Genomic DNA, 57,671 nt, shown 5'->3' on the forward strand with positions numbered 1-57,671 from the left:
TCCCTCGTCCTATCTTCCCAACTCCCGAAGAAGATCAACACTATAAAGATGGCAGGTCTCCTGACTCGTGCATCAGCCTACTCTAAGCCCTTCCCGTCAGATTGACAGTGGTTTTGCTTATTTCGTCAGCACTTACAGTTGCGGGTACAGTTCTGGTCTTACACCAGATTCCCTATTAAGTCTGTAACAGACACCATAATTATCGGATCTTATGAAATTTTGAATCTATCTTATTGTACCACTAACAATTTTTACTTTTTACAAAACCTTTTAACCTTCTTCATATGACGTTTAAAATCCCCTGCTATGCTTATCTCAAAAGACTGGGGAGGTTTTCAGATGATACGTCCAACAGCATTAATCCTTACCGCTAACTATGGCAGCGGCCATGTTCAAGTCGCTAACGTCCTCGCTGAAGAACTAAAAAATAAAGGATTTCAACCTGTCTTATCAGATTTATTTGGGGAAGCTCACCCTATCATGTCCCAAGTCACACAATCCATATTTATCAAAAGCTTTTCACACGGCTCTTCTTTTTATAAATGGTTCTATTATGGAACAAACAAGTTGAATGCAAATACGATTACACAATTTTCACGGTATTTAGGAAGAAAAAGATTCTTAGAATTGATCAATGAACACCAACCCCGTTTTGTGATAACAACCTTTCCCCTTCATGCTGCTCCATTTCTTATAAAAAAATCACGGTTCAATATTCCCATCTATACCGTGATCACAGATTATTTCGCTCATCCTTTTTGGATCAATCCATCGATTGATCGCTATTTTGTTGCATCCGATTCAGTTAAAAACGGATTGATCAAACACGGTGTGGATAAAAATAAAATTACAGTCAGTGGCATCCCGATCCGTGCAGACTTTTACCGTCCGATTATTAAAGAAGAAGTGTTTACTGAATACGGAGTTACGCCAAGTAGTCGTGTAGTTACGATTTTAGCTGGTGCTCAAGGTGTGTTGAAAAACGTTAAGGTGCTCGCACAGCGTTTGCTGAAAGATCCATCATTGCGGGTAATTGTCGTTTGTGGTAAGAACAAAACGTTGTACGAAAAGTTAAAACCGCTTGCTGAACAATATTCAGACTCATTCCGATTATTTGGTTACGTAGAGAAGCTTCATGAGATTTTAAAGATCTCACATTGCGTAGTAACAAAGCCAGGAGGAATCTCTATTACTGAGGCAGCCGCAGTAAGAGTCCCCCTCCTCCTTTATAAGCCAGTTCCTGGTCAAGAAGGAGAAAATGCTAAGTATTTTGAAGAAAAAGGCGCTGCATTTGTCGTTCATACAGTAGACGAAATTGCGGGAAATGTTCAGAAGTTATTTGATAACGAAGCTTTGCTGAGTAGCATGCAGAGAAGTTTAGAGCTCATCCACCATTCTCACTCTTCCTCATTAATTGCTGATTATGCTATGGAAGAAGTACAAGAGCTGTCTCAAGTTACACGTTAGGTTTTTTAATGGATACAACATCTCAGCCATTCAAGTGCTCTCAAACCTGCTTCACACTTATACCCAAGGGGGTATAATGACTGCTCTTTCAAGGACTTTTTGAAATAATCCTAGAAATACCGGATTTATTCCGGCGAATTTCGCCCATAAATCGGCGAGTCGACATACCTCGACAAGTACAAATTAGCCCTATCCTCCTCAATCTCGCAAAGCAAAGTTAACTTATTCAAGGGTTCATGCTTTAATACACACTCCAAACAACAAATAAACGGGCAAAATCGCTATTATCTGCGATTCTGCCCGTTCTATAAAACTTCAATCTTCCTTAGCACCATCTTCCGCAATCGCGCGAAGGTCAGCATAGAAAAAATCATCATTGCATAATGGAGAGTGTTCCTTTTTATCATAGCTCTCAAGAATTTCCTTCAGTTCACCAGTATCACCTTTTGCATTCATGATCTCTACTAACTCATTCATTCCGTCTGATGTTTCTTCATCGATTCGTTCTTCATTCTTATCCTTCATATCTTTCCCTCCTATACGTTGTTAGCTTCCCCACCCAGGAAAATTTTACACAAAAAACAAAAAAGCCCCTAACATACGCCAGGGACTTCAATGGTTATTATTATCTTAAAAATAAATTAGCTTACGGAAATGGTATCCGTCTCTTTATTGTTGCTGTTGGTTCCTCTATTCTTCACGATTTCTGCATAACGGTATGCGCTATCTTTCCAGATTCGCTCTTGAGAATCAAAGTCTACATAGATGATTCCAAATCGTTTGTCATAGCCGAAGCTCCACTCAAAGTTATCCATGAGAGACCATAGGTAGTAGCCCTCAATATTCATGCCTTCATCATTCAGATCAGAGACCGCTTGAAGATGCTTTTCGATATAGTCAACACGGCCTTGATCGTGGACGCGTCCGTTCTCTAGCACGTCATCAAAAGCTGCACCATTTTCTGTAATATAGATAGGAAGATCCGTATACTCTTTTCTCAGCCTTCTAATGAGATCCTTAAACTCTTCTGGCGCGATATCCCATCCCATGCCGGTTTTCTCATAATCAGAATGAGCCCCTCTATGTAAGAAGTCATTCGCAGCAGAGAATTCAACAATGCCTCGGCTATAATAGTTGATGCCAAAGAAATCACAAGAAGTTGAGATGATCTCCATATCTCCTGCTTTAATAAAATCATATGAATGAACATATTTAGAGAACAAGTTCATCATATCAACAGGATACTGTCCTTTAAAAACAGGATCTAAGAACCAGCGATTTGAATAACCGTCAGCATTATTCGCTGCCAGCTGATCATTCACAGAATCTGTTTTTGCATAGATCGGTGATAGGTTTAACGTGATACCGATCGGCGTTTTGGATTGAAGCTCGTTCTTCAAATATTGTACAGCTTTTCCGTGAGATAGAAGCATATGGTGTACCGCTTTAACGGCTTCGTCCATGTTCGTATGTCCTGGTGCATGAAATCCTTGATGGTAACCTAGGAAACCGGCACACCACGGCTCGTTATGCGTAATCCAAGAATCTACCTCTGCATCAAGCTCTTGGAAGCAAACTTCCGCTAACTCCATAAACCAATCGACTGACTCACGGTTCACCCATCCGCCTTCCTCATGTGCCCATAGAGGAAGATCCCAGTGATAAAGCGTGATCGCAGGTTTGATTCCTTCTTCACGTAAACGCTGCGTCAATTTTTTGTAGAAGTCCATTCCCTCTGCATTCAACACGCCTTTTTCTGGAAAAATACGTGGCCATGAAACGGAGAAGCGATACGTCTCTACGCCAAGCTTTTTAATCTGCTGAATATCTTCTTCAAAACGGTAATAATGATCACACGCTACACTTCCATTATGCTGTTGATATACTTTTCCAGGCGTATCACAGAACGTATCCCAGATTGAAAGTGTTCTTCCGCCTTCAAGACGAGCTCCCTCAATTTGATAAGAAGATGTTGCTGTACCAAACACGAATGACTTATTAAAATGCATAACTGTTTCTCTCCTCTATTCTTTGATAGAACCTGCTGAAATGCTGTTGACGATATATTTTGATAAAAATAGGAAAGCTATCATAATCGGTACTACTGAGATCGCGATCCCTAAGTACATGGAACCTAAGTTTTGAGCTACTTGTGAACCTTTTAAGAAGCCCATCAACACAGGAAGCGTGAACTTTTCAGGTGAGAACAATACAACTAACGGCATGATGTAGTTGTTCCATGACCCGATAAACGTAAAGATCGACATGGTCGCGATCGCTGGCATCATGATTGGAATCGCAATCGTATGAAAGATTTTAAATTCACTCGCACCATCAATTCGTGCTGCCTCAATCAAACTTGGATGCAGTGTTGTCAGAATATATTGGCGCAAAAAGAAAACCACGAAAGGACTTGCTGCTGCCGGGATGATTAACGGAATATACGTATCTAATATCCCTAAGTTTTTACAAAGTTCATAAAATCCGATTAACCCTAACTGGCCTGGGACCATCATCATCACTAACATGAAAACGAACATGGCATTCTTACCTTTAAACACGTAGAACGCAAATCCGTAAGCTGTTAACGCTGAAAAGTAACCTGATAACAACGTTACAAGTACGGAGATGATTAAGCTGTTCTTAAAACCCGCCCAAATATTGATATAACTCATCATCGTTTGATAGTTTTCAACGATTGCACTACCGGGAAGCAGTGTGAAACCTGAAAGAATTGCTTCATTTGAGCGTGTAGCATTCACAAGCATCATTAAGAACGGGATGAAGCATATGATGGCCATAGCGATCAATACAGCATAGATTAAAAGTTTTGGTATGCTGATTTTCCGTTTCGGTTTTGTTTCTATAACACTTTTCTTTTGTACAGAATTTGAAAGGCTATTATCTACGGCTGTTTTTCCTATCATGCTTTACACCTGCCTTGGTTGTTTACGTTCTTTCCCATACATCCCTTTGAAAATAAAAGCAGAGAAGATGAGCGTTATAACAAATAATCCGTATGCGACTGCAGCAGCATATCCGTAGTTGTTATACTTGAAGGCTTGATTGTATAAATAGAGCACCATCGTATTCAATGAGCCATCTGGTGATCCTATTCCATCTGTTAAAAGCATCGGTAGATCAAACAATTGAAGACCTCCAATGAGCGAGGTAATCATGATATAAAGCAGGATAGGCTTTAAGAGCGGAATCGTAATCTTAGAAAACGTCTGCCAGCGATTTGCACCATCGATCAATGCTGCTTCGTAGTAGTCTTTCGATATACCTGATACACCTGCCATCACAACGATAAAAGAGTGGCCAAACCACATCCACGTTAGAATCAATGAGATGGATAACTGTGCACTCGTTGGCTCGTTTAGCCAGTTGATCGGATCTGAAATGATTCCTAGCTTCATTAACATCATGTTTAATGATCCGTGCTGCCAATCTAGTAAGATCCCGAACAATAGAGCAACCGAGCTGATCGTGATTAAATTCGGAAGATAAAAGATCGCTCGAAAAAATGCGATACCTTTTAACTTCACTCTCATATCTGAAAAGATCATAGCTAGGATAAGAGCAAGTCCCATCTGAAGCGCGAAGTTTACACCCCAAATCTTCCATGTGTTAAAGAAGGCTTCTACAAAATAAGTGTCTGTGAGGAGTCTTTTATAGTTTGCTAGACCTACTAATTGGGCCTCACCACTACCTGTATAATTGGTAAAACTATAATAAAAGGTTAGGGCGACCGGATATATACTGAACACTAAGAAGACGAGCCAAAACGGAGCAATAAAAAAATAGCCATAACGGTTTAAATTTTTCATCTCTCCTCCCCCTTTCAATAGATAGGCCAGTGGCGAGGAAATGTTTCCCGCCACCGTCCATAAAACTTATTTTTTCGGTACTTTTATGTCTGGATATGCATTTTGTGCTTTTTGGTAGAACTCTTTAATCGCTTCTTTTTTCGATTTCTTACCTGTTACATATTGCTGCACGGCATTTCCGTATAACGTATCTAACTGTTGATCGTACTTCGTTACGATTCCAGGTGTAATCTTAGTAGATTGATCTAGGAAAAATTGATAGTTGTTCTGTCCGCCTAAGAATTTGTCACTAAAGTCATCTTTAATAGAATCGGTTACTGGTAGATAAGAGAGAACATCTCCTGTTTCTTTACTCCAAGATGTTAAGAACTCATCATCCTGCGTCATCATTTTTACAAATTTATAAGCAAGTTCTTTATTATCTGATTTGTTGTATACACCAAGCCATGTGCCACCCCAGAAATAAGGACTTGGACCACTCGTTACCGCCCAGTCTCCAACAGATTCCTTAACATTGGTTTTTAGGACGCTATGTAATCCCCATGTAGGAAGAACATATGAAAACACTTGTGTTTCTTTTTCCTTGCCGCCCTCTTTTACCTTGATCGGCTTATCCATGCCTTCGAACCAAGATGGTGACCATTCAGGTGCTAGAGCAGTGTATTGATTATCACGAAGTTTTTTCGAGTAATCCATGTACTCCATTTTTTCTTCTGTAAGCTGAAGCTCATTCTTGTCGTTTACCCAAGGTTGAGGATTATCTCCTTGCGTGAACCAACGAATTGCGCCTTCATCTGGAAACATGCTATAGCCTTTTGCCTTCATCTTTTCTGCTACTTCAAACACCTTATCCATCGAGCTCATCATCTCTCCAACTTGAGTTGGATCATCTGTTCCTAATACTTCCTTAGCAATACTTCGCTTATAATAGATGCCTCCAGGCGTTGTTTGCCAAGAGAGGGCACGTACATTTCCATCTTTATCTTTACCAAGGTCAAATACATAAGGCACATACTTATCAGAAAGTTTATCAGCGTTATAAGGCTTCTCAGATAAGTTCTCCCAATAACCTGCATCTACCCATTGTTTTAAGAATGCGATCTCACCCGTGAATACGTCAGGTGCTCCAACACCGCTTTCAAGTACTGGCTTTAACTTTGTTGGGTAGTCAGCAATCGGAACGATCGTTAACTCCACTTTCACACCGTTCTTTTCCTCAAATGTCTTAATTGGTTTCTTCAGTTCATCTGTAAACGACCAGATTCTTAAATCAACATCTTTTTTTCCATTACCTGATGTCTTTGAATCACTTGAACAACCTGCAAATAATCCCACCAACAATATAGCTACCAAAAACATACTTAATTTCCTTTTCATGTACAAACCCCTTCCTTCTTTAAAGTTTATAGAGCGAAAGCGCTTTCGATTTGTTTCAAAATAAATATTCGAAACCGCTTTCGAATTATACTAAAAAAATTTTTATTTTTTGGGTGCGCATGATTCGCGAATGATTAGTTCAACTGGTATGCGCTTGGATGTAATCAATTTTTTCTTTTGTATAATCTGTTTCATCAACAACTTTGCAGCTTGATAACCAATCATATCGGTATCTTGCTTTATCGTCGTTAACTTTGGTGTAATGTATGCAGCCATCTCAATGTCATCATAGCCGATGATTGAAATATCTTCAGGAACGCATAAACCCTTTTCTTTTATGGCTTCAATGGCACCGATTGCCATATGATCTCCTGCAACAAATACCGCTGAGGGTACATCTTCTAGCATCAATAATTTCTCCATTGCTACTCTTCCTTCATCGATGGAGAACAATCCACCATTGATCAGATAGCCATCTTGAATGGGCAGTTCCAACTCATCCATCGCCTTTTTAAACCCTTTTATTCTCTCAGCTCCTGCATCCGTTAAAGCATCGCCAGCGATATGAGCGATCTTTGTATGACCAAGTGAATGCAAGTAGTTTACTGCGAGCTTTCCACCTTCAATATTATCCGAAAAGACAAGACTGCAGTTCTGTTTGTTCATATCTATAACAACGATAGGAATCGTGCTGTTTATCATCTCTTGTACTTGCGGATCTTGTGGATCACTACAGATCACTACAATGCCATCTACGGCACGGTAAGAAAAGTGTTCCAAATAGCTGATATCGCGATTACGCAGATTTCTTGAAGCGAAGATCAGATCATATCCCTCTCGTTCTGCATTCTTTCTGAAACTTTCTATTATCGCACTAAAGAAGGGATGTTTCATTCCTACTTCATTCGACTCAGAAAACATCACACCAATCGTCCAAGATTTTTTTGTTGAAAGCGATTGAGCATGCGCATTAGGCAGATATCCCATTTCTTCAACTGCTTGCAGGATTTTCTGCTTCGTTTTTTCACTCACATCAGAATAATTATTGAGTGCTTTTGAGACGGTTGTCGTTGAAAAACCCGTCTTTTTTGCAATATCATAGATTGTAGCCATTGTTATCTCCTCTTTACCGAAAGCGCTTTCGTTAATTGAAATTATAACTGACACGAAAATAACTTTCAATACAAATTTTCTAACTTTTTTGAACAAAAAATTAAACCTGTTTAGTTTATATCCTAAACAGGTCTATCCTTAAACCACTGTTCTCTTTTTCATTTTGTTAACAAGTAGTATAAAAGCTTGTTTTAAATCTGTTTTAGACACTTTCTCATAATTGTCACCTATGCTCACTTCAAAGAAACAACGATTCTCACCATTCTCGCGAAGATGTCCTGTTAATCCAACTCCACTTTCACCATACGTGTCTGCCAAAATGCGTTCCATTTCACCCTTTTGTGCTTGGACATGAACATGAAACATGTTTGAAACAGGCGTTATCGGAAGTGTGCGTATACCTTCACACGCGTTATAAAGTGCTGCTAATTCCTTTGCACCCTCATAATACTCTTCCATTTTTCCAACTCGTTGATCGAAATAGAAATCCGCGCTTAAAATATATGGATAAAGACTGATCAAGTCACCGCCATGACGCCTTTTCCAAACCTTTGATGTCTCAGTAAAGTCTTTTGGCCCTGCTAAGATTGCACCTGCGACTCCACCAATCCCTTTGTAAAAAGAAACATATACACTATCAAAAAGTGCACAAACTTCAGCTGCAGTTGTATTATAAAATGGAAGAATTTCAAACAGCCTTGCTCCATCAAGATGAAGCTTAATTCCTTTCTCCCTACAGTAGTCGGAAATCCCCTGTAATTCTTCAAAAGTAGGCAGCTGTCCGCCAATTTCTCGTTGAGGAAGTTCCAGTAATAAACAAGAAATGTCTTCCTTCATATTTACCACATCATCGAGCTTGATGATTTTATTTGGATCAGCAAGCAGCACAGGTTCAATATGGTGAAGTTCTTTCAAACCATCTTCTTCGTGAATTTCCAAGTGACATAAGGGATGATACGCAACCTTTCGAATTCCCTTTTCATCACACCAAATGCGCATGGCAATCTGTTGGGCCATCGTCCCACTCGGGAAAAATACAGCGGATTCTTTGCCTAAATAAGCAGCCATCTTCTCTTGAAAACGATCAATGATGTGACCACTGCCATACATATCACTTTCTTCCTGCCCTGTTTGGTTTGTGAAAGAATCTAACAGAACAGACACATCTCTTTTTCCATGTCCGGTTACTTGATATTTCGCATTCTTATAGGCGTCTAATAATGTGTTTTGCTTTTCCAACATAACAAGCTCCCCTCTATTCGTTTATCCAGCTAATATTCCCATTTATCTCAATATCGTTAGGTACTTTTAAAAGAATAAAATCACGGCCGATCACAGAGCTTCGATTTTCTTGACTAAAGTGTTGACCTTTAGAGAACTGACTGTATGCAAAGCCTGGTGAAAACCTTGAGAAGCTAACTGTCACTAAAGCTGGATTATTTACGGTTAGCTTTTGTCCGTTCAGTAAAAGCTCTGGCGGATGCAATTTGTCTGTGAAATCTACGCCATCAATATAAGATTTCCCTACATGATACGTAGCCTCAATCTCACCATCATTTTCGCTTTTCCGCTCAGCAAAAACACTCATGATGCCTGTTTCTCCCTCTGTTAAAACAATGTCTAACGACTTTTCATCAAAAGGAAAAGACCACTTTTTCTTTTCAGAAAAAGATTTATCTAGATCGACTAGATTTCCCGAATACAAATTGTCTATCGCTTTAGTTTGAGCGTCTTCTATTTTAGTCATTTCTGCAGCCGTAGCAACTTTTTGATCATTCTTGTAGTTTGGAAGGACGCTTAATGAAATCACTGTAGCAATCACTAGAATAATTGTATATCCGCCGAGGATCCAGCGAATATTTCTTGTTCCGAAGCTTACTTTAGTGTTTGATCTCATGATTCCAATTCCAAAAGCGACGATAATAAACACAATTAAAATTGGCAAGAAAGACATAATTATCATTTCCTTACCTCCATTCTGTTAGAAATCCCTAAGCTAGCCAGCAGTAAAATCGACGAGACGATAGCAACTTTGCAAATGAACAGAATAAATGAAGTTTCTTCTCCAAAAAAATTCGTAACATTTACAAATAATGTCGGATTGCCACCTATTCCATCCAAGATTAAGCCGCCAAACAAAATGGTCGGAATAATTAAGAGAAAGCCTTTATGCAGCTGAACTAAAATTCCAAAAAGATATCCTGCGCTAGCAAACAGAAAAATATAAAGAATGGAAGTAATCATTCCCATGAGGAATTCAGTAAACGATAAAGAATCAACGATTATTGAATAATTATCTTTGAAGTAAAACGCTAAGATCTGGAACAGATGAGTAGAAAGATAAACCGTTATGCCCGCAAAAATACTAGCGGATAAGAGAAATAGAATGTTAGAAACTTGGCTGATTGTACGGTTCGTGACAAAAGAAAAATCATCATAACGATACGCTCTCGTCGTTATAATGATGGCTGTTATGAACGCCCAAATCATCATAAAAACGAGAATGATATCACTCGTGTAATAGTAAAATTCATAGCTTATTGAATTTGAGGTGCCACCCCCCATCCCCGTACCATTAAAAGAAAAAAGAATGGCAAGCAGCTGGATCACGATTAACGACGTAAACACACTGAAGTATGATTTCAGCTTATAGCGGTATTGTTTCCTCACGATGTCCCAAGCCTTAACCTCTGCTAAATACATGATCGATTCCCCCTTTTGTTTTACTTGTTAAATAACTGCAAATATCTTCTGCAGAAACTGGAGTAATTTCTAATTCCAGCTGTCTAGCATCCTCTAACTCTTTTATTGAACGATCGTTTCTTATGACGGCGTAAGACATATTTGCGCCGATCTCTTGCATGGAAATGAGTTCCATCTTCTCTGTCCATGATGCCACGCCAACCGTCTTTCCTCTCACGCCAATTGCGTACTCTTTTAACTGATCGATGGGTAAGTGAAGACACTTTTCACCAGACTTAATGAGCAGAACTTCTTCTAACAGATCTTCTACTTCATCTAACAGATGGCTAGAAAGAATAATGGTTCTTGGATAGGCGATGTATTCTTTTAATAATGCTCGGTAGAAGTCCTTACGAGTTGCAGAATCCATTCCGCTTGTTGGCTCATCCATGATTGTCAGTGGGCAACGTGCAGCTAAACCAACGATCATATTAAACGTGCTCTTCATCCCCTTTGAGAGATTTCCATGATATTGTTTAGGGTTAAAAGAAAAATAATCAAATAATTTTAAAGCTAAGTCGTGGTTCCAATTTGGGTAAAAACTTCCCGCTGTTTCGAGCAGTTCTTTTAATGTTAACCCTTGTGAGAAACTCATCTCGTTATCGATGAAGACTGTATTTGCAGAAACCTTTAAATTATTGAACGGATTTTCAGAGAATACTTGTATGTCACCCGAAGAATGATGAAGATAACCAGCAATTATTTTTAATAATGTTGTTTTACCTGCTCCGTTTCTTCCAATCAAACCGGTAATCTTGTTCTCGGCTATTGTGCAGTTCATATTTTGAAGTGCTTTGGATCGACCATATTGTTTAGTCAGGTCATGACAAACGACAACATTCATGATTGCTCCTCCTTTATTCTTTGGTGCATATCCCTGATCATCGTTACTAGTTCTTCTTCTTCGACTTGTAGCTGTACAGCTTCTTGCGCTAACTCGGTAACAAGTGAATGCAGCTTAGAACTTTTTCTTTTACCGAGGATAATTTTTCTTGCATCCGCTGCAACAAACATCCCTAATCCCCTTTTCTTATAAAGAACGTTATCGTCTGCTAGCAAATTTATGCCTTTACCAGCGGTAGCTGGATTTACATTAAACATCTCAGCTAGTTGATATTGCGAATATATTTTTTCATCTGCTGAAATCGATTCGTTCAAGATCTCGTTCTCGAGCCATTCTGAGATTTGAACATAAATCGGTTTCATACTATCAGCATTTAGCAGCAAATGTACCTCACCTCCAACTTACCACTATAGTACATTACATATGTAATGTACTATATATTTCCAATATATGCAATATGTTGTTTAGGATGACATAAAAAAACAATCTCCTGTATATGGAGACTGTCAGAGGGTCAGATTATTTAGTTCTTCTCGTTATAATTTCTTCACTCATCATAGAGTATAAATTTTCTACACCATCATGAGTAGCTTCAAAACAAAACGCATCTTCTTCTTTAATACCCAGATTTTCCGCTTCGGCTATAACGTCAATATTTGCACCCATAAAAATAAATTCCCAATTATATTTCTCTTGCTGATGTTCAATAAGCTTCTTTACTTTTTCGTGTGTAAATTCAGAGCTGGCGTTTTCCATTCCATCTGTCGTAATAACAAAGATCACTTTACCTGGTCTATCGTTTTGTTCAGTACGTGATAGCCTGTAGCCCACATCCAAAATGGTTTTGCCCACAGCATCCAAAAGCGCTGTAGTTCCACGTACAAAATAATCCTCGCTCGTTAACTGGACTTGTTCTGCTGGTACACCGTTCCATAGAATTTCATACTGATCATCAAATAAAACGGTCGTAAGAAGTGTTTTTCCCTTCCTTTCAACTTGCCTCGCAACAAACGAGTTAAATCCTCCAATCGTGTCCTTCTCCAGCCCTGACATCGAACCGCTTCGATCAAGCAAAAATACGATTTCTGTTACATTTTTGTTCACTCATAACCATCTCCCAACATTTGTCATGCTATAATTATAGCTAGAGTGATTCAGCAAATGGTCGCCTGTGAAGCGACATTTTAGGAGGTGGTCGGATATGCTTGATCAAAAGCTTTTATTAGAATTAGAAAGCTACCTGAATGATTATTTCATAATGGAATTAGAAGTTTGTCATTCTCCCAAAATGATGGAGGAATGTTTAGAAGAAAACAGTCTCCGCTTTGAGTTAGATGCGTTTATTCATCACAACAAAAAGCCCACGCTGCAGGAAAAACTTTTTCAACTGATCGATGAAAAAGGTGTAACGGACGCAGAAATTTATAAGAAAGCTGGCTTAGATAGAAAGCATTTTTCTAAGATTCGCTCTAAATCAGATTACCGACCAAGAAAAAATACGATACTTGCGCTAGCTTTGGGTTTGGAATTGAACGAAGAGGATACAGAAGAGCTTCTGGAAAGTGCAGGATACTCTCTATCTCACAGCGATACAAACGACTTAATCTTTAAATTTTTTATTAACAAAAAAGTCTATGATATAGATGCTGTCAATGAGTACTTGGTGTATTTCAGCTTAAAGCCAATTGGGAGTACTTTGTAAGAAAAGACAACTCAGTTATGAACTGCATCCCCATTGGTAGAAACAACTAACAATTAGAGATGTATTTCATTGACAAAGTCTTCTTCTTTTTTATTCGATGGCTCCCGAGACATCATATAGGCTGATGTCGATCTCGGCTTCCTGATGCAGTGCTAATGAAGCAAGTTCCCTGCCTAGATATGGACCGCTCGTCAGCCCCGATGCACCGAGGCCATTGGCAACCAGTACATTTTTATAATGGGGCAATGCCCCTATAACTGGAAGAAATCCCGGTGTAAAAGGTCGGAAGCCTACTCTCGTCTCAAGAAGTGATCCTTCTGATAGGCCAGGCGCGACAGCTAAGGTTTTTGAGAGTATGTCATGAATACCGCCTGCCGTTACTCGATTATCAAAACCTGCCTCATCTTCATGTGTTGCTCCTACAACTACGCGATCATCAAAAGTGAGGATGTACTGATTTGTTGGCGGCATCACCACTGGCCAATCAGCTGTATCTGTTTTTGGCAACTTCAAGTGGATGATCTGTGCTTTTTGTGGGGTTACTTTAAAATTGATCCCAAGTGGCTTTAAAATCTCATTCGACCATGCTCCTGCCGTTATGACGATTTTATCAGCAAGGATTGTTTGGCCGTTAACAATAACACCAGAAACCTTGTTTCCTTCATGAAACAGGGCAGCATTACCATAGAGGATCTTCACTCCGTTTTTCTTAGCTCCATTCAACAGAGCATCACGCATCGCTCTTCCGTTTACACGAGCCCCGCCACTTACAAAGACCGAACCGAATTCGTCGGATAATGGTGGAAAGCGTTTCTTCGTTTCTTCAGGAGATAGAATCGTGACCTCACCAATTTCCGGTGCTTCTTCTCTACGTTTTAAAGCCCGCTCTGCCATTTTTTTAAGCTTCTCAGAATCTGTATGTAAACTCAGTGTTCCTACCCGTTTGTAACCCGTATCCGTTTCACCGTCTTCCTCGAGCATCTTGATGAGTTCTGGATAATACCTCGCTCCGCCTTTTGCTAACTGATACCAAGCTTTGTTACGGCGCTGAGATAGCCACGGACACACGATGCCAGCTGCTGCATCTGTCGCTTGTCCTCCATCTTTTCTATCAATTATTAGAACCTCTGCATCAGATTTACTAAGATGATAAGCCGTCGATGCTCCTAATATTCCGGATCCAATCACAATAATTTTTTTCATTTTTTAAACATCCCTACTATTCCTTAATATATGTATCTAACTATAGTATTTTCTTAAACAAAACTCAAAAAACCCTGACTCTTCATCAGGGTTTCTTAAAATGTTATTTATTTTATATCATCATTTCCCAACGTTCTTTCTCCGTTTTCTTTAACTGTTCTTCAACTTCTTGTGGATGAACGGTACGGAAATGGTGTTCCTCGGCCGGGATGATTTCAACCATTTTCTCGATCATGTCCTTTGGATCATATTGATTCTTCAGCTGTTCTTCTTGCTTCTTCATATCTTCTTTTTTTGTAAAATTCTTTTCGGGATCATACCATTTGTATTTTTCTTCGGCACTTCGATCATTGAAGCCTGTTGCATACGCACCTGGATTGATCGTTGCGACTTTCACTCCAAACTCTTGAAGTTCAGACTGCATCGTTTGAGCAATACCTTCAATCGCATGCTTTGTTGCTGTATATGGTCCAACATACGGTGTTGCTGATATACCTGCCATAGAACTCAAGAATATAATTTTCCCGCTTCGTTTCTCGACGAATTTTTTCGCTGCAGGCTGAACGGATGCCAGTGTGGCAAAAACGTTCACCTCAAATAGTGCACGAACGCGATCCATCGGAACTTCAGCTAATGGACCTCCTTCATTAATGGCTGCATTTGCTACAAAAATATCAAAATCATATTTCTCTATTTGTTCCAAATCTCGTTCATTTGTAATATCAAGTTTGAAAACATCTATATCAAGACCTAGATTCTTTGATTCTTCTAAAAGCGCTGTTTTTTGTGATGTCGTTTCAGTTGTAGCAATGATTGAATGCCCTTTTTTAGCGAGTCCTAACGCGGCACCTTTTCCTAATCCACTTCCTGCACCTGTTATAAAAATCGTTTTGCTCATTAAATAAGCCTCCTAGTCGTATGTCTACTCTATCTCTTCCCACACCTGCCGAAAGTAAACTTTGTTGTGTTCACAAACAAAAAAAGCAGGAACAGCTCCTGCTTTTTCTAATCACTTATTAAACTCCAGGAAACCATCCTGGTGCATTCAACACTGCATTCCATAATGGATCTGGTACGACTAGTTCATCTTGCTTCGTTTTATCAAGTTTCGTGACGATCTCAGACTCTTTGCCTTGTTCGATCTTTTGTACCCAGTCTGGATCAATAATCAGCTCACGCCCTAAAGCAATCAATGGCACTCCTGATTCCAATGCTTTTATCGCATCATCTGCCGTATAGATGGAGCCTACTCCCATAACGGGTACACGGTCGCCCACTCTTTCGTTAATAATCTCAATGCGTGAACGTGTATCTTCAACGCCTCTTCTAGGTTCAGACCAGAAATCCATTACAGAAACATGAAGATAATCTAATTTCTTAGCACTAAGCGCATCAACAAGTGCTAATGTATCAGCCATCGTAATTCCCGGTGTTTCAGGTTCTTCTGGCGAGAAGCGATAGCCTACAATAAATGAGTCATCTCCATGTTCAGCTACTGCCTTTTTCACTGAATCTACAACCGCTAACGGAAACGCCATACGCTTTTCTAATGAGCCACCCCATTGATCTTCACGGCGGTTCGCGTGTGGAGAAAAGAACTGCTGAATCAGATAACCGTTCGCACCGTGGATTTCAACACCGTCATAGCCAGCTTCAATCGCACGTCGAGTAGTTTCACCAAAATCACGAATGATAGAAGCTACTTCTTCTGAAGTTAGTTCACGCGGCACAGTTTTCCCTTCACCTGAAGGAATATTGCTTGCACTCACAACATCTCCGTTAACAAGTTCAGGCGGCACTTCGCGACCACCATGGAAAATCTGAAGAATTGCCTTTGACCCTTTTGCTTTTATGGCAGAAGCTAGGCGACGAAGACTCGGAATCATGTCATCCGAATCTCCAGCGAACTCTCCCGGAAATCCTTTACCGTTAGCCGTAACATTCGTACAAGCTGTGATCACCATTCCAACACCTTCAGAACGGCGCTCATAGTAGCGAATTTCTTCATCAGTTACAGTACCGTCATCATTTGAAGAAAAATTTGTCATCGGTGCCATAACAACACGGTTCTTAAGTTCAACTCCATTTTTAAAACGATAAGATTCAAACAATGGTGCATATTTTTTATTCATCATGTTTGTCTTTCACCTCTTATTTTTATTGGGCTATTTTTTAAATCGTTTGTGCTTTATCATTATTCCTTAAAACTTCTATGAAAGTTAATTGGAGTGCAAGGATGCGAGACTCCTGGGGGATCAGTGTGCCAGGTGAGACTCTTATCTGCGCAGAGCGCTAAGAGGCTCACCGCACGCCCCCCGGAAAGCGAGCATTCTGGAACGGAAATTAACCACATACATTACTAACTATGAAATAGCCCGAATTATAACTTCTTTTTTTAAAGTAACTATTATAATAATGCCCTCAGTTTCCAAATGCAAAAAATACGCTTCTGGTTTTAAGAATAATTTATAAAGGGAACAGTATACTTCTAAGAAATATAGACAACTCCTTACACGATTCCCACTACAACCCAGGAGGTAAATCATGAAAAAATCCAGTATCGCCGTCTTTATCATTATTTTTGCTCTGTTCTATGTTTCCAGTTTCCTATTTCCAGTCGATCGCGAGTGGTATGATGCACTGAACAAACCATCATGGACTCCTTCCGGACAAACGATCGGTATCATTTGGGCTGTTCTGTTCTTTTTTATTGCTCTATCAGCGACTCTTATCTACAATCAATACGGTTTCAAACCCATTGGCTTTTGGATTCTATTTGCGATCAACTATGTGTTCAACCAAGCTTTCGGTTATTTTCAGTTTACACAAAAAGATTTATTCGCAGCGAGCATCGACGCTCTTTTGATTGCGGTGACGACTTTACTTTTGGTCATTTATGGGAGTCGTTTAAGAAAAGTTTCAGGATGGTTGCTTATTCCTTATCTTCTCTGGAGCTCATTTGCTACCTACTTATCATGGACCATATATAGCATGAATGCCTAACAAAAAGAGATCTAACCTTTAAAAGGCTAGATCTCTTTTATTATGTTCCAGAAATCGCTACATATTGATTCTGAAGAACAAATCGATTGTTCTCCCATCCTAGCGTATTCACTACATACCCGAGGGCGTCTGCGTTATATAAGCCTGCAATCTTTTGATAAGCAGAAAGTTCGTAAACTCCGTCATAATTGAAATCGATGGGATAGAGACCACTCAAAGGATTTACAAAGCCGGTGATTGGTTTCTTCAGTTTTCCGTTCCCATCATATATTTCATTTAAATACTCTTTGTCTCGTTTTGATAGATCAATGATATACGTTTTCTTATTACGTTTACTTACAACTCGAACTTTGTAGTTATTCTCATAGATCACATCATATTCATAAGCAGCATTGTAGGCGTTAAAATTAAACAATTCCTGTGGAGTGCTCCCGATAAAGGAGTATACATAATGATACATGAATCCTCCGCTGCCACCAGAATTGATGCTGACCAACACATCAGATACACCGTTACCTGTAAAATCTCCTAAGAACAAAGTGGGGTTGTATCCAGCATTATCAGAGAGAGGTACTCTTGTCTGAGCCCCTGTTCTTCCGTTCTTTACAAAAAGCGTAATGTTCTCAATAAATGGGCTATCCTGACCCTTCGTACCTGTTAGATATACATCGTCTGGTATACGATCTCCAGTCACATCTCCCTTAGCGAACGCAACAACATTCGGAGTAACTCTATAGTTGTAATGGTTATACATAACATGCTCCTTGTCAGATAAAGTTACTATCATGTTATGGGCACATGACGGGAATGACACAACAAAAAAAGCCCGTGTCACATGGAATCATTCCATATAACACGGAGACTGGTTATTGCTTATTCTCATAAACATCACGTTTAGAATGAAATCTGTCCTTAATAATGGTTTCTTCAATATTCCCTTTATCAACCGCGATCGGTGACAACAAAACAGAAGGAACCTCAATTTTACCGTTGTTTATCTTTCGTTCTGTTTTTATCGTTTCTCCTTTTGCCATCTTCACTGCCAATTCTGCCGCTTTTTCTGATAAAGACTGAATTGGTTTATACACCGTCATCAGTTGCGTTCCTCGCACGATTCGCTGGACGCCAGCAAGCTCAGCATCTTGTCCTGAGACCGGAATTTTTCCTGCGAGTCCCTGTGCTTCAAGGGCTTGTATAACACCACCTGCGGTAGCATCGTTTGCTGCGATCACCGCATGAATCTTATTGTTGTTAGCTTTCAGTGCCGACTCCATATTTTTAAAGGCATTAGCAGGCGTCCAGTCTTTGGACCATTGATCGTACACAACCGTTATCACCCCTTTATCAATCAAAGGCTGTAGAACTCGGAAAACCCCTTTCTTAAACAAATGTGCATTGTTATCCGTTTCAGCTCCCCCTATATACACGTACTTCCCATTTGGAACGAGCTTTGTTATCGCAAGCGCTTGAAGCTCACCAACCTTCTCATTGTCGAATGATACGTACATATCGAGATCTGCATTTTTGACTAGACGGTCGTATGCCATCACCTTTATGCCTGCTGAATGTGCTTTATTGACGATCGTCGCCATAGCTTCAGCGTTATGAGGAACAACGACTAGAAGGTCGACCTCATTATGGATGAGCGTTTCAGCTTGTGCAATCTGCAGAGAGTCATCACCATTTGCTGCAAGAATCTCTACCTCTGCTCCTAGATTCTCTACGGCTTTCTTGAAGAGCTCTTTATCCTTGAGCCACCGTTCTTCCAGTAACGTATCCATGGAAAACCCAATCTTAATCTTTTCCTCGTTCATTGTCCCACTGCCCACTTTTTCACTTTTTGAAGGAATCGCTTTTCCAAGTGTCTCTTTACTCGTACTGCTCTTGTCGCACCCTGAAGCACATATCAAAGCAATGAATAACAGGACGAGGCATGTACGATTTATGAATCTTTTCATGAAAGATGCTCCTTTACGTACCTTCATCCTTTTTTCCCAAGAACAGTCCTACGGTATTCAGTCGGTGAAAGCGCAACCATTTTTTTGAACACTTTGCTGAAATAGTTAGGTTCGTGATATCCGACTTCAAACGTAATTTCTTTTAGGCTTTTTTCTGGATCTGCCATCAGTTTCTTCGCCTTTTCAATTCGACATTCTGTCAGAAAATCAATATAGTTGATTCCTAGCTTTTCTTTGAACATCTTACTAATATAGATTGGGCTCAAACCTACTTTTCTTCCTAACGTCTCAAGTGAGATATCTTCATGCGAATGTTTAACGATATATTGTTTGATCTGATGAATCGTATCGGCTTCAAGCTGTTCATAATGTTCTCCGTATGAAGTCCGCATCTGTTTTAATAGATGGTCTGATTCAGAACGAAGCTGACGGTAGTCTTGAGATTGATAGGAAAAGAAAGGCGTTTCCGTTTCTACTCCCATTTCGCTCATCACTCTTGCAGCGACCCAAAGCAACTCAAGAACACGCTGCTGCGTTTGGAGTAAATCTGTCCCTTCATTCTCGCACCGTTGGATTAAATCCATTATCTTTTTAAGAACCTCATCCCACTTGCCTAACCTGATTTCATCTAAAAACTGTTTTTCACGCTGTTTGGATTGAAGTTTGTTCTCTGTACCTCCAAGCACTGGAACATCATGATAAAAACGATATTTCACAGGCAAGGAGGAATCCATCGTGGCAATAAGAGATTCTTGATAAGACTGCCGAACTTGATCTAAAGAATCACAGACGTTTCCGATCCCAACGAACCATTCATCGTTAGAACTTACTTTTTTCAGTGAGAGAATATCTTTTGCAAGAGAAATCGCTTGCGAACGAAACGAACAGTCTGGTTTACGAAAAACGATAATAGGAAGCTGACGGCCATACAAAGCACCAACCCACCCACTCGCAGATTTTCTAACCTTTTCTTTGATTAACGAATAGAGGTTTTCTCCGCTTTGTGGGAGGAGAATACTCATCACAAAAGGTTCATGAGTGGAAGAGATGTCGAGCATATCTACGAGCATATCCAAATGAACGTCATGTACATGATCGAACAAAAGCTGCGTGACAACATCTGTTTCAACGAGCGGTAGCGTACTTTCCAAAACCTTAAGCGACCTCTGTTCTTCTGTAATTTCCATTAAAATTTTCCCGACTGTCTCCTCAATCTCACTTATCCGGCTCGGCTTCAATAAATAATCCTTCACCCCTAATTTGATCGCTTGACGAGCATAATTAAACATATCAAAAGCTGTAATCATCACAAACTTGATGAAAGGATTCGTAGATGTAATCTGCTGTATCGCTTCTAGTCCATTCATCCCTGGCATCTGAATATCCATCATTACTAAGTCGGGCTTTACTTCTGCCGCAACTTGTACAGCGATTTTCCCATTTCTCGCTTGATAGATCTCAAGTTGAGGAAATGCCTTCTGCAGAATAACTTGGAGCCCATCTCGTTCAATCTGCTCGTCATCAACGATTAAGAGTTTGAGCATGCTGTTCAACCCCCCTCGTCTTAGGAATTCGTATTACCACCTTCGTACCAATCCCGATATCACTTTGAATATCCATCAAATTTTCCATACCATAAAAAAGTCGGAGTCGCTTCACGACATTCACAAACCCAATACCTGTTGAAGCGCTGTTCGTCTCAATCCGCTCTCCTTCTAAGATCTGTATCCTAATATCCTCTGAGATCCCGGGACCGTCGTCTTCCACTTCAATTTTCACCATGTTTTCGCCATCTTTTATTCGAAGCCAAATCTGTCCGCCTTCTTCTCTTGGTTCAACCGCATAGATCACGGCGTTCTCAATAATCGGTTGCAGAGTTAGGCCAGGAATCTGAACCTCTAAACAGGAGTGATCAATATCGAGGTGAAGTGTCAGCCGATCCGTAAACCTTGCTTTTTGGATATTCATATATTGCTGAATCACCATCACTTCATCTTGAAGCGTAACGGATTTGTCTAACCACTTTAAGTTGTATCTTAAAAGACCAGCCACACTTACAAGTAGATCACTCGTTTCTTCTGACCCTTCCAAATAAGCCTTCTTCGATAGCGTATTCAACGTGTTAAATAAAAAATGTGGATTGATCTGACTTTGTAGATTCTTAAGCTGACTCTCCTGCAACAGAAGCTTGTTTTGCTGAAGTTCATGTTCAAGCTGCGCCTTCTGCTGGATTTCCTGAAACAAATTATTAATATTGATGCGCATTCGGTTAAAAGTTTGAGCAAGAAACGAGATTTCATCATTTGATTCCACTTTGATTTCTTTGTCAAACTTTCCTGCAGACAGTTCGTTCGCTGCACGTGTTAACTGCTGCACAGGTCTTGTGATGCTTAAACTAAACCAATACGTAATGACGAGCAGCAAAAGTGTAATCAGAAGCATCAGCCAAATTCCTAGTTTCTTAAATTCAGCAGATTGATCGATAATGCCTCGATAAAAAACGTCGTAAGTCTTCAGCTCTGTATCAATTAATGTTAGCGTCATTTCTGATATATATTTGGAAAGACGCGTTGCTTCTGTAAATTCTTTGTTTGAGGTCTCAGTGTCAGATTCCGCATAGAACATCAGAGAGCGATCTGTTGTTTCAATAAAACTATCAATAAGGTTCATATAATTCATGAGTGCAAACTCATTTTTCGAGTTTCTTAGTTTTCCGATTTCCAATTTTGCCATGTTAAGTTTATCTTTGCTTTTATCAAGCTTACCCAAATGGTTCTCTGACGGTTCAAGCAAGTAGTTATTAAGATCTGTGACCACTTTTTGACTCGTACTCGTCACTTCATTCATGCTTAAATAACGTTGTAAGATGTCATTGTATTGATTTTGAGTTTTTTGATTATAGTAGGTAAGCGCTATCCAAATAATGGCCATGATGATCAGAACGACTGATGCTAACATCCATATTTTTTTCTGTATTCTGTTCATCTCTCGTCCATCGCCTTTATCATTCGAATTTCACTAGAATAACCATTCGCATCAAGAGGAACGGTTTCGTTCTTCAGCCATTGCATCAAAACATCTACGCTTTTCCTCCCCATCATCTCGGGTGACTGCTCAATGACACCATCCAATTTTTTTTGGTTAAGCAATGTCATCGATTCCGATCCATCATCAAAAGAATAAATAAAATATGGCTCTACTTGTCCCCGTCTACCAATCTCTTGAATCATTGCTCCTGCCATATTGGCGTTTACGGCAATAAATCCATCCGCTTCGGGATACTGGTTCAAAAGGTCTCTTGTTTTTGCGATAACTTGCTCTCTCGCCTCAGGTGTTTCTGAATAAATTGTTTCTACGTTTGGAAAGCTTTGAAGCACCTCTTTAATACCTGAAAGCCGTTGCTCCTGATAGAACTCTTTTTGGCTATCACTTAATAAAATGACTTGCCCTTCCTGCCCCATATCAGACAACATGAGCTTGGCAATCATCACTCCAGCTAAGTGCTGATTTGATCCAACATACGTTTTTCGGAGGCTTTCAGCTTTCGGTACGTCATTTCCAACAGTAATAATAGGAATGCCATAAAATGCTGCCTTTACTTTCGTCAGTTCCTTAAAACGATCTGTATCAAGACCTTGCACGATAATACCGTCCACTTTTGATTGAATGGCAATCTCGAGCTTTTTCAAAAAATCATCCTGGTTCTTGCCGTAACTTCCCCATACTTCAAGACTTGCTCCATTTCTTTGAGCTTGTTGTTCCGCACCTTTTCCAACCTTATCCCAAAAAGGCGTATCCAACTCTTGCGTGATAAGAACGATACGAAAAGAATTTTCTTTTTGAGAAGCAGCTGCCGGCAGTTTCCAATCAGAATGAAAGACCTTTTCAGCTGTTGTAAACGTTAAATAACTAAGGAAGATACATATAATAATTAAAAAAATCAGCCCGACTTTGCGCAAGTGAAGTATCCCCTTTTTTCCGAAAATTTACTAATCTTATTTTATCATAAGAAATGTGACACACACGCTTACTCCGTTACCATTTATAGGGACTAAACTGTTGTTTAGAGTTAAAAAAGTGAAGACATCTTCGAGCATGATGTCTCCACTTTTTAGCAAACCTAATTATGAGTTAAGCTATCCTCTCTTTTTACGAGTTATTACATCAAAGAGTACAGCTGCAACCAACACGCCCCCTCTAATCATGTACTGCATGGAAACCCCAACACCAAGAAGGTTCATCCCGCTTGATAACGAAGCCATAACAATGGCACCGATGATGGCACCCGTTACTTTTCCAACTCCACCAGCTGAAGACACACCACCCACATAGGCTGCTGCGATGGCATCAAGCTCGAAAAGTGTTCCTGCTGTTGTTGTAGCGGATTGAAGACGCGAAGTAAAAAGAATCCCTGAGAGAGCAGCAAGCATTCCCATAGAACCAAACACCATGTACGTAATCTTATTTACATTGATTCCGCTTAGATGTGCAGCTTCTGGGTTACTTCCTACTGCGTAAATGTGACGGCCAAGCACCGTTTTTGTCGTTAAGAAATGGTATGCTACAACGACAAGAAGCATAATGACAACTGTCCAAGAAAAGCCGTTATAACCTGCTAGAATCCAAGTTACATAGGCGATGATCGCTGAAACAAAAACAAGTTTGAACGTAAAGATCCCTTTAGATACAACATCGAACTGATATTTAATCTTGTTGCGGCGCGTAGAAATCTCGCTATAAATGTAAAATAAGATGGAAAGTAGACCTAGAATTAGTGATAAGAGATGCAAACCGTTTACGATCATAAGTGATGGAATAAATCCGTTGCCAATCGCGTTAAACGCGTCATCTTTAATAATGATTGTTCCCGTTTTTTCCGTTACTTGTAATAGCGCACCACGGAAGATCAACATCCCTGCAAGTGTTGCTACAAACGATGGGATGGCATATTTTGCGATTAACAAACCGTTAAATAAGCCAATAAAGATTCCAAGCACAAGGATCACCGGAATCGTCACATAAACAGGCAAGCCCATCTTTGTTAAAAGGATGGCCGCGATCGCACCTAGAAATCCAGCCGCGAACCCTACAGATAGATCGATATGACGAATAACGATGACGAGTGTCATTCCTACTGCCAGTACAGCGATATAACCGGTAGAGTCTAATAGATTACTAATATTACGGGATGACATGAACAGCCCATCCGTCATGATGGAGAAAGTAAGCATAATCACAAACAGCGCGATATACATCCCATAATCACGGATATTCTCTTTCACTAACGTTCTTGCTTCATTAATAAATCCCATGTGTTAACCCCCTATTGCGTTGCAAGCTGCATGATGTTTTCTTGATTGGCTTCTTCAATCGGCAGCTCACCTTTCATTCTTCCTTCAGCCATAACGTAGACACGATCACTCATCCCGAGTACTTCACCAAGTTCAGAAGAAATCATGATAATACTCATACCTTCGCTGATTAACTGGTTCATAATTGTATAGATTTCAAACTTAGCACCTACATCGATGCCTCGTGTTGGTTCATCTAAAATCAATAGCTTCGGCCCAACGAACAGCCACTTTCCGAGCGATACCTTCTGCTGGTTTCCTCCACTTAAATTACCGACCGTTTGTTCTAGAGAAGAAGCTTTAATATACATCGAGCGCTTGTATTCTGTTGCTCTTTTTACCTCTTCATTCTCGTTGATGATACCCTTATCAGCGACAGCGTTAAGATTGGCAGCCGTTATGTTGTTCTTAATATCTTGAATGAGGAACAGTCCGTCACCTTTTCGGTCTTCTGTTACGTAAGCGATGCCTGACTTAATTGCATCACTCGTATGTTTGAACGTCTTTTCCACTCCTAAGACTTTAAGCTGACCTTCTAGTTTGTAATTTTTCGGATTACCAAACACACTCAGTGCAAGCTCCGTTCGTCCAGAGCCCATAAGTCCGGCGATCCCAACGATTTCTCCTTTTTTTACATGAAAGTCAATATCTCTTAAGACATGTCTAGCAAGCTCAGTACTATAAGCAGACCAGTTGTTCAGTTCTAGTATCGTTTCACCAATCTTCTTATGAGGTCTCTTCGGATAAATATCTTCAATATCCCGTCCGACCATGTTTTTAATGATCATGTTCTCTGAGATTTCTCCGCTAGAACCATCAAGCGTACAGATTGTTTTCCCATCACGCAGCACCGTCGCTTGGTCGGCAATAGATATGACTTCCTTTAGTTTGTGGGAGATCATAATACTCGTGATGCCCTGTTTCTTCAGCTCACCTAGAAGTTTCAACAAATTCTCACTGTCATCTTCATTCAGCGCGGCGGTCGGTTCATCTAGGATAAGCAGCTTAACGTCCTTACTTAACGCTTTAGCGATTTCAACCAACTGCTGTTTTCCTACACTCAAATCCTTCACGAGTGTTTCAGGACTAACATCGAGCCCTACGCGCTTTAGCATTTTCTTAGCTTCAGCAATCGTTTTGTTCCAGTCCACTAAGTTTCCTCGTTTGACTTCATTGCCTACAAAAATATTTTCATAAACCGTGAGATCCGGAAATAAGGCTAACTCCTGATAGATGATAACGATGCCGGTTTGCACACTGTCACTGATCTTATTGAACTGCTGAACACTGCCTTCGAACACGATATCTCCTTCATACGTTCCATAAGGATAAACACCACTTAGCACTTTCATCAGCGTGGATTTTCCTGCTCCGTTTTCTCCGATCAAGCAGTGTATCTCGCCTTTTCTTACTTTAAAATTTACATTGCTGAGCGCTTTCACTCCGGTAAACGATTTGGAGATCTCGTTCATCTCCAAAATATATCCGCTCATCATGATCCCTCCAATTAGCCACTCCACTGACTTCATTGTGAAAAATAGTGATAGACATAGGATCTATCACTATTTCTCGTCCTACTATTTTCTTATTCAAGCCCTGTAAAATCGTCGGCTTTATAATAATCAGAATCAATAAGTTCTTTCTTCACGTTGTCTTTGTTCACAACGATTACGTTCGTTTGTTTTGCTTTTACTTCAACGTTTCCATTGTCATAAGAACCCGTTGTTTCTGGCTTCTTCTCATCAAGGATCTCAACTGCCATTCCCATTGCATCCTTAACGAGTGTACGAACATCCTTAAATACAGTCATCGATTGTTTGCCGTCAATAACATATTGAATGGAAGCTTTCTCTGCATCCTGACCTGTAACGAGGTAGCTAGAAACCGCGCTGTCTGATCCAAATACATCTGCGATCGAACGAGCTGTTCCATCGTTTGGAGCAAGAATAGCCACATCACCTTTTAAGTCTGCCTTAGCAGCCGTCAAATGTGTTTGCGCTTTGTTCTTCGCTTCGTTTGCATCCCAGTTCGTTGTTACTTGGCCGATGATCTTGCTCAGCTCATCGCGAGAAAGTTCGGCTTTGTCTTTTAAGGCTTCCGCTTCACTAGAGTTAGCGATCTTGAATGTGCCGTCAGCAATCTTAGGCTGAAGCACTTTCCAAGCTCCTTCAAAGAATAAAAATGCATTGTTATCAGAAGCCGCTCCAGCATAAAGGTAAAGCGGAGTGTTAGATCCTTTAGCGTTGTCGATCAAGTATTGACCTTGTGCAGCACCAACTGCCAAGCTGTCAAACGTTACATAATAATCAACGGCATCCGTATTCGTGATCAAACGGTCATACGCAATAACCGTGATGTCATCTTTTTTTGCTGCTTCAACAGCTGCAGCAGCTGCATCTCCGTCTTGTGGACAGATAATAAGAACGTCGATTCCTTTGTTGATTAATGTTTCAACGTTTTCTTTTTCCTTTGCAGAAGATCCTTGGCTGAACAGAATCTCAGTCGTGTAGTCTGTTCCTTTTAATGCATCCTTAAATCTTTGCTCGTCCTGCACCCATCTTGGCTCATCTTTCGTAGGTAAGACGATCCCCACGCTTACCTCGCTATTGCTGTCACTGCAACCAGCTGCAACAAGCATAAGCATGACAACAGCGAGCATCAGAGATAGTAATTTACTTTTCTTCATCATTAGTTCCCCCTTTAAAAGTACTTACAAGCTAATTATAGCTACGAAAAAAGCGTGTTTGAAAGCGCTATCATTAGCACTTTATTAACATCGTCTGTACTTTTTTAACTAAGGGGTATTATTTTTAGCAACAAAGAAGACAACGCCAATAGATCAGCGTTGTCTTCTTCACTATTATTTATTTCGCATTCTCATCCGGCTGATGAATGCCGAAAATATTGCCTTCTGTATCGATGAAGTATCCTTGCCAAGCCATTCCTGGGAGCGCGTACTTTGGCATCGCTACTTTTCCACCTTGCTCTAAAATCTTTGCTTCTGTTTCATCATAGCTTTCAACACCCATCGTACAAGCATATCCGTTTAATGCTTGATTCGGTTCAGGTGGCGGACTCTGCCTTTGCATGAGTGCCCCGTTGATCCCCATTTCTTTATCGTCTCCAGTCACTGCACCGTAATAAGGCATTCCGGCGTATTCACTCCAATCTTGGAACGACCAGCCGAACACCTCACCGTAAAACTTCATTGCCCGCTCCATATCATCCACATGAATTTCAAAATGCACTAATCTGCCCATGAGTAACCTCCTGATTTTTTTATAATAAAACCACTAATGTCATTCCATGCACTTCGTCAAAATTCCTTTTTAACAAAGAAAATGGCGTTAACAAAAAAGGCACCCTCAAAGCTAAACAACGTTTCAGGTGCCATCTATTTATGCTGCTTTTTGAATATTGATTTCTTTACCTTCTTTACGCCATTCTTTGTACTCAGCTGCAGCTGTAAACAGTACATCTGTTGAAGAATTTAGTGCTGTTTCGAAAGAATCTTGTAAAACGCCTATGATAAAGCCGACTCCAACTACTTGCATCGCCACATCACCTGGAATTCCAAAGAGACTACACGCCAGAGGAATCAACAACAAGGATCCTCCTGCAACCCCTGAAGCACCACAAGCACATACAGCGGATAGAACACTTAGTAGAATAGCTGTTCCAAGATCGACTTGGATGTTAAGAGTATGAACGGCAGCAAGAGTCAGGACAGAGATCGTAACTGCAGCCCCTGCCATATTAATCGTCGCACCTAATGGGATGGAAACAGAATAATTATCCTTGTCCAGACCAAGCTTCTCACATAACTTCATGTTTACAGGAATGTTAGAAGCGGAGCTACGTGTGAAGAATGCTGTGATCCCACTTTCTTTCAAGCATTTGAAAACAAGCGGGTACGGATTTTGGCGGATTGCTGTAAACACAATAAGTGGATTCACAACCAACGCAACAAATACCATACAACCAATTAATAGTCCTAACAATTTACCATAACTCAATAATGAATCGATACCATTCGACGTTATCGATTCAACGACTAGTCCCATGATTCCTAGCGGTGCAAATTTAATGACCCAAGTCACTAGTTTGGCTACAGCGTCAGAAACGTTTGAGATCATCGTTTTTGTTGTTTCCTGTGCACTTCTTAAAGCAAGACCTAAAAGTACTGCCCATGCCAAGATACCGATATAGTTCGCGTTAACTAAAGCGTTAAATGGATTATCGACTACGTTCATCAATAATGTTTTGAGTACTTCAACCACGCCACCCGGAGGAGTCACACCTTCTGCTCCTTTTCCAAGTGTAAGACCTACTGGGAAGATAAAGCTAGCAACAACCGCAACCAACCCTGCTAGAAAAGTTCCTATAAGATATAGAGAAATAATAGCTTTCATGTTCGTCTGATGCCCTGCTTTATGCTGGGCGATCGCTGACATAACTAAAAATAATACTAAAACAGGTGCGATTGCTTTTAGTGCACCTACAAACAATGTTCCAAAAATAACAACAGGTTTTGCTGCTTGCGGAATCGCTAAAGCTAAGATAATACCTACAATTAATCCAATAAAGATTTGTTTAACAAGACTTAGCTGATTCCACTTTTTCATTATACGTTTCATAGATGTCATCACCAATCTAGTTAGAATTGTAAAGCTGTTAATCTGAATAAACCTGTAGTAAGATATGCTTTAACCGGTAGGACCATTGAATCATAACAAATTTCATCCACCTGAAAAAGACAATTGTCTTTCTATTAAGTAGTATTATAGTAAGTATTTCGGCTTAATACAATGTATTTATAAAAGTTGTAATCATTTGAATATTTAGATAATCTTAGACTCGTTCTTTTACAGAAATGAAAGCCTCAGGATTGAATTCCTGAGGCTTTCATTTCTATTCCTTTTATTAATGGTCTATCAATGAATACCAACCGCATCAAAGCCTGCGTTAACTGCAGTTACTTCTGCACTTCCTGATCCATAAAGATCGGTTGCAGCTTGTACGATGGCTTGACGAGCTTCACTGAAATTAGAATTCGATGTTAAGTAGACCGATAGAGCACGGTAATATATTTTACCTAATTTTTCTCTACCAAGCTCCTCACCAATCAGATAGGCAGCATGATTCGTAATAGAAGAGTTCACATGTACACCACCATTATCTACATTCAGTGGCATGTTATAATATTCATCCATATGTGCTGGATAAACGCCACTGCCATATGCTGCTCTTTGTGGGTTGCTGACCACAACACTGTTCGGGTCGCTTAAGCTACGCAATCTCGTTACACCATCTGCTTTTGCAGCTGGTGCCATAATGTCCTCACCCATCTCCCAATCACTATCATCAACAAGCGCACCAAAAACGTCAGCGAATGATTCATTAAGTGCTCCGGATTGATTACGGTAAGCTAGATTCGCGGTATGCGTAATCACACCATGTGTCATTTCATGGGCCGCAACATCAAGACCTGCTGATAATGGAATGAAGAATTCACCGTCACCATCTCCATAGGCCATATAACGTCCATTCCAGAATGCATTATTGTAATCGACTCCCATGTGTACATAGGAATTGATCGCCATACCTTCTCCATCCAAAGAATTCCGGCCATGCTCATTTAAATAATAGTCATACACCTTTTCAGAATTATAGTGTGCATCAACAGCCGCTCGGTCATAGTCACTCGTAAAGGAAGCAGAATTTCCAGTATATATCTTATCATTACTAGAGTCCCAATCACTTGTGGCATCATACGTAAAAATTCCTTCAAGATTTCCATGTGAGTAATCTGCTAATGCAAACCTTGTTCCAGATTGCGGTTCTTTCACTCGTGTAATATGTAATTTTCTATGTTCACCATTAACGCCAAGGCCAGAGCCTGTTTGCGTTTTATGTTCATCAGCATGCATGAGCCCATTAAATTGATCGATGACATTCCCTGTTTTAGCATCTACAAATACAAACCAGTTTCCAGGTTCTTCACCCATAAAGTTAACGTTCACTTTGTATGCCAGGTGGTTTTTGTTTTCAAACGGATAGATAACAAGCTCGGTTGACGGTTCAGCAATTAGTTCTTTCGGCGCCTTAACAGAAGCTAAAGCTGTTTGAAGAGCTTTCTCACTGGTTAATGAGGATGCTGTAGCGACAGTTTCATTGGAAATCGTCTGATTGGTTCTTCCGTTAACAGAAACAATTTCATTATTTTTGTTATAGTGAACAATAACTTCAGAACCTTCTACTGAAAACCCATTGACTGCCTGATTAAAGCGAATATGAGTCATACCCAATTCATCTTTCTGCACATCATTTACTTTTAAATGCTTCTCTGGATTTTGAATCCCAGTTTTATCTTGAATTTTCTTTAAGTAATTTATTGCGTTAGAAGAACTGCTGGAGGAAAACTTCTCCGCATTTCGTTCCTTCACAAAGAATGGAACATTCGCTTTCTCGTTCCATTCCTTTAATGCTTGTACATGGCTAACCTTGCTAGATTCTAGCGGCAGAGCCAAGACATTCATTGGTATAGAACCTACCAATAAGGCAGATGACAGAATGACAGGAGCAATAAGCTTTTTCTTCAAAATACGTTACCTCCTATTAATTGGATAACATCATTATAAAGAATAGCCAGTCTATTCGAATGAATAATAAGAATTATTTTAATATTCAAACTAATAGGGGTAAAAGTGGTTTAGGTATAAACTACCAACTCCCTTATGTTGTGAATGAATTGGCTCTTTTCAAACAAAAAGAAGGAATAGAGAGGCCATTTCCCCTCCTTTCCCTTCCTTAATAAATATGTATTTTTAGATAATCGTTTCGTACATGTATATATTGGGCTACATTACTTTTGAACTAACTTTATAAAAGATTGAGGTTAGGACATGTCGTACTACTCAGATTCAATAACTCGTGCCACTTCATGCCCGCACTTTTTACACTTGCCTTTTAGAACCACTCCAAATCGAGCATCTTCTATCGTAAAACTTTCAATCGTTGTAACACCTGAACAATTTGTGCAAAAGACATTATTAATTAAGCGACTTCTAATCTCTTTAGGAATAGAAAGCCACCTTTTATTGGCCTCCATATTAAAACCTCTATTCTTAAATAATTTAATAAAAAATTCAGATACTCAAAAATAGACCATTCAAAACTAAAACTGTTTCCAATGTCCTTCTGAGATCACCTCTACCTCACCATCAATCACTTTAATGGCGGTATCATCGTTAATAGCATACGCTGGGCCCTGTAACGCAGCAGCCCATTGTTCTGCAGCGGCCATGGTGTTGTCCGGCAGCATCTCGTGATCAACATGTGGAAAGATTGAAAAATTGACAAATCCAAGTGCTTTATCTTCACCGGTCGGTGGAGTCCAACCAACGAATTCTTCCCCAATCTTAGGTGTCATCACCATACTTCCTGCGCTCATACCCACATAAACGGCACGAAGAGTCGGTAAAAGCTCCGCAACCCCAGACTGCTGCATCCAATGGTAAAGATAGAGAGCATCTCCACCCGATACCAATAAGACGTCCGCCTCCTGTACGAGCGGCACCCAGCGTTCTTTGTCAATGCTTGGCAGCGCTGTAAGCTCGAGCACACCAACTGACTTCCAACCTAGGTTGACCATAGGGTTCTCTTCTCTCCCGCTGATAAATTCCCAAGCTTTCACACCTGGTCCTACCCAGGGATGTCCGTACATTGCGGTAGGTATACAAAGGGCATTGCATTCAGCAATCGGCTTGTCCAACATATTAACGAGCGCCTCATGTATGCTTTTGTTATTCACGCCACCTGATGTGAGCAGTAATTTCATAACGGAACGCCTCCTCGAATCTTTTAGTATGATTTATAATTCTACAAGAACGATCACCTTCCTCTAGTTGAATGCCGGACTACAATCCTATTAAGAACAAAAAAACAGTATGAAACACGTCTGGTCTCATACTGTTTTTTAAATGTTTATATGCTATTACAGTTCTAAGTTATCAAGCAACGCTCTCACTTCATCCGTTGATTTCGTGTTCATCAACTGATTTCGTAATTCGGCCGCCCCAGGGAATCCTTTTACATAGATTTTGAAAAAGCGGTGAAGTCCTGTGATAGAACGCGGCACTTCTTCTGCGTATTGATCTTGAAGGTCAAGCTGCAGTCGTAATAGATCAAGATATTCCTTGCTGCTGTGCTCTCTCGGCTCTTTTTCAAAAGCAAATGGATTCTTAAAGATTCCACGTCCGATCATGACGCCATCGATACCGTACTTTTCTGCAAGTTCTAGCCCAACTTGACGGTCCGGAATGTCTCCATTGATCGTTAAAAGCGTATCTGGTGCGATTCGATCACGCAGCTTTTTAATCTCAGGAATAAGCTCCCAATGGGCATCTACAAGACTCATTTCCTCTCTTGTGCGTAAATGAATAGAAAGGTTCGCAATATCCTGCTCTAAAATATGCGTAAGCCACGCTTCCCACTCATCAACCTCTTTAAAACCAAGTCGTGTTTTCACGCTAACAGGCAGTCCGCCCGCTTTAGCCGCCTGAATCAATTCCGCCGCTACATCTGGACGTAGAATAAGGCCGCTTCCTTTTCCTCTTTGTGCAACATTCGGTACAGGGCAGCCCATGTTAATGTCGATTCCTTTAAAGCCCATCTCTTTCATGCCAATACTCATTTGACGGAAATATTCAGGGTTATCTCCCCATATATGTGCCACCATCGGCTGTTCATCTTCTGTAAACGTCAAACGACCGCGAACACTTTTTAATCCTTCTGGATGACAATAGCTATCCGAGTTGGTAAATTCCGTAAAAAACACATCTGGTCGCCCAGCTTTACTTACGACATGACGAAAAACAACATCTGTAACATCCTCCATCGGAGCAAGTACAAAAAATGGACGCGGTAAATCACGCCAAAAATTATCTATCATTAATGCTCAAATCCTCTCACTATAGTGCAACTTCAAAATCCCGGTTAAATAAATATTCTTTTACACTTATAACATGATTGTTAGCTCAATATCAATCACTGCACATGTATAATTTATGGAAAATGGATAATGTACGAAAAAAGCCTCATCCCAAGGGAATAAGGCTTCATGTATGACTCTAAATAATTTGGTCATTTAATTCTTGTATAAATAACCCATTCTCTTCAGTTCCTCGTATACGATCCAAGAAAACTTTTTTCTTCCCTCACTGTTTAAATGATCGGGATCAATGAAATATTCTTTGTTGTTTACGAATCTTTGATCACTCATATAATTTAAAAATGGAACATCTAGATTTAGGGCTTCTAAATGCTGATAAACAAGTCTATCCATTACGTTTTCATCAAAATATTCTAGGTAAGACTGATGTACTGGCTCCATGGTCAATACGACTTGGTAGCCTTTCTCGCTGCAATAATCTACAATTTCTTCTAACTGCTTTACATTTGGTTCGATGTTATTGTTTTCAATTGCTTCCTGGTATTGGTGTTCTATTTTCTCATACTTTCTTTCCGAATAATCTTTACCATTATTTGACCAAGGTTGATGAGAATCCCATCTTAAGTCTTTTAATTTACCCGTGATTGCAGAGCTAAGACTCGCCGTATTTGTCCCAGGTAAGTTCAAGTAAGTGTAATAATCAATGATATTATACGGTTCAATATCACTTTGATCCAAAATCCTATAATAGTTCCCGATGTTCTTAGCCTCAGAATTGGCGAAAGTCATTTGAGAGATGGAAACGAGAACGACACCACCAGGTTTAAGATGCTCGCCATACTCTTTCAATAATTTATAGTCGTATTGAATGGTCTGAGAAGGAAGCGCTAAGTCCAGATGGGACAAACCAGTGGGCTTAAAATAATAACCATACATCGAATGAGATGCACCTAGATTAATGATATCAACAGGGTGTGGTTCTTTCTTAAATGCCAGTATGTCATGGTCAATATTGTAATCATACGAATCCTTAACAAATTGATTGATAGGCATAAAAAGCAGAATTACCACACCGATGATAATTGTTAACTTGATGAATAAACGTACCATAGCAAATCCTTTCGAACATCGTGTTTCTTTTACCAGATCTTCACCTAAACATCACATGGAAGTTGTTGTATCAAAATCCACCATAAACAAATCCATCGCCTGTCACACCTAATACAAGAACTGAAAAAATAAGAAAAATATAAAATGCCAATCTAGTAAATGTAGAGTGCTTTGATAGAAATTCCCATGCTGAACCATTGTTTCTTTCGATATATTGAAACAGTTGCAAAATAATAAAGAAAAAAATAAACAGTAGCAGATCAAATAACGGAAAAATTTCAAAAGCTTTAATCATTCCCACCGGGCTCCAAGAGCTGATGCTCAAGAAAAGTTTTGCATGTTCAAATGCTTGTGATACGGTATCCGATCGAAAAAAAACTCTGGAAAAGCAAACGAGCAGGAAGGTTATTGCAATTTTCAACCACCTATGGAGCACTGGGCTTCTATCCAATCGAATAAACGAAGCCATACTTTCACGATAAGATTTCGTTGCATCTCCAAACACGCGATAAAACCCATGAATGAGACCCCATATAACAAACGTCCATGCGGCTCCGTGCCAAATGCCACTTACTAAAAAAGTAATCACAATGGCAAAATAAATTTCACTTCTCTTCTTTTTCCTCTTACATAACGGGAAAAAAATATAATCCCTAAGCCATGTGGAGAGCGTTATATGCCATCTACTCCAAAAATCTGAAATCGAAACGGCAAAGTGCGGCTGTTTAAAGTTTTCTGTTAAATTTATCCCTAGCATTCTTGCGCTACCAATGGCAATGTCACTGCATGCTGAAAAATCAGCGTACAACTGAATCGAGAATAATATAGTAGCTAGTACGATTTCAGAACCAGACGGGTTAGGACTATCGTAAACACTAGCAACGATTGGAGCTAGTCGATCTGCAATCAATGTCTTTTTAAAAAAACCCCATGCGATTCGTTTCATTCCATATACTAAATTTTCATAGCTTAAACGCTGTTCAACTTTCAATTGTGGAATTAATTTTCTGGCACGTTCAATCGGCCCAGCAACCAGTTGTGGGAAAAATGCAAAATAGACCGAAAAATAACCATAATGTCTTTCAGCTTTTTGCTTTCCATAGAAAATATCCACAAGATAACTTACAGCTTGAAATGTATAAAATGAAATGGCTAATGGCAAAACGATCTCTTGGTAGGGTATCGCATAATTCCAACCCATGAATGTTGCCAACGACCGAAGCGACTCATTCACAAAATTAAAATATTTAAACCAACCAAGAAAAAACAACAATACAGAAATACCAACGACCATGGCTTTTTTCTTCTGTTTTTTTGTCTCCTGTTTTTCAATGAAGATTCCAGTAAAATAAGTAAAAGCTGTGCTAATTAAGAGTAATAATATAAATTGAATACTTAAACTAGCGTAAAACACATAACTTGCAACCAATAAAAGAATCCATCTCACTCGATGGGGGATTATATAATTCAACAAAACGGTTATTGCGAGAAATAGAAGAAACTCAATTGATATAAAAGTCATTCAATCACCTGATAGTAAATCAACTTGTAATTTTTCTGAGAAATGAAACTAGTAATCTAACACTTAAAAACCAGTAATATATACTAGTCTAAATTGTTACCCATTTTCCCACCTAGAATGAGGTAGGTTTTACTGTGGCCTGTAATTATCCATGTTTAGGAAGATCTGAATAGAGGATTTTCCCATAATGATTACGTGGTATTTCCGCTATTCTCATAATCTTAAAACCCTTTAAGTTTAATTTTTCCTTGATTATTTTTTTTATCTGAACAAAATCATCTCTTAATGTGTAGATATACATTTGGTCATCCGTTCCAGTACAGATACAATCGTGGCCATGCTCATGTAAAAACGTTTCTAATTCATCAAGGCTGATGCGGTTTCCATAGACCTTAATCATTCTTTTGATGCGGCCCGATATAAAGAAGTACCCATCCTCATCAAAGTAAGCCATATCTCCTGTACGCAAAACACCGTTATTCTCATCTTTTTTCGAAAGATCGAATAACGACTCAGCATACCCTAAGGAAACATTTGGCCCTTTGTATATCAATTCACCTATCAGATGAGGTGATGTAATTTTGTTTCCCTTGTCATCTTGAAGGATTAGCTCTCCACCTGGAATAGCAACACCGATACTTCCAGCTTTTTCAATGTTTTTTTCGTATGGTAAATAGGTCATCCGCGCTGTCGCCTCCGTTTGACCGTACATTGTAAAAAACTGAACCCCTTTCTGGTTACACACATTAGCAAACTTAAGCGATAAAGTATCGCTCAATTTCCCACCTGCCTGAGTTAGTTTTTTCAAACTTGGAAGACTAAGCTCTTCAAACTTCAACCTGTCAAGCATCTCATACACAAAAGGAACTCCACCAAAAGTTGTGACTTGTTGTTCCTTACATAAATCCCAAAACTCCTTACTTATGATAGATGCCCCCGTTACAACAATGGTCGCTCCACAAATGAAATGGCTGTTAATTATAGAAAGCCCGTAAGAGTAATTCATGGGTAATGTGGTGATCGGTATATCGTTTTCATGGATATCAAGGTACTTTGCAATTGATTTAGCGTTTTCAAAAATATTTTCATAGCTTAAACGAACAAATTTTGGGCTCCCCGTACTTCCAGAGGTTGTTAAGAGAAGAGCAAGATGTTCATGAAGATTATGTTGAAAATGGGTCGGACATTTATATAATGTGTAATCTCCATATACAAATGAAGAATCCATTGTCTTTAAGAGTTCTTGATTATTACTACTTGCCCAGATGTATGCAGGCTTATAAAGGTTAACCAGTCTTCGTAACCGATCCATATGAATGGATGCATCCAAAAGCACGGGGACAACTCCACCTCTAATAAAGCCCACGTAACCAAATAAAGACTCTTTATCATTTGAACACAAACAAAAAACGAGCGTTCTTTCACCCACATTACCGCAGATGGCATCAGATATTTCTATCATTTCAGAGTATGAATATTCTCGGTCTGCATATACAGCGGTGCGGTTCCCAAACTGCTCCATCTTTTTGAAGCTATTCATTAATAAAGTCCACTCCCAAGCGTTCCAATAGCTCAATTCCAGACTGATAAGAATTGAATTCAGTCATCCATTCTGAATCTAATGAAACATCAAATACATCCTCAATCTCACTAATGAGCGCCATATGTGCAATTGAATCCCATTCTGCTGATTCTGCTAATTCTAAATTCTCAACCACTTCATCTTCCTCTAGTTCCAACACATGAATAAAAGCATTTCTATATTTTTCGATGTTTCTCATCGTTTACACCCTTTCCATAATGACTGTCTCTGCATTTGAAGGAGAAACAGTTTCTATATACCTAACCATTCTCCAGACACTTCAGAGAATATGATTTTCTATCAACACTACAAACTTTAGCATCATTAAAAGATATAAATGGGAACTTTACAACCAGTACAAACTATTATTACATTTTAAGAAACTCTTATTGATAATAATTATCATTCCCAAGCATGATTCTAGCATATCGCCTTTTCAAAAACAATAACTGGCAAACTGTTAAAATTCGGTATCAGCTCGTCAAAATCACTTTTCTCGTCACCAGGTTTTAAAAATATACAGGCATAATTTTAAAAAAGAAGTGAGCCTCCATGGAGGCTCACTCACTGTAATTACCTACTTATTTTCAATTAATCTTGCCATGACGTGTCCGCACTGCTGACACGTTCCCTTCATCTCTACTGTATCCTAAGAATTTGAACAGTCAGCATTAATTTTTATGATTCATTAAGCTCGAGCAGCGCAACAGCTTCAACATGTGTCGTCTGCGGAAACATATCAACCGGCTGGACTTTCTGCGTTTTAAATCCACCATCTTCAAGTAGGCGCAGGTCACGTGCAAGTGTGGCTGGATTACAGCTCACATAGACAACACGCTTCGGCTTCATTTCAATAATGGTTTTTAATAACTCCTCGTCGCAGCCTTTTCGTGGGGGATCGACGACAATCACATCTGGCGTGATGCCTTGTTTTTTCCACTCTGGAATCACGTCTTCTGATTTACCAACAGCAAACTCAGCGTTATGGATATTGTTTAACTCCGCATTGCGGCGCGCGTCTTCAATCGCTTCTGGTACGATTTCTACCCCGTATACTTTTTTCGCTTTTTGCGCGAGGAACAATGAGATCGTCCCGATTCCACAATACGCATCAATGACCGTTTCATCTCCGTTTAAATCAGCGTATTTTAACGCCTGATCATAGAGCACTTTTGTTTGATCCGGATTAATCTGATAGAACGATCGAGCGGAAATAGCAAACTTGATGTCACCGATATAATCATAGATGTACTCCGCACCCCAAATAACCCGTGTCTCATCGCCAAAAATGACGTTCGTCCGTTTTGTGTTTACGTTTTGCACGATGGATTTAATCTCAGGCAGTGCTTCACGAATATCTTCTATGATCTTCTTCCGCTGAGGAAGATCTTTTCCGTTTGTAACAAGAACAATCATTAAATCGCCTGTTGTTTTTCCGTATCGTGCGATGATATGGCGCAAGATCCCTTTGTGTTTTTCTTCGTTATACGCGCTTATGTTGTATCGGTTTACGATTTCTTTAACCGCTTGAACCGCGTCATCATTCGTATCACCCGTGATGATACAGCTGTCCATCTCAACAATCTCATGGCTGCGCTTCTGGTAGAAACCTGTGACGAGTCGGCCGTTGTGTTCACCAACAGGAACTTGCGCTTTGTTGCGATAACGCCACGGTTCATCTCCCATACCAAGTGTAGGGAGTACGGGTACGTTTTCTAACTTTCCGATTCTCTTTAAAACGTCTTCTACCTGCTTGCGCTTGTATTCCAGCTGACCTTCGTAAGATAAGTGCTGCAGCTGGCAGCCTCCGCACCATTTGTAGATGGGGCATGGAGGTTCCACTCGCTCAGGGCTCTCTTCAATCAACTCTTCTAAGCGTCCAAAACCAAACCCTTTTTTCACACCAACAACCTTAATCTTCGCACGCTCGCCAGGCAATGTATTCGGCACAAACAAAGTAAACCCATTTACACGAGCAACTCCTGCTCCCTCATGGGTTAAATCCACTATATCTACTTCATAACTTTCATTCTTATGAACAGGCAAATCAGCATTTGTCATTTTCATCGTCCCTTTTCGTCCATTATGCTTTTCTGATTGTAGCATAACTGTTAGTGGACACCAAATGCTTACATAAAAAAACAGACCACCTAAAGTAGCCTGCAGTAAGGATATTTCTAAGAAGAAGGGTAACTGATTAAATAAGAAAAAGAACGGTTTAACTTTTGAGCAAAATTTAAAGGGGATTCAACGAATTGAACATGCATGTACATGACCTGAGGATTAGCGTATAACCAGTGATTATGAAGCGCACTCACAATGAGCCCCTGGTGAACAACAGCATACATAAATCGTGGTATTTCTTCCTGAAGGATAGCAATTTCCAATAGATTCAGAGCGTTCCCGTCCTGATCTAGAGACTCAAACGAAATTCCAACAGGAAGAACCGCTTTGCTTGGTTTTCCTTGAACAGAGGCGGAGAACGTTCGGTGCAGTGAGACCTTGCAAACACCATCTTGTTTTTGTGACTTTCCGTTTAAAATACTAGCAAACTGCTCACACAAATTCGGGTTGCTATCCATTTTTAAAAACTCCTTTGGAAGCTCGTAAAAAAAGAGCATCGTGAAAACCTGAATTATATTCTACTTTCATATTTATTCAGGTATTACAGGTTTTTACCATAAAAAAAACACTCAGCAAATTTGCTTAAAGTGTTCTTTGACTTGATTGGTTTAAGGTTTAAGTCGCTCTTTTGGTACGAGCAGTTCAAAATGATGGTGTAAGTTTTCGAACTCACCTGGCAGGATGCCGCCAAGCTCTCCATCTAAGTTGATCTGCATCTTCTCGCGAGGCGTTACTTTTACACGCTTTGCCTTTTTATAGATGACATGATCATCATGGATGTGTTCGCCCCGGATTGCAAGAGAGGCAATACGGACAAACTCTGCAAGGTTTGTTTTCTTCAATATGATTACATCAAAAAGACCGTCATGAAACTCTGATGATGGCGCAAGCTTCTCGAAGCCTCCAACCGAATTTGTGTTTGCTACTAAGAAGAGCATGATCTCGCCTTCGTATTTTTCTTTATCATCAAACTCGATCTCAACAAATGTAGGACGAATCGATGGGAGCATCTCGATTCCTTTTAAAAAGTACGCAAGTTGTCCGATCATCGTCTTCAGTTTGCTTGGTACTTCATACGTAAGCTCTGTTATACGACCTCCACCCGCAATGTTGATGAAGTATTTATCGTTTACTTTACCGATATCAACAGGCATATGTACACCGCCACAAAGAACATCACAAGCTCCTTCAATCGTACGCGGCACACCTACTGCACGTGCAAAGTCATTCGTCGTTCCAGCTGGAATGATTCCTAGCATAGGACGATTTTCAAGTCCTGCTAGTCCGTTGACAACTTCATAGATCGTTCCGTCTCCACCGGCTGCAATAACAAGGTCAAAGCCTCTTTCCCCCGCTGCACGTGCTGCACGAGTCGCACAACCATCTTCAGGTGTTGTTGCATGACAAGACGTTTCATAACCTGCATTTTCAAGTCTGTTTAAAATATAAGGAAGCTGTTTTTTTACCGTTTCTCTTCCCGAACTTGGATTATATATTAGTCGAGCTCGTTTCATATCTTTCACCTTCATTGTTTGACTTCTTAATAAAAGTTTTAGCCTAAATTTGTTTGTTGTATAACTGCAAAAAACAGCCCACTGCCGGACTGCTTCTGTCGATTCCTCTTATATTATAGTGATACCGGTCTTAAATTGCAAAGCTGTTATCTGCCAGTATGTGTTAAATTTGTGTCTAAATTGTAGGGGGTCTGTCCCGGGGTCAGACCCCGGNCAGACCCCGGGACAGACCCCTTAAAGGATTTCTTTACCATTTTATAGAACTATACAATGAAACAGCTTTTAAGCCGAACAAGCTACCTCTCTATCTAGACTCGCATATATAAGTAATAACAACATACGGTAACGAGTAACATCACTATTTATAGGAGGTGCTTCTATGTTTTGGGTATACATTTTAGGACCTGTGGCCGCTGTGTTCTTACTAGCCGCAATCGTAAACTGGAGAACAAGGCTGAAGTACAGAAGATACAATTATAAATACGAGCTTGAAGAGCATGTTAGCGATCAGAACAAGATCAACAATGCAGCAGCCTGGAACGCATCCCAACATAATCACCACTCCGGCGGTGGTGGAGGATTATAAAAGACAGGGTCTCATTCCTGTCTTTTTTATTTATTTAGGAGGAAAAGATGACACATACAATCGGTATTTCAGGTAGTACCATCATGTCTGATGAAACGAAATTTAGCGAACTGTTTCAAGAACAGATCACACATATTGAGATTGGAGAATTTGAAAATGAAGAAGCCTTTCAAAGGTTTCTATCACTTCTAAAGAAAAGCAACAAAACCTTTGGCATCCACTCTCCCATCTATAGAAACGGAAGTAAATATGATCTATTAGAGAAGTTTCAATATGCACCTGAACAAGCATGGACTTTGTTCGAAAAGGAAATTCAGCGTCTTGTTAAGTTAGACGCTCAGTATATCCTTGTTCATTTTCCTTATTTTCAAGGAAGTGCCCAAAATCCTGATACCTTAATTGAGCAGGGTCTAAAACGATTATCCGAACTGCAGCAAACATACAACTTGCCAATCGTCTGTGAACCAAAACTTGGGTTGGATCAATCGCCAAAAGGAATTGAGTACCTAAATGCTTTTCCTATCACATTATGGGAAAAATACGGACTGAAGCTGTGTATTGATATTGGTGATTACCTATTAGCTGCTGGTGAACAAGCTCTAAACATGATTCAGAAATGGAAAGATTACATAAAAGTTATACATCTTCATAACATTGAGTTTATTGATGATAAATACATATGGGTCCCTATCCATCCATCACATGAAGTTGACGGAAAACATTATTCCATTAAGGAGATACTTCACGTTCTATCAAGTTACCCTGATCTTATTTGGGTACTCGAACATACACCGCACTCAAATCCTTCTGAAACATGTATTCAAGAAGGAATCGATTGGTTGGTAAACGAGGTTTTAAACAACGACAAATAACCTTTCTGAAAAAATACTGATGATACCCATTCAGTATTTTTTTAAAATTTATTTGAATGATTCACATTACTTGGTACGTCAAAACATTTAGAAAAGAGGTGCGTTTGGAAAATTCATACATAATTTTATTTAAAAGACATGTCAATTCGTTTACAATTATTACATACAGATTATTCTGTCAACTACCGCTACAAAAAGAGGTGTATATATGAACTTTTCATTTTCGAGTTATTTGAAGAGGCTTCGATCGATCTTGATCGGCGTTTTAATCATCAGCTTTCTTCCTTCTATCTTTTTTGGTATCGCCCCACTACAAAGCATGAAGCTTTGGGAGTACACCATCGAGAATCGAAAATATAGTCTTTTCCCAGATATTTTTGATAAGTTTTTTTATTCGATGACAATTTTCTTTACAGCACTACTACTAGGTCTCCTAGTAGCGTTATTGCTCACGTTCTTAGCAACACTGCTGCCAAGATCATTAAAACGCGCTGTCTATGGATTTTTAACACTATTAGAATCTTTGCCAGATCTTTTTATTGTTATCGCGTTACAAGTTTCGGCGGTATATATCTTTAAGAAGACTGGATTGTTAATCGCGAATGTTTCTGGTGTCTATGATAACCGAATCTACTTTTTTCCAATTCTAACACTATCTGTCCTGCCAACGATTCAACTCTTTAAGATTACCTTTCTACTAATGAAAGAAGAACAAAACAAACCATACATAACCGTAGCACGAGCGATGGGACTCGGAAACCTCTACATCACGCTCAATCATGTGTTCCGTAACATCATGACCAGTCTCTTTCAATATTCCAAGACCATCTTTGTTTTCATGCTTTCGAACTTATTCATTCTAGAATTCGTCTTTAACTTGAACGGAATAATGACCATCATGCTGAACACGCAAGGTGTTTCGTTTATTATAACGGTCTTGTTTATCGCGATTCCTTTCTCCTTCCTGTTCGAGGTCATGGAATCATACCGCGGAGGCTTAAACGTCCAAAAGGAGGATGCAGCATGATCGTTCGATTGCTTAAACAACCACAGTTCTTAATCGGGTTTCTATTTATCGTGAGTTTTATTTTATTAAGCTTTATTTATCCGTCCGTAATGGATGTTCAAAAGGAATCTAAGTTTCTATATGACGAAAATGAAGTCATCGTTGGTATAGCACCTTTCTCACCCAAAGACATGCCTCCTTTTGGAACGGATATGAACGGAAAGCACTTACTGTATCTTGTTTTGGAAGGTGCAAAGTATACGATCCTAATTACTTTAGTCATCGCATTTCTTAGAATTTTCTTCGCCCTTTTCTTTTCCTTGTTTCATAGAAAATCGAAGAGTACGTTCTTTGACGATATCGTACAAGCTACCCTCTATATTCCAACAGCCATCTTAGCTTATATGTTCATGGTTCCGCTCTTTGTAAAAGATGCTACTGAACCGATGGGCATGATGACTCTTATTGTCGTGCAGTGCTTGATACTCGTTGGTATTGGAGTCCCGCCATTAGTATCAACCTTTTCTGAAGAGATTCGCTCCATCCTAGCAAAAGACTATATCGTCAGTACTTTTTCATTAGGATCGAAAAAGCCATATGTTTATTACAAACATGTCCTGCCTGAACTGAGCTCAAAACTTCTGCTTTTATTTGCTCAGCAAGCCATCCAAACATTGATTCTGTTAGCGCACTTAGGTGTTCTTGCTGTTCTTATCGGTGGATCAAAAACTGTGATGATGGGCGATATCTTTAACTTAACGCCTTCAACAATTTCATTAAGCGGCGAATGGGCTGGTATCATCGGCCAGTCGTACCAAAAGCTCTTAACGGCTCCATGGATTATTTTAGTACCGCTCTCATTCTTTGCTTTTACGATTTTCTCGATCAATCTCATGATACAAGGTATACAGAACAGCCTCGAGTCCAACAAATCATAAGTGAGGTGTGAAACATGTCTAGCAGGCTTTTAGAAATTAACAATTTAAACATAGCATTCGGCAGTGGGAAAAACGTGTTTAACGCGGTTACCGATATAAGTCTCTCCATTAATTCTGGACAGACTGTCGCTCTTATCGGCGAATCGGGTTCTGGGAAAAGTGTCACTTCCCTATCCGTGCTGAAACTTCTGCCAGCAAACGGGCGAGCAGAATCAGGCTCTATTTCTTTTGACGATAAAGAAATTTTGCAGATGACAGAAAAAGAGATGCAAAAAATAAGAGGCAACGAAATCTCCATGATTTTTCAAGACGCGATCGCCTCACTGAATCCAGCTATGAAGGTGGGTGTTCAGATCACAGAAGGCTTGAAATATCATAAACAGATGCCGAAATCAGAGCTTAGAGCAGTTGCGCTTTCCCTTCTCGAACAAGTAGGTTTTCATAATCCTGCACACATTTATGATCAATATCCTTCTCAGCTATCAGGAGGCATGAAACAACGTATCTTAATCGCAATGGCCATCTCCTGTAAGCCTAAACTGATAATTGCTGATGAACCAACAACCGCGTTAGACGTTACGATTCAAAGGCAAGTTTTGGATTTAATCGCTGATTATAAAATACGTGAAGACGCTTCTGTTTTAATGATCACACATGATTTTGGTGTTGTAGCTGAATATGCTGACTGGGTGTATGTCATGTTTGGAGGACGAATCGTAGAATCAGGAGATGTGTTTACAATATTTAATAATCCGATCCACCCTTATACAAAAGGCTTGATCGGCTGCATTCCAAGTTTGGAGAGCGATGGCGAGCGTTTAAAGAGCGTTTACGATTATTCGTTTGAAGAAGCAGGCTACAAGGGAAGAAAATTCGCACCAGAGACGTATTCTATGGAAAGTAAAGTCTATCATGCTCCGTCTTCTCTTATAGAAGTGGAACCAGGTCATTATGTACGCCTTTTTGATGAGAGCGAGGTGACGATCGTTGGATAAACATTTGATAAGCATCCAGAACCTTTCAAAGTACTTTGTGACGAAAACGGGGACCCATAAAGCGATCGATGGAATTACACTCGATATTGTTAAAGGCGAAACGTTAGGGATCGTTGGGGAGTCCGGTTCTGGTAAGACGACCCTTGGTCGAACGATCATGCGATTATATGAACCAGAGCACGGAAACATTACGTTTGATGGCCTGGACATCACACATATGCCTGAAAAAAAGTTGCGGCCGTACCGTAAAGAATTTCAGATGATCTTTCAAAATCCTTATGAGTCACTCAGCCCTCGTTTAACGGTCGGGGAAATTTTAGAAGAACCGCATGTTATTCAGAAGATGTTAAGCAAAGAAGAACGTACGAAGAAAGCATACAGTCTATTGGAAAAGGTCGGGTTACCGAAGACTTCTTATCTTAAAAAGATCCACGAATTCTCCGGTGGTCAGCGTCAGAGGATTGGAATCGCTCGCGCATTAATGCTAGATCCTAAGTTTATTATTGCAGATGAACCTGTCTCAGCGCTCGATGTATCTGTTCAAGCGCAAGTGTTGAATCTATTAAAAGATCTTCAGTCTGAACTAGATCTAACGTGTTTGTTCATCTCACATGACCTTGGTGTTGTTCATTATATGAGTGACCGTGTAGCCGTCATGTACCTAGGACATCTGATTGAATTGGCCCCAAAAGATGAATTGTATCGAAATCCGATCCACCCTTATACGAAATCTCTTTTATCATCCATTCCGATCGCAGATCCTGAACGTCGAAATGCATATAGAAAACCTATCATTATGCCAGAGAAACCGCTCTATCCTCCACAGTTGATTCATGTTGGTAACGAGCACTATGTATCTGCGAACATGATCCATATTAAAGAGTTTGAGACTGAGGATAATCGAAACCTCATTCGTAATTAAGCAGATGAAAGAGACTGCCCTCTACGCAGTCTCTTTTTAAGTCAAATAATCATTTTCGCAAAATCACAAACATACTCACACACATCGCACCAGTAGTAAAAATAGACGCAATGATTACTCCAATCCATGCCATGAATAAATCGTCTCCTGGATAAGCGGGTTCAAGCGTTGCATAATACCAAAAAACCCACACTAAGAAAAGTAAGAAAAATGAGCTTCCGATGAACGCCATCTTCACTTTATCCTTCCACGTCCCCATCCACGCTTCAGAAAATATTATCCACGTCAAAAGACTGAGCGGGATGCACATCAATAGCCCTGCCATAGCACCATAAGGGAGAAAGAATAGAATAACAAAAGCTAGTGCGAATAATGCAGCGTTCACAGAAAATAGAGCTATACCCGCTTGCCAATAGTTTGTACTTAAAGAATGTCCCTTCATTTTATGAGATATGTTTTTTACCATACCTACAGAAGCAAAATCCCTTTGTCTCATTATGAGAATCAACGTAAAAACAATTCCAGCTAACAACAAAACCGTCAAATAAACACCCACTTTTTTACAATATTTTCATCTTATATTATCATTAAAGTAGAGAACTAGAATATAGCTATTTGGTAGGAGACGTAAAAGGAGGCGCCATCTATGTTTGAACTATTTTTATTATTTTTTGCGATTGCCGTAATTGCTCCCCTTGTTATAAAGTACACAACAAAACCGAACTACCTGAAGGTTGCAGAAAGAACCGAACTGCCTCCAAATTTGGGAATTCGTGAAGATTTATATTTGCAAAAAAGTGTAAGAAATATGGAGAGAGCTCTCCCTCGTGAGTTCAAAGAAAAAATAAAACGTAGATATCTTTCAGAACACCCGAAGGCAACAGAAGCCTACTTTGAGGTTGTATATTATGAGCTTCAGCGCTTCTTTATCATGTGTTCCCTTTTAAATAATGTTCCCATGTTCAGTAAAAAGGTGGATGACATCTGGCACGAGATGCTGATGTATACGAAGGAGTATGAAAAATTTTCTACTGAACTATGCGGTGAGCACATTCATCATGCTCCGAATGATGTTGTAGAACCCGATCCACATGGAAGAGCTTGGTTTGATCTGTTGTACGCAAAGCTTTTTACGTTTACTGATTTTACACCTATTGCTTGGGGTACATTTTTTCAAAATCCGTTACATCAAGGGCTTTTACATGATCTTCAAACTCTTTCAACAGAAGAACTTGGAAACCGATATTTTAGACCGAATGCTGATAAAGAAACCGTTGACGCTTTACTAACAAAAATTAAAGTAGATGTGAACCGAGTATCGAACGATAAAGATCCTTACAAGGGATTAAAACTATCACCAAATTCAATAGATAGCGCACCCATCTTAGCGGGCGCGATGCTTTATTATTCCTATCATCATTTTGACGAATATGACATGTATATGGCGAAGTTAAATCCTGCATCAAGCTATAATTCTGGAAATACTACCGCTTGCGGGAGTGGGTGTGGTAACCACCGTGACGACAATGCCGGACATGACAGCAGCTGCAGCAGCGATAGCGGGAGCAGCTGTGGAAGCAGTTGCGGCAGTGGATGCGGAAGTAGTTGATGCAATAAGTAATCCGCTTTAAATAAACGACTGTTTTCTAAAAGATTGTTGCTTTTTAATTTTTAGTATTTACTTCTTTGACTGTTGATTGAAGTGTAAGATGGGAGACTCTAGGCTAGGACAGGTGGGCAGTCGTCAAAGTAGAGGTGGCTCGTTCAGCCCCGACAAGCAAAAGGTGAATGGGTTTGAAGGCGCACTTTGCCTTCTTAACCATTTAACATTTGACCTCGAGGGGCTAGCCACTGCAACTAGGCAGGTGAGACACTTAAATGTGAAACGTTCAAATGTGGCTCACCGCCTGCCCCGCGGAAAGCGGACATCTGGAACGGAAATCAACTACTTTCAAAAGCAACAAAGGTTACGGAAACAGCCAAATAAAAAAGCCCTGCAAGTGACTCAACATCACTTTGCAGGGCTTTCTACTTAATTCTCTTCTACTTCTTTACGATTCTTTTTAAAGATTTTGGAGAGGACTTCATACACAATTGGCACGATGATTAGCGTCAATAGTGTAGAACTTGCTAAACCGCCGATTACGGTAACGCCAAGACCTTTAGAGATCAGCCCGCCACCGCCTGAGCCAACTGCCAACGGAATCAATGCTCCGATTGTAGCGATAGCTGTCATCAGGATCGGACGAAGACGTGTTGCTCCTGCTTCTAGGATCGCATCACGCATACTCATTCCTTCACGTTCCATGTGAATGATTCGGTCTACGAGTACGATGGCATTCGTTACAACGATGCCAATCAACATCAACAGCCCCATCATTACGGATACAGAGATGGTCTCATCTGCGATCAATAGACCGACAAATGAACCGATTACTGCAAATGGAAGCGAGAACAGGATCGCAAACGGTGCGACACCTTCACGGAAGGTTACGACAAGTATGAAATACACGATCGCGATTGCTGCAAGCATAGCAGCTCCAAGCTGTGTAAAGGTTTCGTTCATATCAGCCTGAACACCCGCCACTCCAACAGTAACTCCTTTTGGCATATCTAGTTTATCGATGTCTTTTTGGACTTCAGATGTGGCTTTGGACATATCATCGCCAATTGCCTTACCAGACACGGTAGCATAATACTCCCCTTTACTTCGGGCAAGGGTATTAAGCGTTGTTCCTTTTTCAACCGTAACAAGCTCAGATAACGGCATTGTTGTGCCAAGAGCAGTTGGTACCTGTCTTGCTAAAATATCATCGACTGACTTAGGTTGCTTCGTTTGCTCTTGCTGAACGATAACGTCTAGTGTATCTCCGTCTTTTTCGATCGTCGTTAAGACATCATCCGCTTTCATCGGATTCAGCATCATCACGATTTGACCTGTTGTTAGTCCATATTTTAGAATCTCATTTTGATCGACGTTAAACGTATGTTCGACAAACGCATCCTTCGCGCTTGAAGTAACATCCTCTAGCTGATCGTTCTTCTTCATAGATTCTTCTGCCATTTTTACGGCTTTATTGAGTTTATTCAGATCTTCACTGTAGAACGTATAGCTGACTTCATTTTCTGCTCCTGTTGAGGCAGCAAAGTTCTGACTCTTCCATTCTCCTGATTGACCAAGGTCGGCAACATCGTCTTCTATTTCATCACGCACTTCTGGGAAGTTCTCCATATCCGGATCAAAGATGAGGTACATGAGCGCTCCGCCTTCTCCTCCACCGGCCATAGCCATCATCGGATCTGCGTTATCTGAAACAGAGATTTGAACGATATCAATATCATCACGTTTTAGCATCTTCTCTTCTAGAGCTTCAACGTTTTTCAATGTTTCTTCTTTAAGCTCCCCGGCTTTCGGTGTGTATGTTAAATACATCACTTTGTCTTCTTCACTGCCCATGAAGCTGAAACCGATAATAGGCGTTAATGCTAAACTTCCTGCAAGTAAAAGAACGGCAAGGATAGAAGTGATGATTTTATGATTGAGGGATTTGTTAAGAATCCCTTTATACCAGTTCGCTAACTTACCAGTTTCTTTATGACTGCTTTCTGTCTTTTCGCTATACAGCTTCTTTTTAAACAAAAAGTGTGATAATGCTGGAACGATGGTGATGGCAACAATAAGTGACGCACCTAGCGCAAATGTCATCGTTAACGCGAAAGGCGCGAACAGTTCGCCTACCATACCACCCACAAAGATAAGCGGAGCGAAAACCGCAACCGTTACGAGTGTGGAAGAAAGGATCGGTTTGAACATCTCAATCGTTGCTTCTCGGATTAACGCACGCCCATTTAATTTTTCTTCTTTCAAATGCAGACGTCGATAAATATTTTCTACAACAACGATCGAGTCATCAATTACACGACCGATCGCAACCGTAATCGCCCCTAGTGTCATGATGTTCAACGTGATATCCATCCAGTTAAGCACCAATAACGCCATGAAGATAGAAACCGGAATAGAGATGATTGAAATGATCGTCGATTTAAAATCACGCAGGAATAAAAGGATGATCAATACGGCGATCAATCCGCCAAACAATGCTTTTTCGATCATGGTTGCCACTGAATCTTCAATCGGTTTTCCTTGGTCGAGTGACACATCAATGACAAGACCATCTACTCTTGATTTTTCTTCTTTAATCAGTTCTTTTACACCATTCACGACATCAACGGTGTTCGCTTGCTGCTCTTTTACGATTTGAATCGCGATCGCTTCATCTCCGTTCGTTCGAGAGACGGATTCCACTTTCCCTACCGTTTTAATATCCGCAATCTCACTCAGCTTTACAAACGGTGTTGGGTTTGTTGCAGAAGGTGTTACTGGTATCATCATGTTCTTCAATTCATTTGAAGTCATGAATTTTCCATCAACAGCAACTGCTTCTTCCCCTTTTTCAAACTCATACAGCCCTAATGAAACGGCCATGTTGCTTGCTTGAATCATTTCTTTTACTTTATCTTCTGTTAGATCATACTGTTTCAACTTATCTTTTTTATATGTAAGATCTACCTCTTCGATATGTTGACCCGTAATCTTAGCGGATGCCACACCATCAATTTTCTCGATCTTAGGAAGAATAATCTCTTCAACCGTTGAAGTTAATTCAACGATATCCTCTTTCGTACTACTTACACTGAGTGCAGCAACTGGCATCATGTTCATGCTGATCGCTGTCACAGTCGGCTCTTCAGCCGTTTCTGGCAATTCGACTGCATCTAGTGCAGATTGTAGCTCACGCTTTGCTTCGTCCATGTCTATACCGTATTCGTATTCCACTTGGAGATTAGACAGGTTCGAATAAGAATTTGAATAAACGGCTTTAACATCTTCAAGTCCTTCTACCGCTTTCTCGATCGGCATCGACACATCTTCCATTACTTTCTCTGGAGTAGCTCCAGGATAAACGTCCATCACCATCAAGTATGGAATTGAAACATCCGGAATCGTTTCCATATTCATGCGTGTTCCTGAATAAATACCTGAGACTGTTATAATAATGGTAAGCAGCCATACAGCTAATTTATTCATTAAGACAAAATTAACTAAACCTTTCATTCATCCACCAACCCCTAATTGACTTATCCAACTCAATTATTTATACTAATGACTGATTGGTCATTTGTCAATGAATTACTTAGGAGCGATACAATGAGTAAGAAACAATTAATTATGGAGAGTGCACTCGAACTTTTTGCACAGCAAGGGTTTGACGCCACTTCTGTACAACAGATCACAGAACATGCCGGCATCTCAAAAGGGGCTTTCTATCTATCTTTTAAATCAAAAGACGAATTGATCAACGGTCTGATCGACCACTTTATGCTGAGTCTCATCTCAGATATTGACCAAGTAGTCAAAAATCACGAAATGGATGCTAATCTTTTATACGAATTCTACCAAGCTGCGTTTCATTCATTTCAAAAGCATTCTGATTTCGCCAAGATCTTTATTAAAGAACAATCCAAAACCTTGAACGAAGAGCTTATCTCAAAGATCCATCAATACGATAAACTCATCGATAACATCATTCTAGGTATGTTAGACCGCATATATGGGGAAGAAATCTCACAGACTCGTTATGATTTAATTTATTGTGTGAAGGGCTTTATTCATACGTATTCACACCTGATCCTTTTCTTTGACGTTCCACTGGATCTTCATACATTGAGTCGCTCACTTGCAGAGAAAACAGCACTGCTCGCCAAGCATTCAGAAACGACATTTATCACAGAAGAGCTTTATCACACGATCAATGAACCATTTCATATGCATATAACGAAAGAGCAGCTCCTAGAATTGATAGAGCAAAAGATAGAGGAAGTGGAGGATTCAACGTTAAAAGAGTCATTGACCCTTCTGAAACTGCAGATGATTGAGCCAAGTCTTAGTCCTGCTATTGTAAAAGGGTTGATCTTAAACCTGAATAATCATCCTGCATGTAAGCAGATTGCTTATTTGATTCAGGATTCTCTGAATAATGATTGAAACAAAAAAATCCTCCCGTAGTAACAGGAGGATTTCTTTGTTTTAGACTTTCTTCGTTGCAAGTTGATTGAAGTGCAAGGTGCGAGACTCCTGGGGATCAGTGGGACAGGTGAGACTCTTAACAGCGCATAGCGCTAAGAGGCTCACCGCACGCCCCCCGGAAAGGGAGCACCTGAAACGGAAATCAACCATCCTCCTAATCAACAGAGCAAAACAAAACAAGTCTTATTTATCTTTTTTTCAGTTCTTCCACAATCAGCTTGTTTACAAGTGGAGGATTTGCTTTTCCTTTTGTTTCTTTCATCACTTGTCCAACCAGGAATCCGACGGCTTTTTCTTTTCCGTCTTTATAATCCGCAACAGATTGCTCGTTCGCATCAAGGATTTTAACAACGATCTCGCGGATTGCTCCTTCGTCTGAGATCTGCACGAGACCTTTTTCTTTTACGATTTTCTCTGCGTCGCCACCGTTCTCGATCAATTCTTTAAAGACCGTCTTCGCGATTTTGTTCGAGATCGTCCCGTCAGCGATCAGCTTGATCATACCAGCAAGACCTTCAGCTGTTAGAGCTGTTTGGTCTAGCTCTTTACTTTCATTGTTTAAGTAAGCACTCACTTCACCCATGATCCAGTTGGATGCTTGCTTCGCATCTGCACCAGCTGTGATTGTCGCTTCAAAGAAATCTGCCATCTCTTTTGTCATCGTCAATACTTTCGCATCATATTCAGGTAATCCGAAGTCACCCACATAACGCTTTTGACGAGCATCCGGAAGCTCTGGAATGTCTGATTTCACACGATCCATCCACTCTTCATCAATAAAAATGGACACGAGATCAGGCTCTGGGAAGTAACGATAGTCGTCAGATCCTTCTTTTACACGCATGAGGATCGTCGTTTTCGTCGCTTCATCATATCGGCGAGTCTCTTGAAGAATCTCTCCTCCAGCTGAAACCACTTCACGCTGACGCTTCTCTTCATGCTCTAACCCTTTTTGAACGAAAGCAAACGAGTTTAAGTTCTTAAGCTCCGCCTTTGTTCCGAACTTCTCTTGACCAACCGGACGAATTGAAATATTCGCGTCACAACGCAACGAACCTTCTTCCATCTTACAGTCAGATACACCTGTGTATTGAATGATCGCTTTAAGCTTTTCTAAATACGCGTAAGCTTCTTCCGGTGTACGAATATCCGGCTCAGATACGATTTCAACAAGCGGCGTTCCTTGACGGTTCAAATCGACGAGTGATCCGTCTGCCGTATGTGTCAGCTTACCTGCATCCTCTTCCATATGGATACGCGTGATGCCGATTTTCTTTTTGTTTCCGCCAACTTCGATCTCGATCCAGCCGTGTTCACCGATCGGCTTATCAAACTGTGACACCTGATAGGCTTTCGGATTGTCTGGATAAAAGTAGTTCTTGCGGTCAAATTTTGTTTCTCTATTGATTTCACAGTTAAGCGCGAGTGCTGCACGCATCGCAAAATCGACAGCTTGATGGTTCACAACAGGCAACACGCCAGGATGTCCTAAGCAGATCGGACACACATTCGTGTTTGGCGGTGCACCAAAGTTTGTAGAACAGCCGCAGAAAATCTTAGTGTTCGTTTTTAATTCCACGTGTACTTCTAATCCAATTATCGTTTCAAATTCGCTCATTTTCTGCACCCCCTACAGCTTCGGCTTTTCTGTGTGATGATCTGTTGCTTGTTCAAACGCATGTGCTACGCGATAAATCGTGCTCTCGTCAAAATGTTTACCGATGATCTGAAGTCCGATCGGCAGTCCATCTGAGAATCCACATGGTACAGAGATCGCAGGCACACCCGCTAAGTTAACCGGAATCGTTAAGATATCGTTCATGTACATCGTTAGCGGATCTTTCGTCATCGATCCACATTTAAACGATGCAGATGGCGTTGTTGGCCCGATGATCACATCGTATTTTTCAAAGATGTTCGTAAAGTCTTCTTTAATCAGCGTACGAACTTTTTGTGCTTTTTTATAATAAGCATCGTAATATCCAGAGCTTAGCGCGAACGTCCCTAGCATGATGCGGCGTTTTACTTCCTCACCAAATCCTTCGCTTCTAGATTGCTTGTACATCTCGATCAAGTTCTCGCTGTTATCTGAACGCAGTCCGTAACGTACACCATCAAAGCGTGAAAGGTTAGCAGATGCTTCAGATGATGACAGCAAGTAGTAAGTCGCAAGCGCATAACGAGAATGCGGCAGAGAAACTTCTTCCCATGTCGCTCCAAGTCCTTCAAGCACTTTTAGAGCTTCCATCACGCGCTCTTTTACGCCAGGCTCAACACCTTCACCAAGGTATTCTTTTGGAACCGCGATCTTCAGCCCTTTTACATCACCTGTAAAAGAAGCGAGGTAATCTGGGATGTCCACTTTTGCAGAAGTAGAATCCATCGGGTCGTTTCCTGCAATGGCTTGCAGTAGGTATGCATTGTCTTCAACGTTACGCGTTACAGGACCGATTTGATCCAGTGAGGACGCAAACGCGACTAAACCGTAACGAGAAACGAGTCCGTAAGTCGGCTTCAATCCAACAACACCACAGAAGGCAGCAGGCTGACGGATCGAGCCACCTGTATCAGAGCCTAGTGAGAAAAGAACTTCTCCCGCTGATACGGATGCTGCAGACGCACCGGAAGAACCTCCTGGTACACAAGAAAGATCCCACGGGTTATGAGTTGGGTGGAATCCGGAGTTCTCGTTTGATGAGCCCATCGCAAATTCATCCATGTTCAATTTTCCGATCGTGATCGTGTCCGCTTGATTCAAGCGTTCCACAACGGTCGCATCATAGATCGGTTCGAAGTTTTCTAATATGCGAGACGCACAAGTTGTACGGATCCCTTTAGTTACGATGTTATCCTTAATTCCGATCGGCATACCAAAGAGCAGTCCTCTGTCAGCACCGGAAACGAGCTTCTCATCTAATTGTTTAGCCTTAATGCGGCTGTATTCTTCATTTAGAGTTAAAAACGCCTTTACTTTACCATCTACTTGATGAATGCGGTCAAACGTCGCATCCACAATGTCAGTTACACTCAATTCTTTTGTATGTAATAATTGATGCAGTTCTGAGATCTTTTTATCTAAAATCGACATACGTGGTCTTTCCTCCTACTCCAAAATGTTCGGAACTTTAAACTGGCCATCTCTTTCTGAAGGCGCATTTTTCATCGCCTCATCCACTGATACCGAATTTTTCACTTCGTCTTTACGAAGGATATTCTTCAGTTCCAGAACGTGTGTAGTCGGCTCCACGTTATCTGTATCGAGTTCGTTCAGTTCTTCAGCAAACCCGATGATTTTATCTAATTGTTCAGTCAGCATTTCGGCTTCTTCCTCCGTAACGGCTAACCTGGCTAAATGCGCCACGTGTTTCACTTGATCTTTCGAAATTCGAGACAAGCTCGCCACCTCCAAGACTTTCTATACGAAAAGTATTATTCTGATGATAACAAAAAGCTTGCTGTATAAGCAACTTGAGGACGGAACATTCACGAAATTGAGTTATTTTTATGGGGTTTTGTGGGTTTGTTTGCGGGATGTGAACCCGTTTTACGGTACGTGTTTTTATATTTATTACACGTTCACCGGTAAATGGGTTGTTTTCACCTGTAATGGCTTTGTTTCCACCCGTATATGAGTTGTGAGCACCGCTGTGAAGCATGTGACCACCTGAAATTGCACCGCTACCACCTGAAACGCCATATAAATAGCCCTCGAAATAGAAAAAAGAATCTACTTTTACGTAGATTCCTCCGTTATTGATATTAAATGATTTAGATTCCCCACTCATGAAGTTCTAAGCGGCGCACGCCTTCTTTTACGTAAGGATCTTCTTCGGCTAATTGTTTAGCCTCGTCTAGTGACTCCGCTTTGTAAACGACCATACCGCCTGCTCCGTCCAAAAATGGTCCTTTCAAATGAACTTTATCTTGTGCCACAAGCTCTGCTAGGTAATCAAGATGTGCCTGACGGAACTCTTGATTGAGCTCTGGTTTTTCCATATGTAGTATTGCTGCGAAATATGCCATGTGTGTTACCTCCTTATTTGTTATGTTTATCTTACTACATAGTGTTGAACACCAAAAGAAAAGGCTATTTTTCTAAAAGTTTGTTGCTATCATCCTAATTTTTATCTTCTTCTATGAAAGTTGATTGGAGTGCAAGGTGGGAGACTCCTGCGGGACAAGCGGACAGGTGAGACACTTAAAAGTGAAACGTATGAATGTGGCTCACCGCCTGCCCCGCGGAAAGCGAGCACCTGGAACGGATATCAACAACTTCCAATAACAACGAAGATTGAGAAACAGCAAAAGAAAAACATTCGGTTACTTCACCGAATGCTTTTAATCTTTTCCGTAGCTCGAGTCTTTCGTGGGATGGCGAAGCATGCCTTCTTTTGGCGGTGCTTTCTTTTCGATCAGGTCTCGGTTTATGTTCGTGTTCCAGCCGATATCATTCGTCGGATGCACCCACTCTTCGCCTGCCATCACTTCTGGATCGGTGTCTGTGCTCCATTTATTCAGTGGCGAATTCTCTGAATCGTAAAAGCTGTCTCCGATCACAACACCGTGCTCGTTTACAAAAGGCGCTTCCATCTTCATTCCTGTACCTTTAAAATCAGGCGAACTGATCTGATGAGGCAACGTTTCATCCAGATCGACTTCAGGAACATTCTTCTTTGGCTCTTTATCTTTGGACATCTTCACACCTGCTTCCATATCGTTATACGATTAACTTCTCCTGAAGCAGCGTGTACAATCCATTTTTTTCTTTGCAGATTGTGTGAAGACTTATAAACTTTTTTGAGGACTTATAAAAAAATTTGAAGACTTATAAAATTTTTTCAAGACTTATAAGTTCTGTTGAAGACTTAT

55 protein-coding genes and 1 riboswitch are annotated in these 57,671 nt (G+C 40.2%); of the genes, 12 read left to right on the forward strand and 43 right to left on the reverse strand.

The features are described 5' to 3' along the window. Positions 1–33: 33 nt before the first annotated feature. Positions 34–213, reverse strand: a riboswitch (cobalamin riboswitch). 126 nt (positions 214–339) lie between these two features. Continuing rightward, positions 340–1,467 (forward strand): MGDG synthase family glycosyltransferase, encoded by a 1,128-nt coding sequence (locus ACFS5O_RS03485; protein WP_205724376.1) that lies wholly within the window; start codon positions 340–342, stop codon positions 1,465–1,467. A 315-nt stretch (positions 1,468–1,782) separates the two neighbouring features. Here ACFS5O_RS03485 and ACFS5O_RS03490 read toward each other — a convergent pair whose 3' ends face one another. The 12 genes from ACFS5O_RS03490 to ACFS5O_RS03545 form a co-directional block, all read right to left on the reverse strand. Next, positions 1,783–1,992: a hypothetical protein gene (locus tag ACFS5O_RS03490; RefSeq protein ID WP_205724375.1), complete on the reverse strand. Its 210-nt coding sequence runs from the start codon at positions 1,990–1,992 to the stop codon at positions 1,783–1,785. Between the two features lie 116 nt (positions 1,993–2,108). Next, a complete protein-coding gene (locus ACFS5O_RS03495) occupies positions 2,109–3,476 on the reverse strand; it encodes a GH1 family beta-glucosidase (protein ID WP_205724374.1) in 1,368 nt (455 codons plus the stop codon). Between the two features lie 15 nt (positions 3,477–3,491). Next, positions 3,492–4,268 (reverse strand): carbohydrate ABC transporter permease, encoded by a 777-nt coding sequence (locus ACFS5O_RS03500; RefSeq protein WP_318300068.1) that lies wholly within the window; start codon positions 4,266–4,268, stop codon positions 3,492–3,494. Positions 4,269–4,397: 129 nt separating this feature from the next. Continuing rightward, positions 4,398–5,297 (reverse strand): carbohydrate ABC transporter permease, encoded by a 900-nt coding sequence (locus ACFS5O_RS03505; RefSeq protein ID WP_066390902.1) that lies wholly within the window; start codon positions 5,295–5,297, stop codon positions 4,398–4,400. Between the two features lie 66 nt (positions 5,298–5,363). Further along, positions 5,364–6,674, reverse strand: a complete 1,311-nt coding sequence (locus ACFS5O_RS03510) for an ABC transporter substrate-binding protein (RefSeq protein WP_205724372.1) — start codon at positions 6,672–6,674, stop codon at positions 5,364–5,366. A gap of 102 nt (positions 6,675–6,776) precedes the next feature. After that, on the reverse strand, positions 6,777–7,787 hold the full coding sequence (locus ACFS5O_RS03515; protein WP_205724371.1) for a LacI family DNA-binding transcriptional regulator: 1,011 nt from the start codon (positions 7,785–7,787) through the stop codon (positions 6,777–6,779). A 138-nt stretch (positions 7,788–7,925) separates the two neighbouring features. After that, positions 7,926–9,026 carry a threonine aldolase family protein gene (locus tag ACFS5O_RS03520; RefSeq protein ID WP_379838685.1) on the reverse strand — a complete coding sequence of 367 codons (1,101 nt, stop codon included), beginning with the start codon at positions 9,024–9,026 and terminating at the stop codon, positions 7,926–7,928. 16 nt (positions 9,027–9,042) lie between these two features. Then, positions 9,043–9,750 (reverse strand): hypothetical protein, encoded by a 708-nt coding sequence (locus ACFS5O_RS03525; RefSeq protein WP_205724369.1) that lies wholly within the window; start codon positions 9,748–9,750, stop codon positions 9,043–9,045. Continuing rightward, complete coding sequence (locus ACFS5O_RS03530) at positions 9,747–10,490, reverse strand: hypothetical protein (RefSeq protein WP_205724368.1); 744 nt, start codon at positions 10,488–10,490, stop codon at positions 9,747–9,749. Before ACFS5O_RS03530 ends, ACFS5O_RS03525 begins: the two co-directional genes overlap by 4 nt. Continuing rightward, positions 10,471–11,373, reverse strand: a complete 903-nt coding sequence (locus ACFS5O_RS03535; protein WP_205724367.1) for an ATP-binding cassette domain-containing protein — start codon at positions 11,371–11,373, stop codon at positions 10,471–10,473. Before ACFS5O_RS03535 ends, ACFS5O_RS03530 begins: the two co-directional genes overlap by 20 nt. Further along, on the reverse strand, positions 11,370–11,756 hold the full coding sequence (locus tag ACFS5O_RS03540; protein WP_191754432.1) for a GntR family transcriptional regulator: 387 nt from the start codon (positions 11,754–11,756) through the stop codon (positions 11,370–11,372). The genes ACFS5O_RS03535 and ACFS5O_RS03540 overlap by 4 nt, the downstream gene beginning before the upstream one ends. A 136-nt stretch (positions 11,757–11,892) precedes the next feature. Next, positions 11,893–12,477: a vWA domain-containing protein gene (locus tag ACFS5O_RS03545; RefSeq protein WP_205724366.1), complete on the reverse strand. Its 585-nt coding sequence runs from the start codon at positions 12,475–12,477 to the stop codon at positions 11,893–11,895. Positions 12,478–12,574: 97 nt separating this feature from the next. Here ACFS5O_RS03545 and ACFS5O_RS03550 point away from each other — a divergent pair, with 97 nt between their 5' ends. After that, positions 12,575–13,075 (forward strand): hypothetical protein, encoded by a 501-nt coding sequence (locus ACFS5O_RS03550; RefSeq protein WP_205724365.1) that lies wholly within the window; start codon positions 12,575–12,577, stop codon positions 13,073–13,075. Between the two features lie 90 nt (positions 13,076–13,165). Here ACFS5O_RS03550 and ACFS5O_RS03555 read toward each other — a convergent pair whose 3' ends face one another. The 3 genes from ACFS5O_RS03555 to ACFS5O_RS03565 form a co-directional block, all read right to left on the reverse strand. Beyond that, on the reverse strand, positions 13,166–14,278 hold the full coding sequence (locus ACFS5O_RS03555) for an NAD(P)/FAD-dependent oxidoreductase (RefSeq protein ID WP_205724364.1): 1,113 nt from the start codon (positions 14,276–14,278) through the stop codon (positions 13,166–13,168). 112 nt (positions 14,279–14,390) lie between these two features. Then, complete coding sequence (locus tag ACFS5O_RS03560; protein WP_205724363.1) at positions 14,391–15,176, reverse strand: SDR family oxidoreductase; 786 nt, start codon at positions 15,174–15,176, stop codon at positions 14,391–14,393. 118 nt (positions 15,177–15,294) lie between these two features. After that, complete coding sequence (locus ACFS5O_RS03565; protein ID WP_205724362.1) at positions 15,295–16,413, reverse strand: NADH-dependent flavin oxidoreductase; 1,119 nt, start codon at positions 16,411–16,413, stop codon at positions 15,295–15,297. 409 nt (positions 16,414–16,822) lie between these two features. Here ACFS5O_RS03565 and ACFS5O_RS03570 point away from each other — a divergent pair, with 409 nt between their 5' ends. Further along, positions 16,823–17,281 carry a TspO/MBR family protein gene (locus ACFS5O_RS03570; protein ID WP_205724361.1) on the forward strand — a complete coding sequence of 153 codons (459 nt, stop codon included), beginning with the start codon at positions 16,823–16,825 and terminating at the stop codon, positions 17,279–17,281. 40 nt (positions 17,282–17,321) lie between these two features. On the opposite strand, the gene ACFS5O_RS03575 is transcribed toward ACFS5O_RS03570, so the two are convergent. The 21 genes from ACFS5O_RS03575 to ACFS5O_RS03675 all read right to left on the reverse strand — a co-directional run bounded on the left by ACFS5O_RS03575 (position 17,322) and on the right by ACFS5O_RS03675 (position 41,395). Beyond that, positions 17,322–18,035 carry a VCBS repeat-containing protein gene (locus ACFS5O_RS03575; RefSeq protein WP_205724360.1) on the reverse strand — a complete coding sequence of 238 codons (714 nt, stop codon included), beginning with the start codon at positions 18,033–18,035 and terminating at the stop codon, positions 17,322–17,324. A 112-nt stretch (positions 18,036–18,147) separates the two neighbouring features. After that, complete coding sequence (xylF, locus tag ACFS5O_RS03580; RefSeq protein ID WP_379838667.1) at positions 18,148–19,266, reverse strand: D-xylose ABC transporter substrate-binding protein; 1,119 nt, start codon at positions 19,264–19,266, stop codon at positions 18,148–18,150. Next, positions 19,263–20,783 (reverse strand): response regulator, encoded by a 1,521-nt coding sequence (locus tag ACFS5O_RS03585; RefSeq protein WP_205724358.1) that lies wholly within the window; start codon positions 20,781–20,783, stop codon positions 19,263–19,265. The genes xylF and ACFS5O_RS03585 overlap by 4 nt, the downstream gene beginning before the upstream one ends. Then, positions 20,761–22,224, reverse strand: coding sequence for a sensor histidine kinase (locus ACFS5O_RS03590; RefSeq protein WP_205724357.1), 1,464 nt, complete (start codon positions 22,222–22,224; stop codon positions 20,761–20,763). The genes ACFS5O_RS03585 and ACFS5O_RS03590 overlap by 23 nt, the downstream gene beginning before the upstream one ends. Then, positions 22,221–23,198 carry a sugar ABC transporter substrate-binding protein gene (locus ACFS5O_RS03595; protein WP_205724356.1) on the reverse strand — a complete coding sequence of 326 codons (978 nt, stop codon included), beginning with the start codon at positions 23,196–23,198 and terminating at the stop codon, positions 22,221–22,223. The genes ACFS5O_RS03590 and ACFS5O_RS03595 overlap by 4 nt, the downstream gene beginning before the upstream one ends. Positions 23,199–23,375: 177 nt before the next feature. Beyond that, the gene (locus ACFS5O_RS03600) at positions 23,376–24,551 is read right to left on the reverse strand and encodes a sugar ABC transporter permease (RefSeq protein WP_205724355.1); all 1,176 of its coding nucleotides are present in this window, start codon (positions 24,549–24,551) and stop codon (positions 23,376–23,378) included. Positions 24,552–24,562: 11 nt separating this feature from the next. Continuing rightward, positions 24,563–26,083 carry an ATP-binding cassette domain-containing protein gene (locus ACFS5O_RS03605; RefSeq protein WP_205724354.1) on the reverse strand — a complete coding sequence of 507 codons (1,521 nt, stop codon included), beginning with the start codon at positions 26,081–26,083 and terminating at the stop codon, positions 24,563–24,565. 92 nt (positions 26,084–26,175) lie between these two features. Next, positions 26,176–27,279: a sugar ABC transporter substrate-binding protein gene (locus ACFS5O_RS03610; protein WP_066390871.1), complete on the reverse strand. Its 1,104-nt coding sequence runs from the start codon at positions 27,277–27,279 to the stop codon at positions 26,176–26,178. A 175-nt stretch (positions 27,280–27,454) separates the two neighbouring features. Next, positions 27,455–27,850 carry a VOC family protein gene (locus tag ACFS5O_RS03615; RefSeq protein ID WP_205724353.1) on the reverse strand — a complete coding sequence of 132 codons (396 nt, stop codon included), beginning with the start codon at positions 27,848–27,850 and terminating at the stop codon, positions 27,455–27,457. A gap of 138 nt (positions 27,851–27,988) precedes the next feature. Continuing rightward, a complete protein-coding gene (gene sstT, locus ACFS5O_RS03620) occupies positions 27,989–29,227 on the reverse strand; it encodes a serine/threonine transporter SstT (protein ID WP_205724352.1) in 1,239 nt (412 codons plus the stop codon). A gap of 297 nt (positions 29,228–29,524) precedes the next feature. Further along, positions 29,525–31,192, reverse strand: coding sequence for a M4 family metallopeptidase (locus tag ACFS5O_RS03625; protein WP_205724351.1), 1,668 nt, complete (start codon positions 31,190–31,192; stop codon positions 29,525–29,527). A gap of 311 nt (positions 31,193–31,503) precedes the next feature. Then, positions 31,504–31,701 carry a hypothetical protein gene (locus ACFS5O_RS03630; protein ID WP_205724350.1) on the reverse strand — a complete coding sequence of 66 codons (198 nt, stop codon included), beginning with the start codon at positions 31,699–31,701 and terminating at the stop codon, positions 31,504–31,506. Positions 31,702–31,767: 66 nt separating this feature from the next. Next, a complete protein-coding gene (locus ACFS5O_RS03635; RefSeq protein ID WP_205724349.1) occupies positions 31,768–32,430 on the reverse strand; it encodes a Type 1 glutamine amidotransferase-like domain-containing protein in 663 nt (220 codons plus the stop codon). Positions 32,431–32,586: 156 nt separating this feature from the next. Continuing rightward, a complete protein-coding gene (locus tag ACFS5O_RS03640; protein ID WP_205724348.1) occupies positions 32,587–33,543 on the reverse strand; it encodes a tRNA dihydrouridine synthase in 957 nt (318 codons plus the stop codon). 195 nt (positions 33,544–33,738) lie between these two features. Then, positions 33,739–34,653 carry a hypothetical protein gene (locus tag ACFS5O_RS03645; protein ID WP_205724347.1) on the reverse strand — a complete coding sequence of 305 codons (915 nt, stop codon included), beginning with the start codon at positions 34,651–34,653 and terminating at the stop codon, positions 33,739–33,741. 70 nt (positions 34,654–34,723) lie between these two features. Next, a complete protein-coding gene (locus tag ACFS5O_RS03650) occupies positions 34,724–36,082 on the reverse strand; it encodes an MBOAT family O-acyltransferase (RefSeq protein ID WP_318300059.1) in 1,359 nt (452 codons plus the stop codon). A gap of 238 nt (positions 36,083–36,320) precedes the next feature. Further along, positions 36,321–37,715: an AMP-binding protein gene (locus ACFS5O_RS03655; protein ID WP_205724345.1), complete on the reverse strand. Its 1,395-nt coding sequence runs from the start codon at positions 37,713–37,715 to the stop codon at positions 36,321–36,323. Beyond that, complete coding sequence (locus ACFS5O_RS03660; protein ID WP_205724344.1) at positions 37,708–37,956, reverse strand: phosphopantetheine-binding protein; 249 nt, start codon at positions 37,954–37,956, stop codon at positions 37,708–37,710. The genes ACFS5O_RS03655 and ACFS5O_RS03660 overlap by 8 nt, the downstream gene beginning before the upstream one ends. A gap of 479 nt (positions 37,957–38,435) precedes the next feature. Further along, positions 38,436–39,818, reverse strand: coding sequence for a 23S rRNA (uracil(1939)-C(5))-methyltransferase RlmD (rlmD, locus tag ACFS5O_RS03665; protein ID WP_379838687.1), 1,383 nt, complete (start codon positions 39,816–39,818; stop codon positions 38,436–38,438). A gap of 116 nt (positions 39,819–39,934) precedes the next feature. Next, positions 39,935–40,339, reverse strand: a complete 405-nt coding sequence (locus ACFS5O_RS03670; RefSeq protein WP_205724343.1) for a DUF1259 domain-containing protein — start codon at positions 40,337–40,339, stop codon at positions 39,935–39,937. Between the two features lie 150 nt (positions 40,340–40,489). Further along, positions 40,490–41,395: a diacylglycerol kinase gene (locus ACFS5O_RS03675; protein WP_205724342.1), complete on the reverse strand. Its 906-nt coding sequence runs from the start codon at positions 41,393–41,395 to the stop codon at positions 40,490–40,492. Between the two features lie 379 nt (positions 41,396–41,774). Here ACFS5O_RS03675 and ACFS5O_RS03680 point away from each other — a divergent pair, with 379 nt between their 5' ends. The 6 genes from ACFS5O_RS03680 (at position 41,775) to ACFS5O_RS03705 (ending at position 46,714) form a co-directional block, all read left to right on the forward strand. Beyond that, a complete protein-coding gene (locus tag ACFS5O_RS03680; protein WP_205724341.1) occupies positions 41,775–41,981 on the forward strand; it encodes a hypothetical protein in 207 nt (68 codons plus the stop codon). 47 nt (positions 41,982–42,028) lie between these two features. Then, positions 42,029–42,853, forward strand: coding sequence for a TIM barrel protein (locus tag ACFS5O_RS03685; protein ID WP_205724340.1), 825 nt, complete (start codon positions 42,029–42,031; stop codon positions 42,851–42,853). 208 nt (positions 42,854–43,061) lie between these two features. Next, positions 43,062–43,880 carry an ABC transporter permease subunit gene (locus tag ACFS5O_RS03690; RefSeq protein ID WP_205724339.1) on the forward strand — a complete coding sequence of 273 codons (819 nt, stop codon included), beginning with the start codon at positions 43,062–43,064 and terminating at the stop codon, positions 43,878–43,880. Further along, positions 43,877–44,797, forward strand: coding sequence for a hypothetical protein (locus tag ACFS5O_RS03695; RefSeq protein ID WP_205724338.1), 921 nt, complete (start codon positions 43,877–43,879; stop codon positions 44,795–44,797). The genes ACFS5O_RS03690 and ACFS5O_RS03695 overlap by 4 nt, the downstream gene beginning before the upstream one ends. A 14-nt stretch (positions 44,798–44,811) precedes the next feature. Further along, positions 44,812–45,792, forward strand: coding sequence for an ABC transporter ATP-binding protein (locus ACFS5O_RS03700; RefSeq protein WP_205724337.1), 981 nt, complete (start codon positions 44,812–44,814; stop codon positions 45,790–45,792). Continuing rightward, positions 45,785–46,714, forward strand: coding sequence for an ABC transporter ATP-binding protein (locus ACFS5O_RS03705; RefSeq protein WP_205724336.1), 930 nt, complete (start codon positions 45,785–45,787; stop codon positions 46,712–46,714). The genes ACFS5O_RS03700 and ACFS5O_RS03705 overlap by 8 nt, the downstream gene beginning before the upstream one ends. Before the next feature lie 49 nt (positions 46,715–46,763). Here ACFS5O_RS03705 and ACFS5O_RS03710 read toward each other — a convergent pair whose 3' ends face one another. Next, positions 46,764–47,258, reverse strand: coding sequence for a hypothetical protein (locus tag ACFS5O_RS03710; RefSeq protein ID WP_205724335.1), 495 nt, complete (start codon positions 47,256–47,258; stop codon positions 46,764–46,766). Positions 47,259–47,360: 102 nt separating this feature from the next. Here ACFS5O_RS03710 and ACFS5O_RS03715 point away from each other — a divergent pair, with 102 nt between their 5' ends. Further along, complete coding sequence (locus ACFS5O_RS03715; protein WP_205724334.1) at positions 47,361–48,323, forward strand: glycine-rich domain-containing protein; 963 nt, start codon at positions 47,361–47,363, stop codon at positions 48,321–48,323. Between the two features lie 271 nt (positions 48,324–48,594). Beyond that, a complete protein-coding gene (locus tag ACFS5O_RS03720; RefSeq protein ID WP_205724333.1) occupies positions 48,595–48,750 on the forward strand; it encodes a hypothetical protein in 156 nt (51 codons plus the stop codon). Here the strand turns inward: ACFS5O_RS03720 and ACFS5O_RS03725 are convergent. After that, the gene (locus ACFS5O_RS03725) at positions 48,747–51,830 is read right to left on the reverse strand and encodes an efflux RND transporter permease subunit (RefSeq protein ID WP_205724332.1); all 3,084 of its coding nucleotides are present in this window, start codon (positions 51,828–51,830) and stop codon (positions 48,747–48,749) included. The genes ACFS5O_RS03720 and ACFS5O_RS03725 overlap by 4 nt on opposite strands. Before the next feature lie 93 nt (positions 51,831–51,923). On the opposite strand from ACFS5O_RS03725, the gene ACFS5O_RS03730 reads away from it, so the two are divergent. After that, complete coding sequence (locus ACFS5O_RS03730) at positions 51,924–52,760, forward strand: TetR/AcrR family transcriptional regulator (RefSeq protein ID WP_205724331.1); 837 nt, start codon at positions 51,924–51,926, stop codon at positions 52,758–52,760. Positions 52,761–52,989: 229 nt separating this feature from the next. Here the strand turns inward: ACFS5O_RS03730 and gatB are convergent, their stop codons facing one another. The 5 genes from gatB to ACFS5O_RS03755 form a co-directional block, all read right to left on the reverse strand. Beyond that, positions 52,990–54,420, reverse strand: coding sequence for an Asp-tRNA(Asn)/Glu-tRNA(Gln) amidotransferase subunit GatB (gatB, locus tag ACFS5O_RS03735; RefSeq protein WP_205724330.1), 1,431 nt, complete (start codon positions 54,418–54,420; stop codon positions 52,990–52,992). Positions 54,421–54,432: 12 nt separating this feature from the next. Further along, on the reverse strand, positions 54,433–55,890 hold the full coding sequence (gene gatA / locus ACFS5O_RS03740) for an Asp-tRNA(Asn)/Glu-tRNA(Gln) amidotransferase subunit GatA (RefSeq protein WP_205724329.1): 1,458 nt from the start codon (positions 55,888–55,890) through the stop codon (positions 54,433–54,435). A gap of 15 nt (positions 55,891–55,905) precedes the next feature. After that, positions 55,906–56,196: an Asp-tRNA(Asn)/Glu-tRNA(Gln) amidotransferase subunit GatC gene (gene gatC, locus ACFS5O_RS03745; protein WP_205724328.1), complete on the reverse strand. Its 291-nt coding sequence runs from the start codon at positions 56,194–56,196 to the stop codon at positions 55,906–55,908. A gap of 374 nt (positions 56,197–56,570) precedes the next feature. Continuing rightward, entirely contained in the window at positions 56,571–56,825 is a 255-nt protein-coding gene (locus ACFS5O_RS03750) for a YciI family protein (protein ID WP_066390840.1), read from the reverse strand. 315 nt (positions 56,826–57,140) lie between these two features. Continuing rightward, on the reverse strand, positions 57,141–57,497 hold the full coding sequence (locus ACFS5O_RS03755; protein WP_205724327.1) for a DUF3905 domain-containing protein: 357 nt from the start codon (positions 57,495–57,497) through the stop codon (positions 57,141–57,143). Between the last annotated feature and the right edge of the window lie 174 nt (positions 57,498–57,671).

It is taken from the genome of Fictibacillus nanhaiensis, assembly GCF_042686385.1.
GTDB lineage: Bacteria > Bacillota > Bacilli > Bacillales > Fictibacillaceae > Fictibacillus > Fictibacillus nanhaiensis.

Bases quoted from the DNA above. Each gene is read 5' to 3' on its own strand.
- ACFS5O_RS03495 (WP_205724374.1), bottom strand. From the start codon at position 3,476: ATGCATTTTAATAAGTCATTCGTGTTTGGTACAGCAACATCTTCTTAT.
- ACFS5O_RS03700 (WP_205724337.1), top strand. From the start codon at position 44,812: ATGTCTAGCAGGCTTTTAGAAATTAACAATTTAAACATAGCATTCGGC.
- ACFS5O_RS03715 (WP_205724334.1), top strand. From the start codon at position 47,361: ATGTTTGAACTATTTTTATTATTTTTTGCGATTGCCGTAATTGCTCCC.
- ACFS5O_RS03565 (WP_205724362.1), bottom strand. From the start codon at position 16,413: ATGATGAATAAAAAATATGCACCATTGTTTGAATCTTATCGTTTTAAA.
- gatB (WP_205724330.1), bottom strand. From the start codon at position 54,420: ATGAGCGAATTTGAAACGATAATTGGATTAGAAGTACACGTGGAATTA.
- sstT (WP_205724352.1), bottom strand. From the start codon at position 29,227: ATGAAACGTATAATGAAAAAGTGGAATCAGCTAAGTCTTGTTAAACAA.
- ACFS5O_RS03575 (WP_205724360.1), bottom strand. From the start codon at position 18,035: ATGTATAACCATTACAACTATAGAGTTACTCCGAATGTTGTTGCGTTC.
- ACFS5O_RS03610 (WP_066390871.1), bottom strand. From the start codon at position 27,279: ATGATGAAGAAAAGTAAATTACTATCTCTGATGCTCGCTGTTGTCATG.
- ACFS5O_RS03675 (WP_205724342.1), bottom strand. From the start codon at position 41,395: ATGAAACGAGCTCGACTAATATATAATCCAAGTTCGGGAAGAGAAACG.
- ACFS5O_RS03695 (WP_205724338.1), top strand. From the start codon at position 43,877: ATGATCGTTCGATTGCTTAAACAACCACAGTTCTTAATCGGGTTTCTA.
- ACFS5O_RS03635 (WP_205724349.1), bottom strand. From the start codon at position 32,430: ATGAAATTACTGCTCACATCAGGTGGCGTGAATAACAAAAGCATACAT.
- ACFS5O_RS03500 (WP_318300068.1), bottom strand. From the start codon at position 4,268: ATGGCCATCATATGCTTCATCCCGTTCTTAATGATGCTTGTGAATGCT.
- ACFS5O_RS03750 (WP_066390840.1), bottom strand. From the start codon at position 56,825: ATGGCATATTTCGCAGCAATACTACATATGGAAAAACCAGAGCTCAAT.
- ACFS5O_RS03510 (WP_205724372.1), bottom strand. From the start codon at position 6,674: ATGAAAAGGAAATTAAGTATGTTTTTGGTAGCTATATTGTTGGTGGGA.
- ACFS5O_RS03505 (WP_066390902.1), bottom strand. From the start codon at position 5,297: ATGAAAAATTTAAACCGTTATGGCTATTTTTTTATTGCTCCGTTTTGG.
- ACFS5O_RS03660 (WP_205724344.1), bottom strand. From the start codon at position 37,956: ATGAGAAACATCGAAAAATATAGAAATGCTTTTATTCATGTGTTGGAA.
- ACFS5O_RS03585 (WP_205724358.1), bottom strand. From the start codon at position 20,783: ATGCTCAAACTCTTAATCGTTGATGACGAGCAGATTGAACGAGATGGG.
- rlmD (WP_379838687.1), bottom strand. From the start codon at position 39,818: ATGACAAATGCTGATTTGCCTGTTCATAAGAATGAAAGTTATGAAGTA.
- ACFS5O_RS03690 (WP_205724339.1), top strand. From the start codon at position 43,062: ATGAACTTTTCATTTTCGAGTTATTTGAAGAGGCTTCGATCGATCTTG.
- ACFS5O_RS03725 (WP_205724332.1), bottom strand. From the start codon at position 51,830: ATGAAAGGTTTAGTTAATTTTGTCTTAATGAATAAATTAGCTGTATGG.
- ACFS5O_RS03535 (WP_205724367.1), bottom strand. From the start codon at position 11,373: ATGAATGTTGTCGTTTGTCATGACCTGACTAAACAATATGGTCGATCC.
- ACFS5O_RS03485 (WP_205724376.1), top strand. From the start codon at position 340: ATGATACGTCCAACAGCATTAATCCTTACCGCTAACTATGGCAGCGGC.
- ACFS5O_RS03570 (WP_205724361.1), top strand. From the start codon at position 16,823: ATGAAAAAATCCAGTATCGCCGTCTTTATCATTATTTTTGCTCTGTTC.
- ACFS5O_RS03515 (WP_205724371.1), bottom strand. From the start codon at position 7,787: ATGGCTACAATCTATGATATTGCAAAAAAGACGGGTTTTTCAACGACA.
- ACFS5O_RS03685 (WP_205724340.1), top strand. From the start codon at position 42,029: ATGACACATACAATCGGTATTTCAGGTAGTACCATCATGTCTGATGAA.
- ACFS5O_RS03645 (WP_205724347.1), bottom strand. From the start codon at position 34,653: ATGGTACGTTTATTCATCAAGTTAACAATTATCATCGGTGTGGTAATT.
- ACFS5O_RS03630 (WP_205724350.1), bottom strand. From the start codon at position 31,701: ATGGAGGCCAATAAAAGGTGGCTTTCTATTCCTAAAGAGATTAGAAGT.
- ACFS5O_RS03590 (WP_205724357.1), bottom strand. From the start codon at position 22,224: ATGAACAGAATACAGAAAAAAATATGGATGTTAGCATCAGTCGTTCTG.
- ACFS5O_RS03525 (WP_205724369.1), bottom strand. From the start codon at position 9,750: ATGATAATTATGTCTTTCTTGCCAATTTTAATTGTGTTTATTATCGTC.
- ACFS5O_RS03555 (WP_205724364.1), bottom strand. From the start codon at position 14,278: ATGAAAAAAATTATTGTGATTGGATCCGGAATATTAGGAGCATCGACG.
- ACFS5O_RS03640 (WP_205724348.1), bottom strand. From the start codon at position 33,543: ATGATAGATAATTTTTGGCGTGATTTACCGCGTCCATTTTTTGTACTT.
- ACFS5O_RS03655 (WP_205724345.1), bottom strand. From the start codon at position 37,715: ATGAATAGCTTCAAAAAGATGGAGCAGTTTGGGAACCGCACCGCTGTA.
- gatA (WP_205724329.1), bottom strand. From the start codon at position 55,890: ATGTCGATTTTAGATAAAAAGATCTCAGAACTGCATCAATTATTACAT.
- ACFS5O_RS03490 (WP_205724375.1), bottom strand. From the start codon at position 1,992: ATGAAGGATAAGAATGAAGAACGAATCGATGAAGAAACATCAGACGGA.
- ACFS5O_RS03550 (WP_205724365.1), top strand. From the start codon at position 12,575: ATGCTTGATCAAAAGCTTTTATTAGAATTAGAAAGCTACCTGAATGAT.
- ACFS5O_RS03615 (WP_205724353.1), bottom strand. From the start codon at position 27,850: ATGGGCAGATTAGTGCATTTTGAAATTCATGTGGATGATATGGAGCGG.
- ACFS5O_RS03560 (WP_205724363.1), bottom strand. From the start codon at position 15,176: ATGAGCAAAACGATTTTTATAACAGGTGCAGGAAGTGGATTAGGAAAA.
- ACFS5O_RS03605 (WP_205724354.1), bottom strand. From the start codon at position 26,083: ATGAGCGGATATATTTTGGAGATGAACGAGATCTCCAAATCGTTTACC.
- ACFS5O_RS03600 (WP_205724355.1), bottom strand. From the start codon at position 24,551: ATGGGATTTATTAATGAAGCAAGAACGTTAGTGAAAGAGAATATCCGT.
- ACFS5O_RS03755 (WP_205724327.1), bottom strand. From the start codon at position 57,497: ATGTCCAAAGATAAAGAGCCAAAGAAGAATGTTCCTGAAGTCGATCTG.
- ACFS5O_RS03680 (WP_205724341.1), top strand. From the start codon at position 41,775: ATGTTTTGGGTATACATTTTAGGACCTGTGGCCGCTGTGTTCTTACTA.
- xylF (WP_379838667.1), bottom strand. From the start codon at position 19,266: ATGAAGGTACGTAAAGGAGCATCTTTCATGAAAAGATTCATAAATCGT.
- ACFS5O_RS03530 (WP_205724368.1), bottom strand. From the start codon at position 10,490: ATGTATTTAGCAGAGGTTAAGGCTTGGGACATCGTGAGGAAACAATAC.
- ACFS5O_RS03670 (WP_205724343.1), bottom strand. From the start codon at position 40,339: ATGGATAGCAACCCGAATTTGTGTGAGCAGTTTGCTAGTATTTTAAAC.
- ACFS5O_RS03730 (WP_205724331.1), top strand. From the start codon at position 51,924: ATGAGTAAGAAACAATTAATTATGGAGAGTGCACTCGAACTTTTTGCA.